Origin of the sequence: Blautia hansenii DSM 20583 (assembly GCF_002222595.2) — a bacterium.
GTDB lineage: Bacteria > Bacillota > Clostridia > Lachnospirales > Lachnospiraceae > Blautia > Blautia hansenii.
Genome location: NZ_CP022413.2, coordinates 1,277,327 through 1,334,997 on the forward strand (window position 1 = coordinate 1,277,327; position 57,671 = coordinate 1,334,997).

57 protein-coding genes, 1 tRNA gene, 1 other RNA gene and 2 other annotated features (2 of these 61 running past the window's edge) are annotated in these 57,671 nt (G+C 39.1%); of the genes, 47 read left to right on the top strand and 12 right to left on the bottom strand.

Translation table 11 applies throughout. The annotated features are described in order from the left end of the window. Nucleotides 1–45 carry the 3' portion of an SDR family oxidoreductase gene (locus CGC63_RS06240; protein WP_052530439.1) on the top strand. It extends 690 nt beyond the left edge of the window, so 45 of the gene's 735 nt are visible here — the last part of the coding sequence; the start codon falls outside the window, past its left edge; its stop codon occupies nt 43–45. A 46-nt stretch (nt 46–91) separates the two neighbouring features. Here CGC63_RS06240 and CGC63_RS06245 read toward each other — a convergent pair. The 4 genes from CGC63_RS06245 to CGC63_RS06260 form a co-directional block, all read right to left on the bottom strand. Further along, nucleotides 92–165: transfer RNA gene (locus CGC63_RS06245), tRNA-Pro, on the bottom strand. Nucleotides 166–489: 324 nt separating this feature from the next. Continuing rightward, the gene (locus CGC63_RS06250; RefSeq protein ID WP_004222439.1) at nt 490–1,047 is read right to left on the bottom strand and encodes a Uma2 family endonuclease; all 558 of its coding nucleotides are present in this window, start codon (nt 1,045–1,047) and stop codon (nt 490–492) included. A gap of 418 nt (nt 1,048–1,465) precedes the next feature. Continuing rightward, nucleotides 1,466–3,265 carry a BlaR1 family beta-lactam sensor/signal transducer gene (locus tag CGC63_RS06255; RefSeq protein ID WP_004222436.1) on the bottom strand — a complete coding sequence of 600 codons (1,800 nt, stop codon included), beginning with the start codon at nt 3,263–3,265 and terminating at the stop codon, nt 1,466–1,468. Continuing rightward, complete coding sequence (locus CGC63_RS06260; protein WP_004222434.1) at nt 3,258–3,653, bottom strand: BlaI/MecI/CopY family transcriptional regulator; 396 nt, start codon at nt 3,651–3,653, stop codon at nt 3,258–3,260. Before CGC63_RS06260 ends, CGC63_RS06255 begins: the two co-directional genes overlap by 8 nt. 191 nt (nt 3,654–3,844) lie before the next feature. Here CGC63_RS06260 and CGC63_RS06265 point away from each other — a divergent pair, with 191 nt between their 5' ends. The 16 genes from CGC63_RS06265 (at nt 3,845) to queA (ending at nt 20,642) form a co-directional block, all read left to right on the top strand. Continuing rightward, nucleotides 3,845–4,219 carry a GntR family transcriptional regulator gene (locus CGC63_RS06265; protein WP_040351051.1) on the top strand — a complete coding sequence of 125 codons (375 nt, stop codon included), beginning with the start codon at nt 3,845–3,847 and terminating at the stop codon, nt 4,217–4,219. Then, nucleotides 4,219–5,106 carry an ABC transporter ATP-binding protein gene (locus tag CGC63_RS06270; RefSeq protein WP_004222420.1) on the top strand — a complete coding sequence of 296 codons (888 nt, stop codon included), beginning with the start codon at nt 4,219–4,221 and terminating at the stop codon, nt 5,104–5,106. Before CGC63_RS06265 ends, CGC63_RS06270 begins: the two co-directional genes overlap by 1 nt. Next, nucleotides 5,103–5,759, top strand: coding sequence for a hypothetical protein (locus CGC63_RS06275; RefSeq protein ID WP_004222419.1), 657 nt, complete (start codon nt 5,103–5,105; stop codon nt 5,757–5,759). The genes CGC63_RS06270 and CGC63_RS06275 overlap by 4 nt, the downstream gene beginning before the upstream one ends. A 15-nt stretch (nt 5,760–5,774) precedes the next feature. After that, nucleotides 5,775–6,446, top strand: coding sequence for a hypothetical protein (locus tag CGC63_RS06280; RefSeq protein ID WP_004222418.1), 672 nt, complete (start codon nt 5,775–5,777; stop codon nt 6,444–6,446). 67 nt (nt 6,447–6,513) lie between these two features. Then, entirely contained in the window at nt 6,514–8,166 is a 1,653-nt protein-coding gene (locus CGC63_RS06285; protein WP_004222415.1) for a 2-isopropylmalate synthase, read from the top strand. Between the two features lie 165 nt (nt 8,167–8,331). Beyond that, on the top strand, nt 8,332–9,051 hold the full coding sequence (locus tag CGC63_RS06290; RefSeq protein WP_004222412.1) for a cell wall hydrolase: 720 nt from the start codon (nt 8,332–8,334) through the stop codon (nt 9,049–9,051). A gap of 15 nt (nt 9,052–9,066) precedes the next feature. Continuing rightward, a complete protein-coding gene (gene thrC, locus CGC63_RS06295; protein WP_089438675.1) occupies nt 9,067–10,554 on the top strand; it encodes a threonine synthase in 1,488 nt (495 codons plus the stop codon). Nucleotides 10,555–10,568: 14 nt separating this feature from the next. Then, a complete protein-coding gene (locus tag CGC63_RS06300; protein WP_004222407.1) occupies nt 10,569–11,342 on the top strand; it encodes an HD domain-containing protein in 774 nt (257 codons plus the stop codon). A 76-nt stretch (nt 11,343–11,418) separates the two neighbouring features. Beyond that, nucleotides 11,419–11,600: non-coding RNA, 6S RNA (gene ssrS, locus CGC63_RS06305), on the top strand. Between the two features lie 64 nt (nt 11,601–11,664). Next, nucleotides 11,665–12,729: an aldose epimerase family protein gene (locus CGC63_RS06310; protein ID WP_004222406.1), complete on the top strand. Its 1,065-nt coding sequence runs from the start codon at nt 11,665–11,667 to the stop codon at nt 12,727–12,729. A 104-nt stretch (nt 12,730–12,833) separates the two neighbouring features. After that, nucleotides 12,834–14,231: a SpoIID/LytB domain-containing protein gene (locus CGC63_RS06315; protein ID WP_242648440.1), complete on the top strand. Its 1,398-nt coding sequence runs from the start codon at nt 12,834–12,836 to the stop codon at nt 14,229–14,231. A 39-nt stretch (nt 14,232–14,270) separates the two neighbouring features. After that, a complete protein-coding gene (locus tag CGC63_RS06320) occupies nt 14,271–15,182 on the top strand; it encodes a YihY/virulence factor BrkB family protein (RefSeq protein WP_004222403.1) in 912 nt (303 codons plus the stop codon). Between the two features lie 39 nt (nt 15,183–15,221). Beyond that, nucleotides 15,222–15,460, top strand: a binding site (T-box leader). Nucleotides 15,461–15,513: 53 nt separating this feature from the next. Next, nucleotides 15,514–16,533, top strand: coding sequence for a phenylalanine--tRNA ligase subunit alpha (pheS, locus tag CGC63_RS06325; RefSeq protein ID WP_004222398.1), 1,020 nt, complete (start codon nt 15,514–15,516; stop codon nt 16,531–16,533). Between the two features lie 14 nt (nt 16,534–16,547). After that, the gene (gene pheT / locus CGC63_RS06330) at nt 16,548–18,938 is read left to right on the top strand and encodes a phenylalanine--tRNA ligase subunit beta (RefSeq protein ID WP_004222394.1); all 2,391 of its coding nucleotides are present in this window, start codon (nt 16,548–16,550) and stop codon (nt 18,936–18,938) included. Then, nucleotides 18,938–19,543, top strand: a complete 606-nt coding sequence (locus tag CGC63_RS06335; RefSeq protein ID WP_004222392.1) for a histidine phosphatase family protein — start codon at nt 18,938–18,940, stop codon at nt 19,541–19,543. Before pheT ends, CGC63_RS06335 begins: the two co-directional genes overlap by 1 nt. Before the next feature lie 73 nt (nt 19,544–19,616). After that, nucleotides 19,617–20,642: a tRNA preQ1(34) S-adenosylmethionine ribosyltransferase-isomerase QueA gene (gene queA, locus CGC63_RS06340; protein ID WP_009247261.1), complete on the top strand. Its 1,026-nt coding sequence runs from the start codon at nt 19,617–19,619 to the stop codon at nt 20,640–20,642. Between the two features lie 82 nt (nt 20,643–20,724). Here queA and pckA read toward each other — a convergent pair whose 3' ends face one another. From pckA to CGC63_RS06355, 3 genes are all read right to left on the bottom strand, one after another. Beyond that, entirely contained in the window at nt 20,725–22,329 is a 1,605-nt protein-coding gene (gene pckA / locus CGC63_RS06345; protein WP_004222386.1) for a phosphoenolpyruvate carboxykinase (ATP), read from the bottom strand. A gap of 181 nt (nt 22,330–22,510) precedes the next feature. Beyond that, nucleotides 22,511–23,791, bottom strand: coding sequence for a 3-phosphoshikimate 1-carboxyvinyltransferase (aroA, locus tag CGC63_RS06350; protein ID WP_004222383.1), 1,281 nt, complete (start codon nt 23,789–23,791; stop codon nt 22,511–22,513). 11 nt (nt 23,792–23,802) lie between these two features. Then, nucleotides 23,803–24,900, bottom strand: a complete 1,098-nt coding sequence (locus CGC63_RS06355) for a prephenate dehydrogenase (RefSeq protein ID WP_004222381.1) — start codon at nt 24,898–24,900, stop codon at nt 23,803–23,805. A gap of 191 nt (nt 24,901–25,091) precedes the next feature. On the opposite strand from CGC63_RS06355, the gene CGC63_RS06360 reads away from it, so the two are divergent. The 3 genes from CGC63_RS06360 to leuS all read left to right on the top strand — a co-directional run bounded on the left by CGC63_RS06360 (nt 25,092) and on the right by leuS (nt 31,743). Then, nucleotides 25,092–27,179, top strand: a complete 2,088-nt coding sequence (locus CGC63_RS06360; RefSeq protein WP_004222379.1) for an elongation factor G — start codon at nt 25,092–25,094, stop codon at nt 27,177–27,179. A 178-nt stretch (nt 27,180–27,357) separates the two neighbouring features. Beyond that, nucleotides 27,358–29,031, top strand: a complete 1,674-nt coding sequence (locus CGC63_RS06365; RefSeq protein ID WP_004222376.1) for a hypothetical protein — start codon at nt 27,358–27,360, stop codon at nt 29,029–29,031. A 19-nt stretch (nt 29,032–29,050) separates the two neighbouring features. Next, nucleotides 29,051–29,278, top strand: a binding site (T-box leader). A 50-nt stretch (nt 29,279–29,328) separates the two neighbouring features. After that, nucleotides 29,329–31,743: a leucine--tRNA ligase gene (leuS, locus tag CGC63_RS06370; protein ID WP_004222367.1), complete on the top strand. Its 2,415-nt coding sequence runs from the start codon at nt 29,329–29,331 to the stop codon at nt 31,741–31,743. A 110-nt stretch (nt 31,744–31,853) separates the two neighbouring features. On the opposite strand, the gene CGC63_RS06375 is transcribed toward leuS, so the two are convergent. Together CGC63_RS06375 and CGC63_RS06380 are read right to left on the bottom strand one after the other, a co-directional pair. Then, nucleotides 31,854–32,396, bottom strand: a complete 543-nt coding sequence (locus CGC63_RS06375) for a Uma2 family endonuclease (protein WP_004222364.1) — start codon at nt 32,394–32,396, stop codon at nt 31,854–31,856. A 145-nt stretch (nt 32,397–32,541) separates the two neighbouring features. After that, nucleotides 32,542–32,730 carry a hypothetical protein gene (locus CGC63_RS06380; RefSeq protein ID WP_004222360.1) on the bottom strand — a complete coding sequence of 63 codons (189 nt, stop codon included), beginning with the start codon at nt 32,728–32,730 and terminating at the stop codon, nt 32,542–32,544. A 407-nt stretch (nt 32,731–33,137) separates the two neighbouring features. Here CGC63_RS06380 and CGC63_RS06385 point away from each other — a divergent pair, with 407 nt between their 5' ends. The 8 genes from CGC63_RS06385 (at nt 33,138) to CGC63_RS06425 (ending at nt 38,887) form a co-directional block, all read left to right on the top strand. Beyond that, nucleotides 33,138–33,635, top strand: a complete 498-nt coding sequence (locus CGC63_RS06385; protein ID WP_009247258.1) for a P-loop NTPase family protein — start codon at nt 33,138–33,140, stop codon at nt 33,633–33,635. Between the two features lie 296 nt (nt 33,636–33,931). Continuing rightward, nucleotides 33,932–34,378: a GNAT family N-acetyltransferase gene (locus tag CGC63_RS06395; protein ID WP_004222351.1), complete on the top strand. Its 447-nt coding sequence runs from the start codon at nt 33,932–33,934 to the stop codon at nt 34,376–34,378. A gap of 26 nt (nt 34,379–34,404) precedes the next feature. After that, nucleotides 34,405–34,956: a hypothetical protein gene (locus tag CGC63_RS06400; protein WP_004222348.1), complete on the top strand. Its 552-nt coding sequence runs from the start codon at nt 34,405–34,407 to the stop codon at nt 34,954–34,956. A 21-nt stretch (nt 34,957–34,977) separates the two neighbouring features. Continuing rightward, the gene (locus tag CGC63_RS06405; protein ID WP_004222345.1) at nt 34,978–35,526 is read left to right on the top strand and encodes a GNAT family N-acetyltransferase; all 549 of its coding nucleotides are present in this window, start codon (nt 34,978–34,980) and stop codon (nt 35,524–35,526) included. A 195-nt stretch (nt 35,527–35,721) separates the two neighbouring features. Further along, nucleotides 35,722–36,450, top strand: a complete 729-nt coding sequence (locus CGC63_RS06410) for an AAA family ATPase (protein WP_004222344.1) — start codon at nt 35,722–35,724, stop codon at nt 36,448–36,450. A 74-nt stretch (nt 36,451–36,524) separates the two neighbouring features. Continuing rightward, the gene (locus CGC63_RS06415) at nt 36,525–36,971 is read left to right on the top strand and encodes a GNAT family N-acetyltransferase (RefSeq protein ID WP_040351049.1); all 447 of its coding nucleotides are present in this window, start codon (nt 36,525–36,527) and stop codon (nt 36,969–36,971) included. Further along, a complete protein-coding gene (locus CGC63_RS06420) occupies nt 36,955–38,163 on the top strand; it encodes an MFS transporter (RefSeq protein WP_004222340.1) in 1,209 nt (402 codons plus the stop codon). The genes CGC63_RS06415 and CGC63_RS06420 overlap by 17 nt, the downstream gene beginning before the upstream one ends. Then, nucleotides 38,147–38,887, top strand: coding sequence for a GNAT family N-acetyltransferase (locus tag CGC63_RS06425; RefSeq protein WP_004222338.1), 741 nt, complete (start codon nt 38,147–38,149; stop codon nt 38,885–38,887). Before CGC63_RS06420 ends, CGC63_RS06425 begins: the two co-directional genes overlap by 17 nt. A gap of 76 nt (nt 38,888–38,963) precedes the next feature. On the opposite strand, the gene CGC63_RS06430 is transcribed toward CGC63_RS06425, so the two are convergent. After that, entirely contained in the window at nt 38,964–40,709 is a 1,746-nt protein-coding gene (locus CGC63_RS06430; RefSeq protein ID WP_004222337.1) for an Rqc2 family fibronectin-binding protein, read from the bottom strand. Between the two features lie 164 nt (nt 40,710–40,873). Here CGC63_RS06430 and CGC63_RS06435 point away from each other — a divergent pair, with 164 nt between their 5' ends. From CGC63_RS06435 to CGC63_RS06465, 7 genes are all read left to right on the top strand, one after another. Next, nucleotides 40,874–41,752, top strand: a complete 879-nt coding sequence (locus CGC63_RS06435) for a YicC/YloC family endoribonuclease (protein ID WP_009247254.1) — start codon at nt 40,874–40,876, stop codon at nt 41,750–41,752. Nucleotides 41,753–41,766: 14 nt separating this feature from the next. Then, nucleotides 41,767–42,039 (top strand): DUF370 domain-containing protein, encoded by a 273-nt coding sequence (locus CGC63_RS06440; protein WP_004222334.1) that lies wholly within the window; start codon nt 41,767–41,769, stop codon nt 42,037–42,039. Further along, a complete protein-coding gene (gene gmk, locus CGC63_RS06445) occupies nt 42,032–42,664 on the top strand; it encodes a guanylate kinase (protein ID WP_004222331.1) in 633 nt (210 codons plus the stop codon). The genes CGC63_RS06440 and gmk overlap by 8 nt, the downstream gene beginning before the upstream one ends. A gap of 2 nt (nt 42,665–42,666) precedes the next feature. Next, complete coding sequence (gene rpoZ, locus CGC63_RS06450) at nt 42,667–42,936, top strand: DNA-directed RNA polymerase subunit omega (RefSeq protein ID WP_004222329.1); 270 nt, start codon at nt 42,667–42,669, stop codon at nt 42,934–42,936. Between the two features lie 75 nt (nt 42,937–43,011). Continuing rightward, nucleotides 43,012–44,352, top strand: coding sequence for a 30S ribosomal protein S12 methylthiotransferase RimO (gene rimO, locus CGC63_RS06455; RefSeq protein ID WP_004222326.1), 1,341 nt, complete (start codon nt 43,012–43,014; stop codon nt 44,350–44,352). After that, nucleotides 44,336–44,878, top strand: coding sequence for a CDP-diacylglycerol--glycerol-3-phosphate 3-phosphatidyltransferase (gene pgsA / locus CGC63_RS06460; RefSeq protein ID WP_004222323.1), 543 nt, complete (start codon nt 44,336–44,338; stop codon nt 44,876–44,878). Before rimO ends, pgsA begins: the two co-directional genes overlap by 17 nt. Before the next feature lie 15 nt (nt 44,879–44,893). Next, nucleotides 44,894–45,376 (top strand): CinA family protein, encoded by a 483-nt coding sequence (locus tag CGC63_RS06465; RefSeq protein WP_004222321.1) that lies wholly within the window; start codon nt 44,894–44,896, stop codon nt 45,374–45,376. Here the strand turns inward: CGC63_RS06465 and CGC63_RS06470 are convergent. Both CGC63_RS06470 and CGC63_RS06475 read right to left on the bottom strand, forming a co-directional pair. Next, nucleotides 45,350–45,685, bottom strand: coding sequence for a hypothetical protein (locus CGC63_RS06470; protein ID WP_004222318.1), 336 nt, complete (start codon nt 45,683–45,685; stop codon nt 45,350–45,352). The genes CGC63_RS06465 and CGC63_RS06470 overlap by 27 nt on opposite strands. Further along, nucleotides 45,678–46,025 (bottom strand): hypothetical protein, encoded by a 348-nt coding sequence (locus CGC63_RS06475; protein WP_004222315.1) that lies wholly within the window; start codon nt 46,023–46,025, stop codon nt 45,678–45,680. The genes CGC63_RS06470 and CGC63_RS06475 overlap by 8 nt, the downstream gene beginning before the upstream one ends. Before the next feature lie 104 nt (nt 46,026–46,129). Between CGC63_RS06475 and CGC63_RS15435 the strand changes: the two genes are divergently transcribed. The 12 genes from CGC63_RS15435 to CGC63_RS06530 form a co-directional block, all read left to right on the top strand. Then, nucleotides 46,130–46,282: a hypothetical protein gene (locus CGC63_RS15435; protein ID WP_004222311.1), complete on the top strand. Its 153-nt coding sequence runs from the start codon at nt 46,130–46,132 to the stop codon at nt 46,280–46,282. 83 nt (nt 46,283–46,365) lie between these two features. Continuing rightward, nucleotides 46,366–49,005, top strand: coding sequence for an alanine--tRNA ligase (gene alaS / locus CGC63_RS06480; RefSeq protein ID WP_040351048.1), 2,640 nt, complete (start codon nt 46,366–46,368; stop codon nt 49,003–49,005). A gap of 137 nt (nt 49,006–49,142) precedes the next feature. Next, a complete protein-coding gene (gene rpsU, locus CGC63_RS06485; RefSeq protein WP_004222305.1) occupies nt 49,143–49,319 on the top strand; it encodes a 30S ribosomal protein S21 in 177 nt (58 codons plus the stop codon). 72 nt (nt 49,320–49,391) lie between these two features. Beyond that, complete coding sequence (cls, locus tag CGC63_RS06490; protein WP_004222298.1) at nt 49,392–50,927, top strand: cardiolipin synthase; 1,536 nt, start codon at nt 49,392–49,394, stop codon at nt 50,925–50,927. A 29-nt stretch (nt 50,928–50,956) separates the two neighbouring features. After that, nucleotides 50,957–51,526 carry a putative ABC transporter permease gene (locus CGC63_RS06495; protein ID WP_004222295.1) on the top strand — a complete coding sequence of 190 codons (570 nt, stop codon included), beginning with the start codon at nt 50,957–50,959 and terminating at the stop codon, nt 51,524–51,526. 94 nt (nt 51,527–51,620) lie between these two features. Next, a complete protein-coding gene (locus tag CGC63_RS06500; RefSeq protein ID WP_004222292.1) occupies nt 51,621–52,802 on the top strand; it encodes a D-alanyl-D-alanine carboxypeptidase family protein in 1,182 nt (393 codons plus the stop codon). Between the two features lie 61 nt (nt 52,803–52,863). Continuing rightward, entirely contained in the window at nt 52,864–53,673 is an 810-nt protein-coding gene (locus CGC63_RS06505) for a metallophosphoesterase (RefSeq protein WP_004222289.1), read from the top strand. Between the two features lie 61 nt (nt 53,674–53,734). Beyond that, nucleotides 53,735–54,502 (top strand): segregation and condensation protein A, encoded by a 768-nt coding sequence (locus tag CGC63_RS06510; RefSeq protein WP_004222286.1) that lies wholly within the window; start codon nt 53,735–53,737, stop codon nt 54,500–54,502. Then, on the top strand, nt 54,489–55,058 hold the full coding sequence (gene scpB, locus CGC63_RS06515) for an SMC-Scp complex subunit ScpB (RefSeq protein WP_004222277.1): 570 nt from the start codon (nt 54,489–54,491) through the stop codon (nt 55,056–55,058). Before CGC63_RS06510 ends, scpB begins: the two co-directional genes overlap by 14 nt. Before the next feature lie 60 nt (nt 55,059–55,118). Next, nucleotides 55,119–56,354, top strand: coding sequence for a D-alanyl-D-alanine carboxypeptidase family protein (locus tag CGC63_RS06520; protein WP_004222273.1), 1,236 nt, complete (start codon nt 55,119–55,121; stop codon nt 56,352–56,354). Nucleotides 56,355–56,366: 12 nt separating this feature from the next. After that, complete coding sequence (locus tag CGC63_RS06525; protein ID WP_004222269.1) at nt 56,367–57,509, top strand: arginase family protein; 1,143 nt, start codon at nt 56,367–56,369, stop codon at nt 57,507–57,509. A gap of 1 nt (nt 57,510) precedes the next feature. Continuing rightward, nucleotides 57,511–57,671 carry the start of a vWA domain-containing protein gene (locus tag CGC63_RS06530; RefSeq protein WP_004222265.1) on the top strand. The gene runs 1,108 nt beyond the window's last position, so 161 of the gene's 1,269 nt are visible here — the first part of the coding sequence; its start codon is at nt 57,511–57,513; its stop codon lies beyond the right edge, outside the window.

Here is a 57,671-nt window from a genome sequence, read left to right on the forward strand (position 1 = left end):
GGAGGAGCAATTATTCCTGTGGATGGAGGCTATTTGGTAAAATAAACATAATGAAAAGCCCCTTGATGTACAAGGGGCTTAAGTTTAAGCATCGGGGCAACAGGATTTGAACCTGCGACCTCACGGCCCCCAGCCGTGCGCGCTACCAAGCTACGCCATACCCCGCAACAAATGCTATTATATCAGATTTTTATAAAAAAGCAACTATAAATTTTTTACATTTGACAAATATTTCAACCTGACATATAATATACTTAACAAGAGAACCGTTGGTTAGTACACGCCTGACCGCCAGATAAGATAGGTTCAAAAAGTAGCACCTTACTTTACCAGAGCAGGGGGTGCTACTTTTTGTGGTTTAATATAGTCAAAACAAGAGTTATGACAGCACAAAGTATAATTAAAAAGTAAATAAATCACCGTATGTAATCATAAGCACCAGCCTCCTTTCTTGCGTCCGGTGGTTGATATAGCACCCAACGGAACTTTTTATTCTAAAAGTTCCGCAATGGTGTCCGCAATGGTGATAGAAAGATTTTGATAAATTCCTACGGCGATAGGCATAGAAAAAGGTATAATTATAGGAGCAGCATCTTCTTCATAACGATATACAGTGGTCCTCTCTTTTGCAGGATCTACAATCCAATATTCCCGAACACCGAAGTCAGAATAAAGAGCATTCTTAGTAGAATAGTCCATTTTACGACTGCCGGGTGAAACGATTTCAATCACGAAATCCGGAGCGCCATTACACCCCTTATCCGTAAGTTTGTTTTTATCGCAAATAACACTAATATCTGGTTCTACATAGTTTGGGGTATTTTCTCCCAGAAATACGGCAAATGGAGCAGGATAGATTTCACAAGAACCATGCTGAGATTTTATATATTCTCTTAATGTTCCAGATAATTCCATTACAAGTTTCTGATGAATTCGGTTTGGCGGCGCCATATTGTAAATTTTTCCGTTAATCAGTTCCGCACGTTCTCCATCCGGCAGGGAATAGATATCTTCCAGTGTATGGATGTTTGTTTTTGGAAATGGCATAGTAACAACTCCTTTTATAATTATTATAGGATGATACAATTTGACAAATATATTTCTTTGACATATAATACACTAAACAAGGGAGTCGGAAGGTGACTGCACTTCACCCTCTCGGCGAATAAGTTTTAAACTATTAAGGAATAGCCGTCTACTTTTCTCAGGAGCAGGACGGCTATTTCTTATGTGTATAATTCAGAATTGCAACAATCAGCAAGGCTGTGCTTACGATTAGACTTAATTCTTCATATGTACTCATAATAATCACCGCCTTCCGTAAGGTATCGGAATAGGTGAGAGCACGTCCCCCAACTGCCCGGGTAAGTATATTATATAATACTTTATTTTATTGTCAACTTTTTCAAATCCTCTTTTGCTGTATTCCCTGACATCCGAGATGCTTAGCAGATACAATATTTCCCTATTCCCAGATATTCATATCAGACAAAATAGACATAGTTATTTTCGAAGCGGCATTCCCGTCTGCGTGATTTGCTGCATGAAGATTAGTAGCAAAAAAGTAGGTATTATCCGTCTTTTCCACAAAACCGATAAACCAGCCATTTATATCTTTCCCATTGACTCGTCCCGTTCCTGTTTTTCCATACAAGTTCCCAAAATCAGAGGAGGATATGTGAATTGCATCTTTTACGGCTTTTACATTTTTCAGTGCAAATCCTAAGCTGTTATTCTGCAATTTAGTCAGAAGCTCCACTTGCTCTATCGGAGAAATTTTCAAGGAGCTTTCCAACCAATAGGAAGAAAAATCACCGCTCAAATCTTCGTTTCCATAGCCGATTTCGTGAAGATATTTCTGGACTTGAGAAGCGCCAAGCTGTTCATCAATGGCTTGAAAATACCAGTTGACAGAAGCTTCCATGGCTGACAGTAATGTCTGATTTCTATTCCAAGCTTCGAATGGATAGGAATTTCCGTTCCATTCAATTAAGGAATTTTCCGGTGTGATGATACCGTTTTCTAATCCGAATAAAGCGTCATATATTTTATAGGTAGAATTTGGTGCGACTTGTAAAGTGGCACGCTCCATATCATATATCTTCCAAATATCCCCTTTTAAATCATATAATACAAAACTGCCTTCATATTTTCCAAAATAATCACGGAGGTGGTTTATTTCGGAAAAGTTTTGGGAAGCGGTATTCCAATGATAGTGAGTTTCCTCTGCTGCATAAGTAGAGACAAAGGGTGAAAGTCCCAAAAGCAGAACAGATGTTAGCAGAAAAGCAGCGGCGCTTTTTAGTTTTTTCCGTAAGGTCGGCGTTTCGTAAGAAGTAATATTTACAATTCTTCGTTTCATTTGCTTCATATTTCCGCTGATGCCGGATGCAAAGGGAACCGGAGTCAGAGAAATCTTTTCGGCAAAGTTAATCAGCGTATTTCCGTAGGCAGCATAATCATCGGTGTCTAATAGATTTAAAACGGAAGTATCACAGGCAATTTCCCGCTCATTACGCATTTCTTTTTGTGCATACCAAACAAGTGGATTGAACCAATAAACAATTCCGGCAAGGCTCATCAGATAGCTTGCAATTCCGTCTTTGTGCTTATAATGTTGCAGCTCATGTAACAGCATATATCGAATATCTGTTTCGTTATCATCTGATATCAGGTGGATGGGAAGGTAGATACACGGTTTACAAAATCCAACCATGACAGGTGATTTTAGATAGGCGGTGCTGTATACAGGAATGTTTTTGGAAATGCCAATATCCTTTAAACAGCGCTGATACAATTTTTGAACCTTTTGACTCTGAAGGGGCAAGGCAGATTTTTTTAAAGTTGAAAGGCGAAGTACAGAGCGGATTGCCAATAGAAGCATGATAAACATGCCAAAAATCCAAAGAGCAAGCAATAGATAGATAATTATGGATGGAGCTTCTCTATTTACAGAAAGAGTGAAATCTTCCATCCGATTTTTGCTGCCGACAATATTAGAATGGGAAGCCAGATTGATATTAGCTGCTGCTTTGGGCACAGGAAAGGAAGTTAGATTTTTCAACCATAGAAAGATTTCCCATGCCTTGAAGAGACGGAAAGGTAAAAACGGAACAGCCAAAATCCCCATAAGCAGAAACCATAAATTATATTGCATTCGATTGGATAAACTGTTTTTAAAAATACGTTTCATGAGCAGAAGGATGCCAATGATGCCGCAGATTAGTACATTGCAGATAAGAAAGCGAACCATAAAATCAGCCATATTCTTTTCCTCCTTTTTTCGGTTTTTGCGAAAGAAGAGTGCGGAGCGTATCCAGCTCTGACTTTGATAATTTGTCATTTTCTATATAGGCGGATACCATTGCTGTAATATCGCCGTCATAATAGCGGTTCAGAAAGGAAGAACTCTCTTGTCCGATATATTCGTTTTCGTTTACTGTCGGGGTATAAATAAACATACGGCTTTGCTTTTTGTAAGTGAGAGCGCCCTTGGTTACAAGACGTTTAATCAGAGTTTGAATTGTTTTGGGACTCCAGTTTGTGGTTTGTAATAATTTTTCGGTAATTTCATTTGTGCTGATAGGGGCGTATTTCCATACAACTTTCATAATCTCAAACTCAGCTTCGGAAATTTGTGGAAGAGTATTCATAATTTGACTCCTTTAAATCTTACGATTGTAATATAAATATTATAGATGCCAGTAGGGAAATTGTCAATTTTTGAAAAGGTCTATTTGTAAAATTCTTTTTATCCCATTGACAAATTACATAATCGGTGATATGGTTAATTACACAAGTAACTAACTAATAAACCGATAAAGAACAGCAGGAGGTGAAAGGATTGCGGGAGCTCTTAAATCAGGAGAAATCCATTTACATTCAGATTAAGGAAATGCTGGAACGAGATATTTTGAAGGATATTATACTGGAAGAAGAAAAAGTTCCCAGTACAAACGAGCTGGCAAAGCTTTATGCCATAAATCCGGCTACGGCGGCAAAAGGCGTAAATCTTTTGGTAGACGAGGGGATTTTATACAAGAAAAGGGGGATTGGAATGTTTGTAGCAGCAGGAGCAAAGGAAGCCATTAAGAAGAAAAAAAGAGAACATTTTTTTGAAGATTATATAAAAGGTATGCTGGCAGAAGCAGCCAGTCTTGGAATTACAAAGGAAGATTTAATCGAGATGATTACTACAAATAAAGGAGATGAAAAATAATGAAGGAAGGAAAATTGGAGTGTAAAGGACTTACGAAAAAATACGGCAAAAAAGAAGTTTTACATAATGTAAATCTGGAATTGGAAAAAGGAAAAATTTATGGATTAATCGGGAGAAACGGAGCAGGCAAAACCACTTTATTATCCATTCTTTCTGCTCAAAATCCCGCTTCAGAGGGAGAAATATTGCTAAACGGAGAGTCTGTATGGGAGAATAAAGAAGCTTTAAAGCATATTTATTTTGCCAGAGAAATCAACGGTGCGGCGTCTTCTGCAATCTCAGGCTTTAAGGTAAAGGAATATTTGAAAATTGCTTCAGAATATCTGCCTAATTGGGATGAAGAACTGGCAGAGCAATTAATAAAGTTATTTCATTTAGATAAGAAAAAAAGAATTATTAAGCTTTCTAAAGGAATGTCTTCCATGCTCACCATTGTAGTTGCACTGGCAAGCAAGGCAGAATTTACTTTTTTAGATGAACCTGTGGCAGGTTTGGACGTGGTGGCGAGAGACCAGTTTTACCGGATTTTATTAGATGAATTTACAGAAAGTGGAAGAACTTTTGTGATTTCTACTCATATTATTGAAGAAGCAGAGGATTTGTTTGAAGAAGTAATTTTTCTTCATAAAGGAGAAATCCTTTTAAAAGAAAATACTCAGGAGCTTTTGGAGCACACAGCTTATATCAGTGGAAAAGCAGAAGAAGTAGAGGCATTTATAAAGGGAAAACAGGTATATGGGCTGGAAACGATAGGCAGAAGCAAAGGCGGTATGGTTCGTTGGAGTGAAGGGGAAGAACCGGAAGCAACAGAAGATATTACCCTTCAAAAAATGCACTTACAGAAAATATTTATTTCTCTATGCGGCAGAGAGGATGATGTGGAATGAAAAAATACAGTGTTTTAAGAAGAATATGGGATAATGTTGAAATGACAGTGGGTCTGTCATTGGCAATACTTCTGTTAAGAGAAATTAATCAGAAAGAAATTTTTGCTGAGGGGATATGGGAAGTATTTCTGAAAGATTTCGGAGCTATTCTTTTAGGTGTGGGAATATTAGTAACCACAGTTCAACTGATGTATGGATATTATGCTATTGAAGGACAAAAAATTGCCCTTGGATGTACCAGAAAAAGTTGCTTTTTCGATGTACAAAAAGTAAAACTTATAAGCACAGTAGCCATTATTGCAATCAGTATCCTATTTGATTTTCAGAAATTAAATTTGGAATATTGGGAGAAAACAATTTGTATTGCAGGCATTTTTCTAGTGACGCAGTCTTTCGGTGAAATAGCATCTATTTTTCAAACGAGGCATACATGGTTTTCTATGACAATTTTGACGATTACGTCAGCAATTCTTGGATTTGCGGTAGGATATGGAGTGATAAGTATTATAAAAGGCGAAAAGGGGGAAAGTTCTTTTTCTGTAGAAATTTTTAATCAGGCTCCCCTTCTTTACAGCGGTATTTTTATTGCAGGAGCGCTGTGTTTAATGGGAATATCATGGAGATTGTGGAAGAAAGCAGAAGTATCAATATAGGAAAGGAGGCACAAAATGAAAAGTATACGATTAAAATGGAGGGTGGAAAAAAATGACATGTTGTTTTTCTTGGCGATGGCTGTTGGTCTTTGGTTGTTTGGGCGTATTCTCAGTGAAACTCCTGCTCGCTATTTTCTTCAGATAGAGACAGAATTTCTGGGAACTGCCTTTTTGGCATTTGGCATGGGACTGGTACTGATGATTTGGCTTATGGCAGATTTTTATTTGAGCTTTCAGTTGGCAGTGGGATTTGGACAGACACGAAAGGAATTTTTAACTTCCGGTACAATCTCTTATTTCCTATATATTATGCTTCATTTATTTCTCTTGCGTTTTCTTTTTGAAATAGAGAAAAATTTGGTACAGGGAACAGAAGCACCTGTGCTTTTGGAAAAATACGGTACACCGCTGTGGCTGCTCTGCTATGGGATTTTATTTGTAATAGCAGCAGAGCTTATGGGAACGATGATTTATTACTTGAGAGTCAAATCCATTATTATTTTATTGCCATTGGAATTTTTGGTTATATTTGCGGTTCGAGAGGATAAATTTGTCAGACAGATAAAGACAGCGTTTTTGGGATTTGCAGATTTTTCAGGAGGGGTTCGGCTTTTGCTGGTTGCGCTCATTAGTATAATAGGCTTTTGTATCACTTTCTTTGGCATGAAAAAGGCACAAAATTATTGACGGCTTCACTTTAAAGTGCTATTGTATTAAGAAAATATTTCTTTATATAAAGGGGAGGAGTCAGAAAATGAATTACCATAAATATAAAAGACAGTATTTTCTTCCGCCGGTGAAGTGCATGGATTGGGCAGAAAAAGATTATGTAGAAAAAGCGCCGGTGTGGTGCAGCGTAGATTTACGTGACGGAAATCAAGCGCTTGTCATTCCGATGAATTTACAGCAGAAAATCGAGTTTTTTAAGCTCCTTACAAAAATAGGCTTTAAGGAAATTGAGGTGGGATTTCCGGCAGCCTCCGAGACAGAATATACTTTTATTCGTACGTTGATTGAAGAAAAGCTTATTCCAGATGATGTTACCATTCAGGTTTTAACACAGGCAAGGGAACATATTATTAAAAAGACTTTTGAAGCTGTAAAAGGCGCAAAAAACGTTATTATTCACGTTTATAATTCTACTTCTTTAGCACAGAGGGAGCAGGTTTTCAAAAAGAGTAAAGATGAAATTTTGAAAATTGCCGTAAAGGGCGCACAGCTTTTAAAGGATTTAACAGAGCAGGCAGGAGAGAACTATCGCTTTGAATACAGTCCGGAGAGCTTTACAGGCACAGAGCCGGAATATGCGCTGGAGGTGTGCAATGCGGTGCTGGATGTATGGAAACCTCAAAGTGACAGAAAAGCAATTATCAATCTGCCGGTTACGGTTCAGCATTCCATGCCTCATGTCTATGCAAGTCAGGTTGAATATATCTGTAAAAATATAAAATATAGAGAAAACGTTGTGATTTCTCTTCATCCGCACAATGACAGAGGCTGTGGTGTGGCAGATGCGGAAATGGGACTTTTAGCAGGAGCAGATCGTATTGAGGGGACACTTTTTGGAAATGGCGAACGTACAGGAAATGCGGATATTGTTACAATTGCATTGAATATGTATGCACAGGGTGTTTGCCCTGAATTGGATTTTTCAGAAATGACAGAAATCTGTGAAAAATATGAAGGATTTACAGGCATGAAAATCAACGAGCGAAGTCCTTATAGTGGTGAATTAGTTTTTGCAGCATTTTCCGGTTCTCATCAGGATGCTATTGCAAAGGGTATGCACTGGCAGGAAGAAAAGCAGCCTGAACATTGGACAGTGCCGTATCTTCCGATTGATCCTTCTGATTTAGGACGTAATTATGACGCTGATGTCATTCGTATTAACAGCCAGTCAGGAAAGGGCGGCGTAGGCTATATTCTGGAAACAAAATTTGGTTTAAATCTTCCTCCTAAAATGCGAGAAGCAATGGGGTATACGGCAAAGGCAGTGTCTGACCACAGACAAAAAGAACTTTTACCGGAAGAAATCTTTGAATTATTTAAGAAGACCTTTGAAAATACAAGTTCTCCGCTAACCGTGGAAGAAACTCATTTTGAAAAATCGGAAAACGGCGTAGTTGCAGAGATTAAATCAAGTTTCAATCAAAAGCCAATTTCTGTAAAAGCATCCGGAAACGGAAGCTTAAATGCAGTGAGCAATGCGCTGAAAAAGGCTTATGGCTTCCAGTATGAGGTTGTTACTTATCAGGAGCATGCACTGGAAAAAAGTTCTCATGCAAGAGCCATTGCCTATGTGGGAATTCAGAAGCCGGACGGCGCTTTGGCATGGGGTGCAGGGGTACACGAAGACATTATTCATGCTTCCATTGATGCTCTGGTTGCAGCTATAAACAACCGTTAAATTTATACAATATACATAAAAATAATGGGAGAATAATGGGATAAAATCGTGCAAAACACCTAAAGAAGCTTGAGATAACTTGACTTTCCGGTAAAGTGTCGCTTATAATCCATTTTAGTGAGATGTTTTACGAGAGAAAATAAGGACTTACTAAAGGGAAGATTTATGAATAAAAAGAGCAGACAGAAAAAGGCAAGATTAGCAGCCGTTGCAGTGCTGATGATGACAATCATGTTTTCGTCTCAACAGGTAAGTGCCAAGGAAGAAATACAGGTACGTGAGGAAGGCTTGAAATCTATTATTCAAGGCGTTGCAATCAGCCAGAATACCCAAAAAGCAGTAAAGAGAATAGGAACTTCTTTTGAAGTGGTTCTGGTAGGACAGCGAATGGGAAAAAGAGAAATTCAGTCTCGCTTGGATTTTGGAAATCAAGGGGCTGAGGAAGTAAAGCGCTTAAAAGAGAAATCCATTGGTTTTACGGAAAATAAGCTGGTCATGTCTGATGAGGACTATAATACTCTTCTTAAAATTGTAGAAGCAGAAGCCGGAGGGGAAGATATAAAAGGGAAAATTCTGGTGGCAAATGTTATTTTTAACAGAATGAAAAGTCCTGATTTTCCTTCAACCGTTACAGAGGTGGTGTGGGAAAATGTAGCAGGAAGTCCCCAGTTTTCTCCTACGGCAGACGGCAGAATTCATACGGTCACCGTTTCAGAGGAAACGAGAGAGGCAGTAAATCGGGCAATAGACGGAGAAGATTATTCCAAGGGCGCATTGTTCTTTATGGAAGAAGCTTATGCTGATAAAAGCAATGTGCAGTGGTTTAAAAAGGATTTGAAATTTTTATTCAAACATGGTGTCCACGATTTTTATACATATCCATAAGAAAGGAAGAAAGAAATGGCAGTATTATATGGAAGTACCAGAGGAAACGGAGAAAAAATTACAGCTTCTATGGCTATTTTAAAGGGACTGGCAGAGGACGGCGGATTATTTGTGCCGGACAGTATTCCGGCGTTAGACGTGCCTTTGAAAGAATTGCTGGGAAAAAGCTATCAGGAAATCGCATATCAGGTCATGAGCAGACTTCTGACCGATTTTACAGAAGAAGAATTGAGAAACTGCATCAATAAAGCATACGACAGCAAGTTTGATGCGCCTGAAATTGCTCCGCTGGTGAAAAAGGGAAATTCCTATTATCTGGAGCTGTTTCACGGTTCTACCATTGCTTTTAAAGATATGGCGCTTTCTATTTTGCCTCATCTTCTGACAACAGCAGCAAAGAAAAATGGTGTTACCAATGAAATCGTGATTTTGACAGCAACATCAGGCGATACCGGAAAAGCTGCTATGGCGGGATTTGCAGATGTGCCGGGAACACGCATTATTGTCTTCTATCCAAAGGACGGAGTAAGTCCTGTTCAGGAAAAACAGATGCTTACACAAAAGGGAGAAAATACAGCCGTTGTGGGAATTTACGGTAATTTCGACGATGCTCAGACAGGTGTAAAGAATATTTTCAATGATAAAGAAATGAAAGAAAAGTTGGCAGGCGCAGGCTTTCAGTTTTCTTCTGCAAACTCTATCAATATCGGACGCTTGGTGCCGCAGATTGCCTATTATGTATACGCATACTTAAGATTGATGGAAGCAGGAGAAATTCAAGAGAATGAACAGATAAACGTGGTAGTTCCTACTGGAAACTTCGGAAATATTCTGGCAGCGTATTATGCAAAAGAAATGGGAATTCCTATTGCCCGTTTTATCTGTGCTTCCAATGAAAATAAAGTGCTGTATGACTTTTTTAGAACAGGATGTTATGACAGAAACCGTGATTTCCGTTTGACAAATTCTCCTTCAATGGATATTCTGATTTCCAGCAATCTGGAACGATTGATTTATAAAATTGCGGGAAATGATGCGGAGAAAAACCGTAATTTCATGGAGCAGCTAGGGGCAGAGGGCAAATATGAAATTACAGAAGAAATGAAGGAAAAGCTTCGGGAATTCTATGGAAATTATGCCAATGAAGAAGAAACTGCACAGACAATCCGACAGGTATACGAAGAAACAGGATATGTACTGGATACTCATACAGCCGTAGGGAAAGCTGTGTATGAAAAATATAAGAAGGACACACAGGACAATACAAAGACGGTTATTGCTTCAACAGCAAGTCCCTTCAAATTTACGAGAAGTGTCATGACTGCCATAGATAAAAAATACGAAGATATGGAAGATTTCCAGTTAGTGGATGAATTATCTGAACTTGCAAAAATTCCCGTGCCTCAGGCAATCGAAGAAATTCGTACAGCCGAAATTCGTCATAACACAACAGCACAGGTGTCACAGATGGCAGAGACCGTTATGAAAATATTGGGAATTTAAAGAGGAAAGGTAAAATGTCAGGAATTGATTTAGAATATGCAAGAAAGAGCTTTCAGGAATATTTAAGCGCTTATGATGCAAAAGATGAGAAGATTAAGTTAAAAAGAGTTCATACCTTTTGTGTGGTAAAAGCAGCAGAATATATTACAACCAGAGAGAAGATTTCGGAAGAAGACAAGGAACTGGCTCTTTTAATAGCGCTTTTACATGATATCGGAAGATTTGAGCAACTAAAGAAATACAACAGCTATGATGATAATATTATGGATCATGCCAAGTTTGGAGTGCAGGTCTTATTTGAAGAAGGGAAAATCCGTGATTTTATCGAAACAGATAAGTATGACGAAATCATTCGGGAAGCCATTTATTGGCATTCTGCTTATCAGTTGCCTGAAATGAAAGATGAACGAATTTTACTTCATTGCAAACTAATCCGAGATGCAGATAAACTGGATAATTTTCGAGTGAAAGCAACGGAAAGTCTGGAGGCACATTTTGATGTGTCAAAGGAAATCGTAGAGACAGAGGAAGTGTCTGATAATATTATGGAAGCAATCCGAGAGGAACGCAGTATTTTGCGAAATGAGAGAACCACACATTTGGACATGTGGGTTTCCTATCTGGCATTTATCTTTGATTTGAATTTTGCTTCCAGCTTTGGATATATCCAGGAGCATGATTATATCAATCATAATATTGACCGCATGAATTACACAAATCCAAAGACAAAAGAGCGTATGGAAGAAGTAAGAAAAATCTGTCTTGCTTACGTGGAAAAGAGAGCGTAAAATCTTTTGATTTTTTTCTTTTCAACTGCGTATTTTTTGTTGAAAAATTTCATATACTAGAGTATAATAATGATATGAAATCCTGGGGTGTGCGATAATCCTATTTATTTTGAACCTACATTACTTTAAACGGGATTCCTATATTGCCGATTTAATGTCAAGCCGTCATTGCGCAGCGGAAGACAGCGAGCCGGTTGCGGTTGCCCACCTAGCATAAGCTAGGAGTCAGAAGATAGGAAACGGCACTCTGGGATTAAAAAAAGCCTTTCGGGGCTTATTTTTTTATTTCATAGGAAACTTCAAGAGACAGGAGAGGGATAAAATGGGTATTACAAAACAGTCCTTTGGAAAAGGTATGGACAATCAGGAAGTATTTTTATACAGTATTACAAATAAAAATCAGATGACAATTACGGTAACAGACTTTGGAGCAACTTTAGTACAGATTTTAGTTCCGGATAAAGACGGAAATAAAATTGACGTTGCTTTAGGATATGATACTGTTGAGGGATATTATAAAAATCCGGGACATTTCGGAGCAACCATTGGAAGAAACGGAAACCGTATTAAAAACGCAGCATTTTCTATCAATGGAAAAGAGTATCCTCTTGCAGTGAATGACAATGTTAATAACTTACATAGCGGTCCAAACTGGTACCGTACCAGAGTATGGAATGTAACAGAGATAGATGAAGAAAAAAATGCAGTTACTTTTTGCATTTTAAGTCCTGACGGGGATCAGGGATTTCCGGGGAACTTTACAGGATATGTGACTTATGAGTTGACAGATGACAATGAGATTGTTTTGCATTATCAGGGAAGCGCAGATGCAGATACCGTGGTAAATATGACAAATCATTCCTATTTTAATCTGGCAGGACACCATGCAGGGGCAGAAGCAATGCTTAATCATACTGTACAGATTTTTGCTCCGGAATATACACCGGTATCTGACTCTCAGGCAATTCCCACAGGAGAAATTCTGCCGGTAGAAGGAACACCGATGGATTTCACAAAGCCAAAGAAAATCGGACAGGATGTAGAAGCAGATTTTGACCAGTTAAAATTTGGCGGCGGTTATGACCACAATTACGCACTGTCCAGAGAAAAGGGAGAAATGAAAAAAGCGGCAGAAGCATTTTCAGAGGAGTCCGGTATTGTTATGGAAGTCTTTACTGATTTACCGGGGATGCAGTTCTATATCGGAAACTTTATTGAGCAGGAACAGGGAAAAGACGGATGCGTATATGGTAAACGGGGCGGTTTCTGTATGGAAACACAGTATTATCCGGATGCCTGCAATCAGGCTGCTTTTCAGAGCTCTGTATTAAAAGCAGGAGAAAAATACGATACAACAACGATTTATAAATTTTCTGTGAGAAAATAACAGATAAAATAGGCTATGACATGAGAAAGCAATCGAAAGAACCTCATGTCATAGCCTTTTTGACTCTTTGCATGAATAAGGAAGAAAAAGCATATATTAGGAGTATGAATTGGAAAGAAAAGTTAAAGTGGAAACTCCTGATTATTCTCATTGCTCTTATAGGAATTTTGATTGTATGGTGTGCCGGAAAAGCAGGAGAAAGGAAAGCGGTCACAGAAAAGGAAATTCTAAGAGAGTATGCACAAAAGGAGAATGAATGGGCAAGTGCAAAAACGGAACTTCCGAAAGAGTCACAGCCACAGCAGGAGGCAGAAGCGCCAGAGGAAGCTATGGAAGAACCTTCTATTCGTGTGGTTTTAATGACAAATGATTATGAAAGCTATTACCATTCAGAGGTTTCCTTGGAATTTCAGGGGAATTATCAAACGGAAGGTGTAATTCAGAAAACATTTTCTTCCGGAGAAAAAATAACTTTGAAAACAGGCTGCCAAGAACTTGCAAATGGCAGCCTGAGGTTTTTGCCGGAAAATCAGGAATGTAGGATTGCCCTTACTTCTTTAAAAAGAGGACAGGGTGTGCCCTCTTATAAAGGGAGCTTAGAAATTTATGAAGATGAATATGGACTGCATCTTGTCAATGAACTGCCTTTGGAGGATTATCTCTGCGGAGTTGTACCCAGTGAAATGCCGTCCTCTTATCCTAAAGAAGCTTTAAAAGCACAGGCAGTGTGTGCAAGGACTTATGCCTGCGTACAGCTTGAAAGCAAAAAATTAGAGCAGCTTCACGGACAGGTAGATGACAGTGTTTCTTATCAGGTATATCAAAATACAGCAGAGGCGGAGTCTGCCAATGAAGCCGTGCAGGAAACAAAAGGAGAAATTCTTTTAAAAGACGGAAATCCTATTCAGGCATATTATTTCTCCACTTCTCACGGAAAAACTAGTACCGACGAGGTGTGGGAAACAGCGTCTCCTGCCTCTTATCTAAAAAGTGTGGATTGTACTTACGACTCCCAAGAGCCTTGGTATCAGTGGGAGGTTCTTGTTTCCAAAGAAAATATTTTGAAAAATGTACAGCAGTTATTGCCGGAAGTAAAAGAGGTACAAAGGGTGGAAATTGTAGAAAAAGGAGAAGGGGATGCGGTACTGCATCTGAAGGTGGAAACAGAGCAAGGAGCAAAAAGCTTTTATAGTGAATATGATATTCGTTCTGTATTAGCGCCTTTGGGAGCAGAAATTATTCGACAGGACGGTTCTTCTGTAAAAGGGGGAAAGCTCCTTCCTAGCGCTTATTTTACAATGGAAGAACAGACAGATACGGCAGGTGTGTGGACCGGTTATCAGATAAAAGGCGGAGGCTATGGTCATGGTGTAGGTATGAGCCAGAATGGAGCAAAGGGCATGGCAGACACGGGAAAAACTTATGAGGAAATTTTGAACTATTTCTATCAGGAAGTAGAGCTTGGGCAGGTGCAGGATGTTGTCAAGAAGGAAAATCCATGATACAATGGCTCATATTGTTAAGAAGATGGGGGTGAAAGTATGGTGAAGCGTTTCCTTGGTGCGACAAAAGAATTTATAAAAAGTATGAACGAGCGTCATGTAACGGCTTATGCGGCACAGGCGGCATATTTTATCATACTTTCCTTTATTCCCTTCATGCTTGTTCTAATGACTTCTGTAAAATATACGCCGTTGACAAAAGCAGAAGTAGTTCATGCGCTGCTTCAGGTGTGTCCGGAGAATTTTGAAACTTTTATACAGAGCATTGTAAACGAAGTTTATGAGAAATCTCTGGGTGTTGTGCCTGTTTCTGCTGTAATTGCCATGTGGTCGGCAGGAAAGGGCATACAGGCGCTGACACGAGGATTTAACAGTATTTATCAGGTAAAAGAAACCAGAAATTTTCTCATGAGCAGAATTCGGGCGGTGTTTTATACTCTGGTGTTTGTCATATCCATTATTTTAACGTTGACTTTGCAGGTGTTCGGAAACAGTTTGCAGCGAGAACTAAGCAGCCATTTTCCCTTTATGGAGAAAATCGTAACCATGATTATCAGTATGAGGGTAGTGATTACGCTCAGTGCGCTGTGTGTGGTCTTTTTGATGATGTATAAATTTATTCCCAATCGAAAAGCGACTTTCAGAAGTCAGTTTCCGGGAGCGCTTTTGTGTGCTGTATGCTGGTCTGCTTTTTCTTTTGGCTTTTCTTTATATATTGATTTTTACAATGGCGCTGCAAATATGTATGGAAGTATGACAACTATTGTCTTAGTGCTTCTGTGGCTGTATTTTTGCATGATGTTTGTGATGCTGGGCGCACAGGTGAACCATTATTTTGAGGCGAAAATCGAGGAGGTGCATCAGATGGCTGCTCAGATGATTAAAAAGGAATACTATCAGCTTTTGCAAAGTGATGAGGATGAGGAAAAAGAAGATGAAAGAAAATCTTGACAGCAGATAAGAAAGTGGATAAAATAAAGGGCAGATATGAAAAAAGCAAAGAAAGTGTCAGTAGATACCTGTTTTCTGCCAGAGATGGAAAGTCATTGGCTGTAAGCTTTCCTCAGTTCAGACAGATATTGAAATTCCCACCGGAGCTGCATTTTTGAAACTGTATGTTACAGAAGTAGGAGATGACGTAACTGTGCGTTAAACAGATACGAGTGCCTGTCATGTGTTTGACAGGAACGAGGGTGGTACCGCGAGATTGTAATGACTTCGTCCCTTTTAGGGGCGGAGTTTTTTTCTTTGCATCTAAATATAGAAATAAAAGGAGAAAGTCATGAAAGAAAAATTACAGCATATTCAGGAAGAAGCTGCAAAGCGTATTCAGGAAGCAAATTCTTTGGATAAGTTAAATGAAGTGCGTGTTGCATTTTTAGGTAAAAAAGGTGAATTAACTGCAGTTTTAAAAGGAATGAAGGACGTTGCCCCAGAAGACAGACCAAAGGTTGGTCAGTGGGTAAATGAGGTAAGAGCTGAGTTAGAAGGTCTTTTAGAAGAAACAAAGGCAAAATTAGAAGCAGAAGCTTTAGAGAAAAAGTTAAGAGAAGAAGTCATTGACGTAACGCTTCCAGCAAAGAAAATGGAAATCGGACACCGTCATCCAAACACCATCGCACTGGAAGAAGTAGAGAGAATTTTCATCGGTATGGGCTATGAAGTAGTAGAAGGTCCTGAAGTAGAATATGACTTATACAACTTTGAAAAATTAAACATTCCGGAAGGACATCCTGCAAAAGACGAACAGGATACTTTCTATGTAAATAAAAATATTGTACTTCGTACACAGACCTCACCGGTACAGGCTCGTGTAATGGAAGAAGGCAAGCTGCCAATTCGTATGATTGCACCGGGAAGAGTGTTCCGTTCTGATGAAGTAGATGCAACACACTCTCCGTCCTTCCATCAGATTGAAGGTCTTGTTATTGACAAACACATTACTTTTGCAGACTTAAAGGGAACTTTGGAAGAGTTTGCCAAAGAACTGTTTGGACCGGAAACAAAGACAAAATTCCGTCCTCATCACTTCCCATTTACAGAGCCAAGCGCAGAAGTAGACGTTTCCTGCTTCAAATGCGGAGGCAAGGGCTGCCGTTTCTGTAAGGGCTCCGGTTGGATTGAAATTTTAGGCTGCGGTATGGTACATCCACATGTACTGGAAATGTGCGGAATTGATCCGGAGGAATACACCGGATTTGCATTTGGCGTAGGTCTTGAGCGTATTGCACTTTTGAAATACGAAATTGATGATATGCGTTTATTATATGAAAATGACACAAGATTTTTACGTCAGTTCTAGGAGGAGAAAGAGAAATGAATACATCATTATCATGGATTAAAAAATATGTGCCGGATTTAGATGTGAGCGCACAGGAATATACAGATGCAATGACTTTGTCAGGAACAAAGGTAGAAGGCTTTGAGAAACTGGATGCAGACCTTGAAAAGATTGTTATCGGACAGATTGAAAAAATTGAGAGACATCCGGATGCCGATAAACTGATTGTTTGTCAGGTAAATATTGGTACAGAAACTGTTCAGATTGTAACAGGGGCTTCCAATGTGCATGAAGGAGATAAAATTCCGGTTGTATTAGACGGCGGAAGCGTTGCAGACGGAACAAAAATTAAAACAGGAAAGCTGCGTGGCGTAGAGTCCTGCGGTATGATGTGCTCCATTGAAGAATTGGGCTCAACAACAGAATTTTATCCGGAAGCAGCAGAAGACGGTATTTATATTTTTCCGGAAGACGCAGAAGTAGGAGCAAGCGCTATTGAAGCTTTAGGTTTCAACGATGTGGTATTTGAATACGAAATTACTTCCAACCGTGTAGACTGTTACAGTGTAATCGGTATTGCGAGAGAAGCAGCGGCTACTTTCCAGAAACCATTTTATCCACCGGTTGTAGAAGTAAAAGGAAATTCTGAAGACGTCAACGATTATGTAAAAGTAACCGTAGAAGACAAGGAGCTTTGCCCTCGTTACTGTGCAAGAATGGTAAAGAACGTAAAAATCGGACCTTCACCAAAATGGATGCAGCGTTGTCTGGCTGCAAACGGTATTCGCCCTATTAACAATCTGGTAGATATTACCAACTATGTTATGGAAGAATTCGGACAGCCAATGCACGCTTATGATATGGATACCATTGAAGGACAGGAAATCATTGTTCGCCGTGCAAAAAAAGACGAAAAATTCGTTACTTTAGACGGTCAGGAAAGAGTATTAGATGACTCTGTACTGATGATTTGTGATGGAAAGAAGCCTGTTGGAATTGCCGGAATTATGGGTGGAGAAAACTCCATGATTACAGAAAATGCCACAACCGTTCTCTTAGAAGCAGCTTGCTTTGACGGTGTAAATATTCGTCTTTCCAGCAAAAAAGTAGGACTTCGTACAGATGCTTCCGGTAAATTTGAAAAGGGCTTAGATCCAAACAATGCACAGGCTGCCATTGACAGAGCTTGTCAGTTAATCGAAGAATTTGGCTGCGGCGAAGTGGTAGGTGGTATGGCAGACGTATATTCAAAAGTAAAAGAACCGGTACGTGTTGCTTTTGATGCAGATAAAATCAACAGCCTTCTGGGAACAGAGCTTTCTAAAGAAGAAATGTTAGAATATTTAAGCAGAGTAGAATTAAAATATGATGAAAGTACAGGAGAAATCGTAGCGCCTACTTTCAGACATGATATTTTCCGTATGGCAGATTTAGCAGAGGAAGTAGCCCGTTTCTACGGATATGACAACATTCCTACAACATTGCCAAAAGGAGAAGCAACCACAGGAAAGCTTCCATTCAAACTGCGTATTGAGCAGGTGGCAAGAGATATGGCAGAATTTAACGGATTTTCTCAGGGGTATTGTTATTCTTTTGAAAGCCCGAAGGTATTTGACAAATTGTTAATTCCGGAAAATGACGAATTGAGAAAAGCTATTGTGATTTCTAATCCATTAGGAGAAGATTTCAGCATTATGAGAACAATCTCTTTAAACGGTATGCTCACATCTCTGGGAACAAACTATAAGAGAAGAAATAAAGACGTTCGCTTATATGAATTAGGAAATATTTATCTTCCAAAAGAATTACCTTTAACAGAGCTTCCGGAAGAAAGAATGATGTTCACATTAGGTATGTACGGAGCAGGCGATTTCTTCTCTATGAAAGGCGTTGTAGAGGAATTCTTAGATAAAATCGGTATGCACAAAAAAGAGGAATACAATCCAAACGCAGGCAAACCATTCCTTCATCCGGGACGTCAGGCAGAAATTATTTATGATAAAACTGTAATTGGATATATGGGAGAGGTTCACCCAACAGTTGCAGCTTCTTACGGCATCGGAGAAAAAGCTTATGTAGCTGTTCTGGATATTCCTGCAATTTTAGAATTTGCAACCTTTGACAGAAAATACGAAGGCATTGCAAAATTCCCTGCTGTAAGCCGTGACATTAGTATGGTCGTTCCAAAAGAAGTATTGGCAGGACAGATTGAAGCAGTTATTGCACAGAGAGGCGGAAAAATTCTGGAGAATTACCAGTTATTCGATATTTATGAAGGAAGCCAGATTAAAGAAGGATATAAATCTATGGCATATTCTGTTACCTTCCGTGCGAAAGACAGAACCTTAGAGGATGCAGATGTAAATGCAGCCATGAAAAAAATCCTCAATGGTCTGGAAACACTTGGTATTGAGCTGCGTAAATAATGATGAAGTTATATATTCTTAGACATGGAGAAACCCAGTGGAATGTGCAGAAAAGGCTGCAAGGGGCTTCTGACACTGAGTTAAACGAAAAGGGTATTGCTTTGGCAGAAAAAACAGGAGAGGCGCTGAAGGAAATTCCTTTTTACTGTTGTTTTACCAGTCCTTTAAAGAGAGCAAAGGACACGGCAAAGCTGGCGCTTGGCAACAGGGAAATTCCCATCTATGAAGATGCAAGAATACAGGAAATTTGCTTTGGAGAGTGGGAGGGAGAAAATTCTTCCCTGCTTCCTCAGGAGATGCTTTATAATTTCTTCCATAACACAAAGGATTATAGAGCACCAAAAGGGGGAGAAGAGCTTGCTCACATTTGCGCCAGAACCAGAGATTTTTGGGAGGATATTATTGCCAGAGAAGAATTGCAGGATAAAAATATTCTCATTGCTTCTCACGGCTGCGCAGTGCGTGCGCTTTTACAAAACGTATATGAAGACGCAGATATTGCAAATTTCTGGCATGGAAAAGTTCCGCCAAACTGCAGTGTGAATATTGTAGAAATGAAAGAGAACAAAGCTATACTTCTTGAAGAAGATGTGGTATATTACTAAATAGAAACAGGAGGCTGTCGTATTAAATATAATGCGGCAGCCCCCTTTCGTCAGAGAACAGAAAGGAGAAACCATGAGAACAGCAGACTTTTATTATGATTTGCCGGAAGAACTGATTGCACAGGATCCATTATTAGACAGGTCATCTTCCAGACTGATGCACTTGGATAAACAAACCGGTGAAATATGCCATACAGATTTTAAACATATTATTGACTATTTAAACCCAGAGGATTGTCTTGTTATCAATGATACAAGAGTAATACCGGCTCGTTTATACGGAAGTAAGGTCGGAACAGATGCAGGGATTGAAATTCTTCTGTTAAAAAGAAGAGAAAACAATATATGGGAAACCTTAGTAAAACCGGGTAAAAAAGCAAAACCGGGAACAAAAATCAGCTTTGGCGATGGACTTTTAATCGGTGAAGTGCTGGATATTGTAGAAGAAGGAAATCGTCTGATACAGTTTCAGTACGAAGGGATTTTCGAAGAAATCTTAGACAAGCTGGGAGAAATGCCTCTTCCTCCTTATATCACTCATAAGCTTCAGGATAAGGAACGTTACCAGACCGTTTATGCAAAAAACGAGGGAAGTGCAGCAGCGCCTACGGCAGGACTTCATTTTACAAAAGAATTATTGAAAGAAATAGAAGAAAAAGGCGTGAAAATTGCCCATGTAACCCTTCATGTGGGACTGGGTACGTTCCGCCCTGTAAAGGTAGATGATGTAGAAAGTCATCACATGCACTCTGAATTTTATGTAGTGGAAGAGGAGCAGGCAAAAATCATCAATGAAACAAAGGCAAAAGGCGGCAGAGTGATTTCCGTGGGAACTACAAGCTGCAGAACTTTAGAGTCTGCCACAGATGAGAATGGGATTTTGCAGGCAAAAAGCGGATGGACAGATATTTTTATCTATCCCGGCTATCAGTTTAAAATGATTGATGCTTTAATTACAAACTTCCATTTACCGGAGTCAACCCTTTTAATGCTGGTTTCTGCATTGGCGGGAAAAGAAAAGATTATGAATGCTTATGAAGAAGCAGTAAAAGAGCGTTATCGCTTTTTCAGCTTCGGAGATGCCATGATTATTGAGTGATAAAAAGATTGCAAAGAAAAAACGCCAGAACCGATATTTATCGGAACTGGCGTTTTTTTTCATATTTAAAAATCTTATTTTATTATTCCTGAGGACCGGCAGCAACTAATGCTTTACCAGCTTTATTTCCTTCGTATTTAGCAAAGTTCTTAATAAATCTCTGTGCTAAGTCTTTTGCTTTTGTTTCCCATTCGGAAGCATCTGCATAAGTATTACGAGGATCAAGAATGTTTGTATCAACACCTGGAAGTTCTGTAGGTACTTCGAAGTTGAAGTATGGAATTTTCTTTGTAGGAGCGTTTAAGATGTCTCCGTTTAAGATAGCGTCGATGATACCACGAGTATCTTTAATGGAGATACGTTTTCCTGTACCATTCCATCCTGTGTTTACAAGGTAAGCCTTTGCTCCACTCTGCTGCATTTTCTTAACAAGCTCTTCAGCGTATTTTGTTGGATGCAGCTCTAAGAATGCCTGTCCAAAGCAAGCGGAGAATGTTGGTGTAGGTTCTGTAATTCCACGTTCTGTACCAGCTAATTTTGCTGTAAATCCAGAAAGGAAGTAGTACTGTGTCTGTTCTGGTGTCAGAATAGATACTGGAGGTAATACACCAAATGCATCTGCAGATAAGAAGATAACTTCTTTTGCAGCTGGAGCAGAAGATACAGGACGAACAATATTTTCAATGTGGTTAATTGGATAAGATACACGAGTATTTTCTGTTACACTCTTATCTGTAAAGTCGATTTTTCCTTCTGCATCTAATGTTACGTTCTCAAGAAGAGCGTCACGTTTGATTGCATTGTAGATATCTGGTTCAGAATCTTTATCTAAGTCGATAACTTTTGCGTAGCATCCGCCTTCAAAGTTAAATACACCGTTGTCATCCCAGCCGTGTTCGTCATCACCGATTAAGAGACGTTTTGGATCTGTGGAAAGTGTAGTTTTTCCTGTTCCGGAAAGACCGAAGAAAATTGCTGTGTTTTCACCATTTAAGTCTGTGTTTGCAGAGCAGTGCATGGAAGCGATACCTTTTAATGGAAGGTAGTAGTTCATCATAGAGAACATACCTTTTTTCATTTCTCCGCCGTACCATGTATTTACGATAACCTGCTCACGGCTTGTGATGTTGAACATAACAGCTGTTTCAGAGTTTAATCCTAATTCTTTGTAGTTTTCAACTTTTGCTTTAGAAGCATTGTATACGATAAAGTCTGGTTCGAAGTCTTTCAGCTCTTCTTCAGTAGGCTGAATGAACATGTTTGTAACAAAATGTGCCTGCCAAGCTACTTCTACGATAAAACGGATAGCCATACGTGTATCTTTGTTTGCACCGCAGAAAGCATCTACAACATACAGTTTTTTGTTAGACAGCTCTTTTAAAGCAATATCTTTTACAGTATCCCAAGCTTCCTGTGTAGCTGGATGGTTGTCATTTTTGTATTCATCAGAAGTCCACCATACAGTGTCTTTAGAGTTTTCATCCATAACGATGAATTTGTCTTTAGGAGAACGTCCTGTGTATACACCTGTCATTACGTTAACTGCACCCAGTTCACTTTCCTGACCTTTTTCAAAGCCTTCCAGTTCCGGTTTTGTTTCTTCAGCGAATAATAATTCATAAGAAGGGTTGTGAACAATCTCAGTTGTTCCAGTGATGCCGTATTTGCTTAAATTCAATTCTGCCATCTTACATGTACCTCTTTTCTCTTATATTAATTACGATAATCTCACCTGCCAAGACAGGTTTGCGATATCCTTTTTTAAAGAAGGGAAAACCCTGCTTCTCTTCTATATTATACATATTTACTACAATAAATCAATAAAAAAATATATAGAAATTCTAAAATTTGTTTAAAATTTAACGACCTTATGAAGCAGAAATTGCAGCCATATCCCGATAAAATTCAGGATAGGAGATATCTACGCAGGAAGCATTTAAAATTTCTGTTTCTCCGTCAGCAGCCATACCGGCAACGGCAAAGGACATGGCAATTCTGTGATCCATATAGCTGTCTAAAACAGCGCCTTTTAAAGGCTTGCCTCCATGTATTTCCATGCCGTCTTCCGTAGGAATAATATCAGCTCCCATAGCGGATAAATGCTGCACAATAATATCCAGACGGTTAGACTCTTTTACCTTTAATTCCTGCGCATCACGGATGACGGTAGTACCTTGGGCAAAGGCTGCCATAACAGCAAGCATCGGAAGTTCGTCAATGAGAGTGGGAATAAGTGCGCCTTCGATAACTGTTGCTTTTAACTCGCTGTGTTTTACCAGAATATCGGCCACAGGCTCTTTTCCGTATTCCCTCTTATTTAAAAGCTGAATATCTGCGCCCATATCTGCGCATACTTTTAGAATGCCATCTCGTGTAGGATTTATTCCCACATCTTTGATTAAAATTTCAGAGCCCGGAATTAGAAGTCCCGCAGCAATAAAATAAGCCGCAGAAGAAATATCTCCGGGAACAATGACATTTTGTCCTTCTAAAACAGGATTGCCCGTGATAGCCGCAGTAGTTCCTTCTGAAATGACGTCTGCACCAAAGGAGCGGAGCATCAGTTCAGAATGGTTGCGGGAAAGATAGGGCTCTGTCACTTTTGTGATGCCATCTGCATACATTCCTGCCAATAAAACACAGGACTTCACCTGTGCAGAGCTTACCGGTGAAAGATAATGTATGGGCTTTAAAGGATGCCCCGTTATTTTCAGCGGTGCACAGCCGTTGTCGGATAGACTTTCTATTTTGCCTCCCATTTGGGAAAGGGGAGTAATAATTCGTGTCATAGGACGTTTCTGAATAGAAGCATCTCCGGTTAAAGTAGTACAAAAAGCCTGTCCGGCTAAAATACCGGATAAAAGGCGGGTAGTAGTTCCGCTGTTTCCTGCATCTAAAATCGTTTCAGGAGCGTTTAAGCCGTGAAGTCCTTTGCCGTGAATTAAAATTTCCGAAGGAAGCTGTTCAATTTCAATGCCCATTTTTTCAAAGCAGGAGATTGTAGACAGACAATCAGCGCCTTTTAAAAAATTGGTAACAGAAGTGGTTCCTTTTGCAAGAGCCCCGAGCATGACGGCTCTGTGAGAGATGGATTTATCTCCCGGAACGGCAAGCTCTCCTCGAAGAGGAGTGGATTTTTTAAAAATCATAGAAAAACCTCCTATCTCTCATAAATTTTATAATTGCGCTTTGTCAGCTGTTCCAAAGCCTGTTTTAAGGCATCCTCATCGTAAAATTCGATTTTTAATACGCCGTCTTCAAATTCTCTGTTGTGAAGAATGCCGATATTTTTAATACTGATATTATTCATAGAAAGAATAGTTGCAATGGTAGCAATAGAACCTGTTTCATCAATAATATCACAGTACAGGGCAAAATCCTTTTTAATTGGTCCGCTGGGGACATCATTAAAGGAATTTCTGTATTCCTTGGACTGTGAAAACATATCGTAAAGACCATTGGCATCTTTTTGGTCCACTAAATATTTTGCCTGCACAATCAAGCGTATATATTCATCTAAAACCTTTGAAATATGCTCCGGATTTTCCAGACAAATCTGCTGCCACATGTGCGGAGAAGAGGATGCAATACGGGTAATATCTTTAAATCCGCCTGCCGCAATGGTTTTCATGTGCTCCAGAGGAGAGTCCAGCTTTTTCACTACATTTACAAGAGATGCAGCCACAATATGAGGAAGGTGGCTTACGGCAGCAGTAATAAAATCATGCTCATCCCAAGTCAAAATCATAGGCAAAGCGCCAATGGAAGTTACCAGTTCGGTATACTTTCCTATTTTATCAAGACCAACCTCCTCAGACGGGGTAAGAATATAGTAGGCATTTTCAATCAAATGGTCGGTAGAATGCTCATATCCCATGTGTTCACTTCCTGCCATAGGATGTCCCCCGATAAAGTTGTAAGCCATGTCAAGTTCTGTGACTTTTCGGTGAATTTCCCCCTTTACACTGCCTACATCAGTGAGAATACAACCGGGGCGGATGACCTGCTTCAGCCATGGAAGACATTCGATATTGTAGTCCACTGTGGCACACAAGAAAATATAATCACAGAGGGCAAAGCGAGGGTCATGCTCATTGCAGGGAATATCCACAATTCCGTCAAAAACCGCATCCTTTAAGGTATCTGTTGTGCGGTTATAAGCGATAATCTGATAATCCGGATGAAATTTTCGTATTGCTTTTGCAATGGAGCCGCCGATAAGCCCCAGACCAATAAAACCAATAGTTGTGGTTTCCATATATTTTCATACTCCTTCTAATTAAAATGCTGTCAAACAGTATCATTTTATGACAGGTTTTTACAATTGTCAATTCTATTGGTGTGTGTGAAAGGAATAAGAAAAAAACTTGTTTAATTTGAATAAAATACTTGAAATATATCAATTTTTTTAGTAAAATATACACATAATATATTTGGGAGGTATTACATATGGACGTTTTTAGAACCGACAGAATTAGAAATGTGGTCCTGCTTGGTCATGGGGGTGCCGGAAAAACAACTCTGGCAGAAGGAATGGCTTATTTATCAGGTATTACAAGCCGAATGGGAAAGGTAACAGATGGCAACACGATCAGTGATTTTGATAAAGAGGAAATAAAGAGAAAATTTTCAATTTCTACATCTGTAATTCCGATTGAATGGGGAAAAGTAAAAATTAATGTATTGGATACTCCGGGCTATTTTGACTTTGTGGGGGAAGTCGAAGAAGCAGTAGGAGCGGCTGACGCAGCGATTATTGTTGTTTCCGGTAAGGACGGTGTTCAGGTAGGAACACAGAAGGCGTGGGAGCTGTGCGAGAAATATAATCTTCCAAGAATGTTCTTCGTTACGGAAATGGATATTGATGATGTCAGCTATCGTCAGGTGGTAGAGCAGCTTACAGAGCTGTACGGCAAAAAAATTGCGCCGTTGCACATGCCAATTCGAGAAGACGGCAAATTTGTAGGATATGTAAATATCGTAAAACAGGCAGGTCGAAGATATATTGAAAGAGGACAGAAAAAGGAATGTCCTGTTCCGGAATATTTGAACGAATATTTAGAAAAATATCATGAGACTTTAATGGAGTCCGTAGCAGAAATCAGCGAAGAATTTATGGACCGTTACTTTGCAGGAGAAGAGTTCTCCGTAGCAGAGGTTTCTGCAGCATTAAAAATGAATATTTCTGACGGAAGTATTATTCCGGTATGTATGGGTTCTGCTGTTAATATTCAGGGTGTAGCAAACCTTTTAGATGATATTTGCGGATATTTCCCAAGTCCGGATCAGAAGACCTGTGCAGGTATGAATACAAAGACAAACGAAATTTATCAGGCAAATTACGATTTTACAAAAGCAAAATCTGCTTATGTATTTAAAACAATCGTTGACCCGTTCTTAGGAAAATATTCACTGGTTAAGGTATGTTCCGGCGTTATCAAAGGAGACGATGTTCTCTTTAACGTATCCAAGGACTCCGAAGAAAAGCTGAATAAGCTTTATGTTCTGGAAGGCTCAAAGCCAATCGAAGTAGCAGAGCTTCACGCAGGAGATATTGGAGCTATTGCAAAACTGGGTACCGTGACCACAGGAGATACACTGGCTACAAAGACCACACCAATCCTTTACGGTAAAACAGATATTTCTACTCCTTATACTTACAAACGTTATCAGACAGTAAATAAGGGCGATGATGATAAGGTATCTCAGGCATTGGCAAAGATGATGCAGGAGGATTTGACCTTGAAAGCAGTCAACGATGCACAGAACCGTCAGACTTTATTATATGGTATTGGCGAGCAGCATCTGGACATTGTGGTAAGCAAATTAAAAGAACGTTATAAAGTAGACATTGTTTTATCTGAACCGAAGGTTCCGTTTAAAGAAACTATTCGTAAAAAATCAGATGTGGAATACAAATACAAAAAACAGTCCGGCGGACATGGACAGTATGGTCATGTAAAAATGACATTTGAACCATCCGGCGATTTGGAAACTCCTTATGTATTTGAACAGACCGTTGTAGGCGGAGCAGTTCCGAAGAATTACTTCCCGGCAGTAGAAAAGGGTATTCAGGAGTCTGTATTGAAAGGCCCTGTTGCTTCTTATCCGGTAGTGGGTGTGAAAGCTACTTTATATGACGGTTCTTACCATCCGGTAGACTCCTCTGAAATGGCATTTAAAACAGCAGCTATTCAGGCATTTAAGAAAGGCTTTATGGAAGCGTCACCCGTACTGTTAGAGCCGATTGTATCCATGAAAGTAAGCGTACTGGATAAATTTACCGGAGATGTTATGGGCGATTTGAACAAGAGAAGAGGCCGTGTACTGGGAATGAACCCGGATACTGCACGGAAAGGCTATACAGTTGTAGAAGCAGACGTACCGATGCTCTCCATTTACGGATATTCCACAGACCTTCGTTCCATGACAGGAGGAAGCGGTGAATTTTCTTATGAATTTGCCCGCTATGAACAAGCGCCTTCTGACATTCAGGAGAAGGAAATTGCGGCTCGTGCGAAAGCAGAAGAGGAATAATTAAAAAATAGAAAATTGAAAAATAAGAGGTTGTTGCTTTGAATATTCAGAATATGTATTGAAAGCGGCAGCCTCTTCTTTAATTGTGTAGGAAATTACGTTTTACTGTTGTAACCGGATAAAAAGAATGTTACAATACTGAACAAAGCAAAATTGCTTGGAAAGGTTGGTAGAAAGTATGAAAAAAATTGCAGCAGGACTTGGAATACTGCTTCTGGCATTTGTTTATTATTACATTACGTTGCCGGCAATTAACATTCACGAAAGTGGCTTTTGGTTTTTCCTTGGTACGGTAGTTGTTTTACTGCTGGTAATTTATGCTGTTCGCAAGAGGCTTCGCAGTCCACAGGAAATTAAAAGCAGTAAGGTCATGAAAGCAGGGCTGTTTTTGGTTCTTGCAATTATTGTTGTCTATGGTGTGGGAACTTTGTTATCTTCCCCTATTGTCAATGCGAAAAAATATCAGCAGTTGGTAACACCGGAGGAAAGAGATTTTACAGAAGACATTAAAGAAATCAGCTATGACCAAATTCCTCTGTTAGACAAAGAGTCCGCAGAGCTTCTGGGAAACAGAAAAATGGGAAGTATGGTAGATATGGTGTCTCAGTTTGAAGTGAGCAGTCTGTATTCACAGATTAACTATCAGGGACAGCCTTATCGTGTAACACCTCTTGTATACGCCAGTGGAATTAAATGGCTGACAAACCAGAAGGAAGGAATTCCTGCCTATATCCGAATTGATATGGCAACACAGAATACAGAACTGGTAAAACTGGACAAACCGATTAAATATTCAGAGTCAGAATATTTTAACCGCAACATTTATCGTCATCTGCGTTTTAAATATCCGGCTTATATGTTTGACCAGTTAAGCTTTGAAATTGACGATGAAGGGACACCATACTGGATTTGTCCTGTAAAGAAATTTAACATTGGCTTATTCGGAGGGCAGACTATCGGCAGAGTGGTACTTTGCAATGCACAGACAGGTGAAACAAAGGATTATAAAATTGAGGATTGCCCACAGTGGGTAGACCGTGCATATCCGGCAGATTTACTTTTAGAGCTTTATAATTATCACGGAATGTTGAAAAATGGTTTTTTGAACAGTGTTTTGGGACAGAAAGGCTGTTTAAAGACAACAGACGGAAACAACTATCTGGCTTTAGATGATGATGTATGGGTATATACCGGTGTAACATCTGTAAGTGGTGATAAATCGAATGTCGGATTTGTACTGATGAACCAGAGAACTATGGAAACAAGATATTATGTTTGTGATGGTGCTCAGGAACGTTCTGCTATGGATTCTGCAGAAGGTCAGGTACAGAACTTGAAATATCAGGCGGCATTCCCGCTTCTGTTAAATATTTCAGACCAGCCGACATACTTTATGGCATTAAAGGACGGCGCAGGTCTTGTAAAGAAATATGCTATGGTAAATGTGCAGAAATATCAGACCGTTGCCATTGGAGATACCGTTGCAGAATGTGAGAAGAATTATGAAAAACTGCTGGCAGACAATGGTATTGCATCAGGTGTGGGAACAGAAAGTGATATTTCCATGACAGGAACCATTGAAAAAATGGCACAGGCAGTTATTGAAGGAAACTCTCACTTCTATATTACACTGGGCGGTGAAAACGCAGAAGTAAAAGGACTGGAAGCAGGACAGACAGCGCAGAAATTTATTTTTGATATTCCGGTGACAGAATATCCGGAAATTGTGGGATATGATGTAGGTGATAGTTTGACCGTACATTTTATTCCGGAAGAACCGATTTCCACAGTAACGGCTTTAGGTGATAAAAAACCGGAGACAGGGGTTGACAAAAAAGAAACCACTGAGTAAAATATGTATAGTTTCATACAGACAGACGTAGAAGAGGAGTATTAAGAAAAACTGCGTATAAAGAGAGCTGCCGTCTGGTGCAAGGCAGATGCGTAAGCTTCCCAACTCGCCTCGGAGTTCCCAAATTGAACAGTATTTTGCTTTAAGTAGATTTGGGCGGGATTTCCCGTTACAGAAAAATGAGTGCACAGATAAGCATCTGTGAATTAGAGTGGTACCGCGGAATTTAAGCCCTTTCGTCTCTGAATTAGGAGATGAGAGGGCTTCTTTATTTTTACAATACAGGAGGAAAAGAAAATGGCAGTACCTTATAATCATAAGGCGATTGAGCAGAAATGGCGTAAAAACTGGGAAGAAAACCCGGTAAATGTTGATGATGGCAAAAAACCAAAATATTATTGTCTGGATATGTTTCCATATCCTTCAGGAAACGGTCTTCACGTAGGACATTGGAGAGGCTATGTAATCTCTGACGTATGGAGTCGTTTTAAAATGATGCAGGGATATTATTTAATTCATCCAATGGGCTGGGATGCTTTTGGACTTCCTGCAGAAAACTATGCAATTAAAATGGGTGTGCATCCTTCCAAATCCACAGCAGAAAATGTAGAAAACTTCAAAAGACAGTTAAATGATATTTCTGCTATTTATGATTGGGACAGAGAAGTAAATACCACAGATCCGGAATTCTATAAATGGACACAGTGGATCTTTGTAAAAATGTTCAAAGAAGGTCTGGCTTATGAGAAAGAATTCCCAATTAACTGGTGTCCTTCCTGTAAAACAGGACTTGCAAACGAGGAAGTTGTAAACGGTAAATGTGAACGCTGCGGCGCAGAAGTAACAAAGAAAAATCTGCGTCAGTGGATGCTGAGAATTACAAAATATGCAGACCGTTTATTAAATGATTTGGATAAACTGGATTGGCCGGAAAAAGTTAAAAAGATGCAGGCAGAATGGATTGGAAAATCCTATGGTGCAGAAGTTCAGTTCCCGGTAGAAGGAAAAGACGAGAAAATCACCGTTTATACTACAAGACCGGATACACTTCACGGCGCAACCTTTATGGTATTAGCTCCGGAGCATGCAATGGCAAAAGAATTGGCTACTGATGAAACAAGAGAAGCCGTAGAAAAATATATTTACGACGCTTCTATGAAATCTAACGTAGACCGTCTTCAGGACAAAGAAAAAACAGGTGTGTTTACAGGAAGCTATGCAATTAACCCATTAAATGGCAAGAAAACTCCAATCTGGTTATCTGATTATGTATTGGCTGACTATGGTACAGGCGCAATTATGTGCGTACCTGCTCATGATGACCGTGACTTTGAATTTGCAAAGAAATTCAATATTCCGATTGTTCAGGTTATTGCAAAAGACGGAAAAGAAATCGAAAACATGACAGAAGCTTATACAGAAGCTTCCGGAACCATGATTAACTCCGGTGAATGGAATGGCATGGAGTCTGCGGTTCTGAAAAAAGAAGCTCCTGAAATGATTGAAAAAATGGGTATCGGACGTAAAACCGTAAACTTCAAATTACGTGACTGGGTATTCTCCCGTCAGCGTTACTGGGGTGAACCAATTCCGATTATTCACTGCCCGAATTGCGGTAATGTGCCTGTTCCGGAAGACCAGCTTCCATTGACATTGCCTGATGTAGAGTCTTATGAGCCAACAGGTACAGGAGAGTCCCCATTAGCAGGCATTGAAGAATGGGTAAACACTACTTGTCCATGCTGTGGAGCGCCAGCTAAGAGAGAAACAAATACTATGCCTCAGTGGGCTGGTTCTTCCTGGTATTTCCTGCGTTATGTAGATAATAAAAATACAGAAGAATTAGTTTCTAAGGAAAAAGCGCAGAAATATCTTCCGGTAGATATGTATATCGGTGGTGTAGAACATGCGGTACTGCATCTTCTGTATTCTCGTTTCTACACAAAATTCTTGTACGATATTGGTGTGGTTGATTTTGATGAACCATTCCAGAAACTGTTTAATCAGGGTATGATTACAGGTAAAAATGGTATCAAGATGAGTAAATCAAAAGGAAATGTTGTTTCTCCTGATGATTTGGTAAGAGACTACGGATGTGATGCGTTAAGACTTTACGAATTATTCGTAGGTCCGCCGGAATTAGATGCAGAATGGGATGACAGAGGTATTGATGGTGTATACCGCTTTATCAACCGTTTCTGGAAACTGGCTATGGACAGTAAGGAAGCAAATGTTGCAGAGACAAAAGAAATGGTAAAAATGCGTCATAAACTTGTTTATGACATTACACAGCGTCTGGAAAGCTTCAGCCTGAATACAGTTATTTCCGGATTTATGGAATATAATAACAAGCTGATTGATATGGCGAAAAAAGAAGGCGGAATAGACAAAGCAACCATTGAAGCCTTTGTACAGCTTTTAGCTCCGTTTGCACCTCATGTGTCAGAAGAATTATGGCAGGAATATGGACATACAGATTCTGTGTTCCATACACAGTGGCCAACAGCAGATGAAGATGCCATGAAAGATGATGAAATTGAAGTTCCTGTTCAGATTAACGGAAAGACAAAAACTGTAATTTCCATCAGCGCAGAAGCAACAAAAGAAGAAGCTATTGAAGCAGGTAAAGCAGCAATTGCTGATAAATTGACAGGAAATATTGTAAAGGAAATTTATGTTCCGAAGAAAATTATTAATATCGTCATGAAATAATAATAAAAAGAGCCTTTTCCCTTGTAAAATAAGGGTTTTGGCTCTTTTTTGTATTCACTGTTTTGAAACTTAGAGTTTAAAAATTGGTATTAACCGATAGTCCATAAAAGTTAAATATTAAGCTGTGAAAAATCAATAGATAAATCTGTATATATACCGGCTTTTATGATGTCAGAAAAAGTAAATTCCTGAGTATCTTCATTTTCAAAATTGTATACCAGAATTCTATTCTTATCTGAGTCGACAAGCCAATATTCTTTTACGCCGGCAGTGCGATATTTAAAAAGTTTGGTGAAATAGTCCATTCGTCTGCTGCCGGGTGACACAATTTCTATTATCCAGTCTGGTGCACCTACACATCCTTTGTCTGTGAGTTTGTTTTTATCACATATAACACTTATATCCGGCTCAACGTAATTTTTGTTGTCTTTAGATAAAAACACTGCAAATGGAGCTGTAAATGTTTCGCAAGTACCATTATGATTTGAAATATATTGGTATATTTTACTATGCAGGAAACCAGAAATTCGTTGATGTTTTGTGTTGGGCGGTACCATGTAATAAATCTTTCCATCAATTAATTCTGCCCTAGTCCCTTCCGGTAAAGCGTAAATATCTTCAATAGTGTAACCTTGTTCTTGTGGTAAAGCCATGTAAACACTTCCTTTCAATGGTTAGCTGTGCTCTTTTCTTAGTCTTGCCTGTTTTTCGTCTAAAATATGGATCTGAGGGAATAAGTTCTGCATTTAAAGGGTGAAACTCAATGTACAGATTTTTTTAAAAATAAAGTGATTTTATTTATGATTGTTCACGTTCCATTCTTTGACTGATTGCATTTTTTATGTAGCGATTTACACTTTCCCCAGCTATTACTGCTGCTGCTTTTATTTCATCATATTTTTCTTTCTGGACGTCAAGAGGAATACGTTTTAATTTGTTTTTTGCATATTGTATATCGTACTTCTTTTTACTTTCGTTATCAGCCATATTTACACCTTCTTTCCAGATGTGGTGTTTAAATTAAAGGACATCTTTTCGATTATAATAATATAATACTATAAAAATAAAACTATGTACATAGTTGTAATATATAAAAACTACGTACGTAGTATGATATAATCAAGCTAAAAGAAAGGGGACAAAAAGTATGAAGCAAATGGTTCTGAAATGGAAAGTAACCATTGGAAGAAATCCTACAGACAGAGAGAGGTGCCACTATCTGAGGATTAGCTGAGAAATATTGTCTGCGTTATATTTTATGCTTATAAAGGTGTAAATAATTACAAAGTATGATATTATTGAGGATAAACAGAGTATTCGTTATATATGATATTGTGTGAATGTCTTACATTAAGTCAAGCAAAATTTTAGGTCGTTTTGGAGGTGGCCTTTTTATGTTTCAAAAAGCAATCATAATTGGTTGTCCGGGTGCAGGAAAAAGTACATTTGCGAGAAAGCTGAGTGATAAAATGCACTTGCCTTTGTATTATCTTGATATGCTATGGCACAAGCCTGACAGGACAACTGTTGACAGAAATATATTTGATGAGAAATTAAAAGAAATTGTTTTAAAGGAGAAATGGATTATAGATGGAAATTATGGAAGAACACTTGAAATGCGTATTCAATGGTGTGAAGCCATATTTTTATTAGATTTTCCGGTAGAGGAATGTCTGGCCGGAGCAAAATCACGCATAGGCAAACAACGTGTAGATATGCCATGGATAGAGACCCAGTTTGATGAAGAATTTAAACAATGGATTATGGATTTTCCTAAAAATGAATTGCCAATCATATATGAATTGCTTGATAGATATAAAGGTGAAAAGAGCATTTATGTTTTTCACTCAAGAGCTGATATAGAAGATTATTTATCAAAGACGTTTGGGTAATAGGGGTGAGATAAAAGAAAATTGCACGGAATGTGCTGGAAGCATTGCCCAGTTGGTTTTCTATATTTGAGAGAGACGGAAAAAGGGATATTCCTTTATTCAGGTTAAAACAGTTCAAACGGGAAAATATGAAGCCTATGATAAGACAAACAGGTTTTATTTGGCTATTGGTTTTAAAGAATTTGAAGTGTTTCCAAATTTATGGGATGAGTGGAACCCGTGTCAAGTGTATATTATGGCAATATGATACTTTATATAAAAAAATAGGTGAAAGCTTATAGGGGGAAAGTGATAGAATGAATATTAGAAAATCAACCGTAAATGATTTATCAAGAATTGCAGAAATATTTATATTCAATAATCGAATAAATTATTTTCCTATATTTAAAGATGAACATTATTCTTTCGGCGAACTGCAAGTTGTTTCGCTTGTTGATTATTGGAAGCAAAATAAAGAAATCATAGACAACGTTTATGTCTATGATGATGGAATTGTGAAAGGATTTATCGAAATACATGGTACTGAAATATACAAATTGTATGTTGATCCATTTTTTCAGAATAATTTAATTGGGAAAGCGTTAATTACTTTTGCGATAGAGAACTATAAAGTGAATTATTTGTGGGCTTTAGAAAAGAATACGAAAGCTATCTCATTTTATCAAAAGTATGGATTTCATATCACAAAATATAGAAAATTTGAAGAAGATACAACAGAATATCTTATTAAATTAGAACGATAGATTTTGAATTTACGAGGGAAAAGGTTATGTCTGAATTACAAATTGCATGGTTAGAATTAGTAACGGTCGGGGGAGTTGGTGCAATATTAGCCTTGTCTGGAGTTATCATTAATATTGTTACAAAAAAGCAAAATAAATTATGTACGAAACACACAGAAGGAATTGTTGTACAACATGGATTTTCAGGCGAAGGAAGAATGTATCCAATTGTAGAATATTTTGTGAATTCTACTTGCTACAAGACAAGGAAAAAATTTCGTGGTGTAAAGATTAAACGGATATCCGGCTTGCCAGCTCCTATATCTTCAGGAATTTATGAAGATGAAAAGGGATGGCTGTATGTAAAAATAGGCCCGGTTGCAAATTTACACAAGCTGGCTGAACAGTTGTGGCCTATCAATAGTAAGATGACAGTTTATTATAATCCAAACAATTCAAAAAAGTGTTATGTAGATAGACCAAATTCGGGAGGATTTACATCAATCATGTTTATCCTAATGGGTTTGGTAACAATAATTTTAAGTTTGGTGGTATTTTTTTGGTACAGTTATAAGCTTTATATAGAAAGGTTTGAATGATACAGAGGAGGAGATTTGAAAATGAAAATTGAGCCCATTGAAATCCGGGATAAATTAGGCAGAACAATAGTGCTACGCAATGCAATACCAGACGATGCAAATGATTTGATAAGATATTTAGAAGTTATTTCGGCAGAAACGCCATATTTGATTAGAGAACCCGATGAGATTACCATTACGCATGAACAAGAGGTATCATTTATAAATAATTGTTTGGCTTCAAATAAATCGCTGATGCTAATTGCTACATTAAACGGAAAATATATTGGTAATTGTTCTTTGAGTCCAATAGGTAACTATAAAAGATATTCTCATAGGTGTGAAGTGGCAATTGCTTTATATCAGGAATTTTGCGGATATGGTATTGGAAAAAGTATGCTGGAAAATGTGCTTGAAGTTGCAAAAGGATTAGGATTTGAGCAAGCGGAACTTGAAGTTATTTCCGACAATAGAAATGCCATTGCTCTATATGAAAAACTTGGTTTTAAGAAATATGGTTCATTTCCTGATAATATGAAATATGCAAATGGAGAATATGCTTCGGCGGATTGGATGATGAAAAAATTGTAGTATCTTGTAATACAATAAAAATTTCAAGACGTAAATATAAGAGATAAACAAATAAGTAAAAGTGAACAGTATATTAAATCAAAATTGGATGGAAACAGATACATAGAGTCGGAAGTAAAAAAATATTCTAGACAATTTATTTCCGCAATAACAGTTAACATGGAAAGATGTTTATAAGAGGAATAGAAAGTTCTTATGAAACCAAATAAATTTATACAAACTATAGAAATAGACTGGAATAAAATTCCGGAACATTCTTATTTAAGAAATATTTCTGTTTTGAGGAACTTAAAACATTTGGAATTTAACAGTAATATTACATTTTTTGCAGGAGAAAACGGAAGTGGTAAATCGACTTTGTTAGAGGCAATCGCAGTGGCTTATGGATTTAATCCGGAGGGTGGAACAAAGAATTACTCATTTGAAACTTACCATGATGTATCAGAATTAAGTGAGGCAATTTACATTTCCAAAGGCTTTAAAAAACCGGAAAGCGGTTATTTTTTTCGTGCAGAAAGCTTCTTTAATGTAGCGACAAAGGCGGAAGAATATGATGCGTTTAATCCTAATGGACCTTCTTATGGAGGGAGAAGTTTGCATTGCCAGTCCCATGGCGAAAGCTTTTTAAGTTTCTTTCAGACGTTTCAAAAGCAGGGGATTTATATTTTAGATGAACCGGAAGCGGCGTTGTCACCCCAGCGTCAGCTAACTTTATTTATGCAGATAGCACAGAAAGCAAAGGAGGGTTCTCAATTTTTGATCGCCTCACATTCTCCTATTTTATTGGGATTGCCGGAGGCTGAAATTTTATCTTTTGATGGAAATACGATTGAAAAAATTTCTTATGAAGATACAGAGAGTTATGCTATAACGGAAATGTTTATAAACAATCGAGAGGTTTTAATAAAACATTTACTGGAATAATAAAAATTATACAACTTTGGTTGAAAAAGATAAAATTTTATGATATATCTTTACTGCTGAGAAAAGGAGGACTTATGATTAGAAAATTATCAGAGAAAGATATGAATGAGATTAGTGAAATTTGGCTTTCTGCAAATCTTCAAGCGCACGATTTTGTTCCGGATTCCTACTGGACGGAAAATCTTCCATTTGTAAAAGAAATGCTGCCAAAGGCAGAAGTCTACGTATATAAAGACGAAGAAAGAAAAGAAATCGCAGGATTTATTGGAATAAATGAGGATTACATAGAAGGGATTTTTGTAAAGAGTGATGCTCGTTCAAAAGGGATTGGAAAAGCGTTATTAGATTATGCAAAGACATTAAAAAGTCATTTATACTTACATGTATATGAGAAAAATAACAGAGCAGTCTGCTTTTACAAGAGAGAAAATTTCAGACTTGAGAGGGAAGGCATAGATGAAAATACAGGAGAAAAAGAATACTGTATGGAATGGAAACGGGAATATGAAAAATCAATATAATAAGACAATGACCGCGTGTTTTGTGGGATATATTGTACAGGCAATCATTGTCAATTTTGTGCCGTTATTATTTTTAACTTTTCAAAGACAGTATCATTTGCCCCTTTCCCAGATAACCATGTTGATTACCTTTAATTTTGGTGTGCAGCTTTTGGTGGATATGGCGGCGATTGGGTTTGTAGATAAATGGGGTTATCGTTTCTGTATGATTTTAGCTCACATTTTATCTGCCTGTGGTTTGATTTCGCTGACATTTTTACCTGAGATACTGCCTTCTGCTTTTGCGGGAATTTTGATTTCTGTTATGATTTATGCAGTCGGCGGAGGCTTATTAGAAGTGCTGGTAAGTCCGGTGGTAGAAGCGTGCCCTTCCGATAATAAGGAGAAAGCAATGAGTATGCTTCATTCTTTTTACTGTTGGGGACAGGTCGGTGTTGTTTTGATTTCAACCATTTTCTTCTCCGTAGCAGGTATTGGGAATTGGAAAATTATGGCGCTTTTATGGGCAGTTGTTCCTGTTGTAAATGCGCTTGTATTTACGAAAGTTCCCATGGTATCTTTGCTGGAAGAAGGAGAAGAAGGACTTAGTATTAAAGAATTGTTTCGTATGAAATTGTTTTGGATTTTGTTGGTTATGATGGTGTGTGCAGGAGCCAGTGAACAGGCAGTAAGTCAGTGGGTTTCCACCTTTGCGGAAAAAGGACTGGGAATTTCTAAGGCAGCAGGAGATTTAGCAGGACCTATGGCATTTGCCCTTTGTATGGGATTGTCCAGAATGTTTTATGGAAAATACGGCGAAAAAATCCGCTTGGATTATTTTATGAAAGGAAGCTGTATATTTTGCGTAATTTCTTATTTAGGAATTTCTCTTTTTCCCAATCCGATTTTAAGCTTATTTGCCTGTGCAGTCAGTGGCTTTTCCGTGGGTATTATGTGGCCGGGAACCTTTAGCAAGGCTGCGGCAGCTTTGCCAAAAGCAGGAACAGCCTTATTTGCCTTGCTGGCATTAGGAGGAGATTTTGGATGCTCTGCAGGGCCTACTTTAGTAGGGTTTGTGTCAGATTTAGCAGGAGATAATCTGAAATTGGGAATATTGGCAAGTATTGTATTTCCTGTTCTTCTTTTAGTAGGACTTGCAATTTGCAGAAAGACAGAAGGGAACATTGGAGGAGAAAATGAAAGAGTTTTTTAAGAACAGTCAGGATGCTCTTGTGTGGTGCTGTAAACAGGGGACAATGGGGAATATCTATTATGACAACAGTGAAAATCCTCATTCGGCAATGGCAGTGTTGGGCGATTTTACTTATTTTGACGGAGAGCCTTCCGAAGATTTTGCACTTTTTGGGCCTCCAAGTGCAAAAAAAGATTATCGGATTTTTGTTCCTTGCAGTAAAGAATGGGAAGAAATTTTAGAAAAATGTTATGAGGGTAAGATAAGGAAAATCACTCGATATGCCATGAAAAAAGAACGTGATATTTTCCAAAAAGAGCAGTTAAAACGGGCAGTAGAAACTGTTTTAGAAAAAGAAATACAGCTTTCTTTTCTTGATGAAAAGCTTTTTTACGAATGTAGAAAAGAGGAATGGAGTTACGATTTAACAGGGCAATTTTCAGATTTTGAGAGCTTTAAAAAGCTGGGAATAGGAGTCGTTGCAGTAAAGAACGGAGAAATTCTGGCAGGGGCGTCTACTTATGCAAGATACGATAAGGGAATTGAAATCGAAGTGGATACAAAAAGCAAATATCGAAGAATGGGACTGGCTTATGGATGCAGTGCAGCGCTTATTTTAGCTTGTTTAGAGCAGGAGATTTATCCCGGATGGGATGCCCATAATTTAGCCTCCAGAGCATTGGCAGAGAAGTTGGGTTATCATTTTTTAAGAGAATATGTTGCCTATGAGGTATATGAAAAATAATAGAAAAGCTGTGGCATGGAGATTGCACCGAGAATGTTTCGGCTGCTTTTCCTGCAACAGCTTTTCTATATTGTATTTAATCTTCTACCAAAGTAAGCCCTGAAATATCCGGTTCTATCATAAGAGAATAGTTGGTGTAATATACCACAAAACCGGGTTTGGAGCCATTTGGTTTTTTTACATGTTTTTTCTGAATATAGTCAATTTCCACCTTAGGAGCGGTACGTCCGCTGGAGTAGTAAGCTGCCAGCCTTCCTGCTTCTTCAAAGGTAGAGTCAGGCAGTTCCTCGTTGTTGCTTTTTACAATGACGTGAGAACCTGCCATTTTTTTTGCATGAAACCACCAGTCATTTCCTGTGGCAAATTTAAAGGTCAGTTCCTCATTCTGGTAGTTGTTTTTCCCTACATAAATGTGATAGCCGTCACTGGAAATGTAGTGGAGTGGCTTTGATTTTCCCAGTGCTTTTTTCTTTTTGGAATAGTGCTTTTTCAGATAGCCGCACTCTGTCAGCTCTTCCTTAATCTGTGATAAATCACTTTCTCCGAGAGCGATGTCAAGGGCAGTGCTGACAGACTCTAAGTGAAGGATTTCGTTTCTGGTATCTTCGATTTGTTCCTCCAAGGCCTGAGCAGTTCGCTTTAATTTATTGTATTTGTCAAAGTATTTCTTTGCATTTTCCTGCGGCGTCATGGTGCTGTCTAAGGGAATGGTGATTTCCTCATTGGTATAGTAGTTTAAGGCTGAAAAGGATTTACAGCCGGGTTCTAAATTGTAGCCGTAAGTGTTAATCAACTCTCCGTAAACCTTGTACTTATCCATTTTCTGAGTGTCACGCATCTGTTTTTCCTGTAAATCCAGTTTTTTTCTGTTTCGCTCAAGAGCAGTCTGCACGATGCGGCGTAAATCAGAAGATTTTTGGCGGATGCGGGTAACCTTGTCTTTCTGTGCGTAATAAGCTTCTAAGACTTCAGAAATGGAAGAAAATTCTCTGACAGGAGCAGCGCCGTATTTGGTGAGAGGAATGGAAGCATATTCTAAGGGCTCGTCCTCTTCATTATAGACAATGTTAGGAAGAAAATGTCCTTCCTGTACGTCTTCCATCACTCTGGAGAAGGTGTGAAACAGGTGCTCTTTGGCAGGCTCTGAAAGGGACTGCATGGCGTCTCCGCCGTCTAAAGAGGCACGATAGCAGATTTCTTCTGCAATACATGGGCTGATGCCGGTTAAGGAGGTATACAGCCCCTTGGCAATGGAAACAGGTTTTGTACAGATAGTTTCAAAGAAAAATTCCTGTGTAACAGTCAGAGGATTTTGTTTTTCCTGTGTCTGAGGGAGGAAATAATCTCTGCCCGGAAGAACCTCACGTACAGAGCTGACGTTACAGGAAATATGTTTAATACTGTCTAAAATCATTCTGTTTTCATTGAGAAAAATAATGTTGCTGTGTTTCCCCATGATTTCAATGACAAGAGTTTTGAAGCATAAATCTCCCAATTCGTTTAAGTGTTCAATCTGCATTTCAATGACACGTTCCATATCCGGCTGTGTTACAGCAGTGATTTTTCCGTTGCCGATATGCTTTCTTAAAAGCATACAGAAGTTCGGCGCAGTCAAAGGACTGACTTTGTTTTTATCTGTAAAATAAATCAGAGGGAGAGAGGCGCTGGCAGAAATCAGAAGGCGGTATTGTGTTTTGTTGTTCTTTATGGTTAATAACAGCTCATCTGCTTCCGGCTGGGCAATTTTATTGATTTTCCCTCCTACAATGGTTTCGTTTAATTCTTTTACAATATTCGCAATAGTAATTCCGTCAAATGCCATAATTTCTATCTCCTTTAAAGAAAAACTCGTCAAGTATATTTCATTTTAGCATAAAATTTCTTCAGAGGCAAAAAAATATTTGACGGGGAAGTCGTTATTGGCTTATAATGACCATGTATGTTTATGCCTTACGGCAAATCAAAAACATAAGAAAGAGTTCAAAAATGATTAAAAGCATGACTGGCTTTGGCAGAGCCGAGCTAATAGACGAAGAAAAGAAGATTACGGTGGAGATGAAATCCGTCAATCACCGTTATCTGGATATCAATATGAGAATGCCAAAGAAATTCAGCGTTTTTGAAGCTTCTATTCGCTCTTTGTTAAAAGAGTATATCCAGAGAGGAAAGGTTGATGTATTTATCACCTGTGAGGATTACACACAAAGCAGGGTATCCGTAAAGTACAACCGTGAGCTTGCACAGCAGTATCTGGGATATCTTCAGGAGATGAGCAGGGATTTTCATCTGGAAGGGGAGATAAACGCAGCGCTGCTTTCCCGTTATCCGGAAGTTCTGACTATGGAAGAACAGACAGAGGATGAAGATGAAATGTGGAGCGCACTGGAAGGGGTAATCAGAAGAGCAGCCGTTCAGTTCGTAGAAGCCAGAACAAAAGAAGGAACAGAGCTAAAGCGAGATATTCTTGAAAAGCTTAAAAATATGGAAGAAAAGGTAGAGCTGGTTGAAAAACGTTCTCCTGTTATTATACAGGAATACAGAGAAAAGCTGGAAACGAAGGTAAAAGAGCTTTTAGCGGATACACAGATTGAAGAAAGCCGTATTGCAGCAGAAGTTATTCTGTATGCAGATAAGATTTGTACTGATGAAGAAACCGTTCGTCTGAAAAGTCATATTAAGCATACCATGTCTGTGCTTGACGAAAAGGAAGGAATTGGAAGAAAGCTGGACTTTATTGCACAGGAGATGAACCGGGAGGCAAATACCATTTTGTCCAAGGCAAACGATTTGGAAACATCCAATCTTGCCATTGATTTGAAAACAGAAATTGAGAAAATTCGTGAACAAATTCAAAATATTGAATAAAGGCAGGATGTGCTATGGCAAAGCTGTTGAACATAGGATTTGGAAATGTGGTAAACATGGATAAGGTGGTTGCGGTGGTAAGTCCCGATGCAGCGCCGATTAAGCGTCTGGTGCAGGCGGCGAAGGAGTCCGGAAGGGCAATCGATGCAACACAGGGAAGAAAGACAAAGGCTGTTCTTATTACAGACGGAGATATGCTGGTGTTGTCTGCTTTGCAACCAGAAACAATAGCAAAGAGATTTGGAATTTTTTCAGAGAATGAAGCAAAAGGGGAATACGATGGCTGATAGAGGAATTTTAGTAGTAGTATCCGGCTTTTCAGGCGCCGGAAAGGGAACATTGATGAAACGTCTGATGGAAAAATATGATAATTATGCATTATCTGTTTCTGCTACAACGAGAGATCCAAGACCGGGAGAAGAACATGGCAGGGAATATTTTTTCCATACAAAGAAAGAATTTGAGGAACTGATTTTAGAAGATGCGCTGATTGAATATGCACAGTATGTTGATAATTATTACGGAACACCTAAGGCTTACGTTGAAAAACAGTTAAACATGGGGAAAGACGTAATTTTGGAAATCGAAATACAGGGAGCATTAAAGGTCAAGAAAAAAATGCCGAATACCCTGCTGCTTTTTGTAACTCCGCCAAATGCAGAAGAATTAAAACATCGTCTGGTTAATCGGGGAACAGAAAGCATGGACGTTATCGAATCAAGACTCAGCAGAGCCTCAGAAGAAGCAAAGGGAATGTCTGAGTATGATTATATATTGATTAACGATGTGATTGAGGAGTGTGTTGATAATATGCACAGTATTATCCAGAGTCAGCATGATGCAGTCAAAAATCGTCAGGAATTTATAAAAGAAATCACAGAAGAAATTGCTGTATTCAAGAAAGGAGAATAATTATGATACATCCATCTTACACAGAACTTATGGAGGTTATTAACGAAGGAGCCGAAATTGATGACGAACCATTAGTAACCAGCCGCTATTCTGTTGTGCTTGCTACAAGTAAAAGAGCGAGACAGTTAATTGCAGGAAAAGAGGCTATGGTTCCAAGCTCAGGTAAAAAACCGCTTTCCACAGCAGTAGAAGAAATCTACAAGGGAAAGGTTCACATTTTGCCGGAAGAAGCAGAAGTGGAAGAAGAAACAACAGAAGAAAACGAAATCTAATAAAAAATGAGGCTGTCGCATTAAACGGAAATTGCACTTAATGCAACAGCCTCGTGTTGCAGTTAAGGAGGATACATGAGAAAAGTATTGTTTATTTCTCTGGGATGTGACAAAAATCTGGCAGACTCCGAGGAAATGCTGGGTATGCTGGTGGAGAATGGTTATACACTTACCAATGATGAAACAGAAGCAGAAATCATTGTGGTGAATACCTGTGCCTTTATTCATGATGCAAAGGAAGAAAGTATCAACAGTATTCTGGAAATGGCACGTTACAAAACAGAGGGTGTGTTAAAAGTATTGCTGGTAACAGGCTGTCTTGCACAGAGATATAAGGAAGAAATTATTAAAGAAATTCCTGAGGTAGACGCAGTTCTGGGAACGACCAGCTTTGGAGATATTATCAAGGCATTGGATATAGTTTTTGAAGGAGAGCGTTATCTGGAATTTAAAGATATTAACGCCCTGACAGAAATCAGTAAAAAACGTGTTTTGACAACAGGCGGCTATTACGGATACCTCAAAATTGCAGAGGGCTGCGATAAGAGATGTACATACTGTATTATTCCCAAGCTTCGTGGAAACTATCGCAGTATTCCTATGGAACAACTGATTTCTCAAGCAGAATATCTGGCAGGGCAGGGAGTTCGGGAGCTGATTTTAGTGGCACAGGAAACTACCGTATACGGAAAAGATATTTACGGAAAAAAATGCCTTCACAAGCTTTTAAAAGAGCTTTGCAAAATTCCGGGTATTCAGTGGATACGAATTTTATACTGCTATCCGGAAGAGATTTATCCGGAGCTTATTCAGACCATGAAAGAAGAAAAGAAAATCTGTCATTATCTGGATTTGCCTATTCAGCATTGCAGCGATAAAATTTTAAAGAAAATGGGCAGAAGAACCACCAAGCAGGAGCTGATTGACATTGTTACGCTTTTGAGAAAAGAAATTCCTGATATTATACTGCGAACTACGTTAATCACAGGATTTCCCGGTGAAACAGAGGAAGACCATGAGGAATTGATGGAATTTATTGACACTATGGAATTTGACCGTCTGGGTGTCTTTACTTATTCAGCAGAGGAAGACACACCGGCTGCCAATATGCCAAATCAGATTGCAGAAGAAGTAAAACAGGATAGGCAGGCAGAACTTATGGAGCTGCAGCAGGAGATTTCCATTGATAAGGGAAATGATAAAATCGGCACCTGCGTAGAGGTAATGATTGAAGGCAAAGTTGCGGACGAAAATGCTTATGTGGGAAGAACTTATGGAGATGCTCCAAACGTAGACGGATATATTTTTATCAACACAGACACAGAGCTGATGTCAGGAGATTTTGCCAGAGTTCATGTAACAGGGGCGCTGGAATATGATTTGATAGGAGAGTTGGAAAATGAATACACCGAATAAATTAACGATTGCAAGAATTATTATGATACCGTTTTTTGTTGCGTTTTTAATGTATGATATTACAGGCAGTGCAGATAAATGGATTGCTCTTGCTATTTTTGTAATTGCCAGCCTTACCGATTTACTGGATGGCTATCTGGCAAGAAAATATCACCTTGTAACAAATTTCGGGAAATTTATGGACCCGCTGGCTGACAAACTGCTTGTTTGTTCTGCGTTGATTTGCTTTACTTCCACAGGACAGCTTCCTGCATGGATTACCATTATCATTATTGCCAGAGAATTTATTATCAGCGGCTTCCGCCTGATTGCAGCAGACAACGGAATTGTCATTGCAGCAAGCTACTGGGGTAAATTTAAAACAGTTTCTCAGATGATTATGATTATTTTAATGATTATGAATATTCAGAATACTGTATTTCAGGGAGCAATTACGGTATTTGTAGTAATTGCCGTAGCGCTAACTGTTATTTCACTGGTGGATTATATTCTGAAGAATAAAAATGTATTAAGTATGCAGGATTAAAAAGAGGGTGACAGAATGAAACCGGAAGAAAAGGTTGTAGAGCTTTTGAAAAAGCATCAGTTAAAACTGACAACCATAGAGTCCTGTACGGCAGGAGCCATTGCAGCACGGATTGTAGACGTGCCGGGAGCTTCGGAGGTGTTTGAGCAGGGCTTTGTGACTTATTCCAATGAAGCGAAAATGCGTGCCGTGAAGGTACGGGAGGAAGTGTTTGAAAAATACGGTGCAGTCAGCAAGGAATGTGCCAAAGAAATGGTTCATGGAGGACTTTTGGAGGCAAAAGCAGATATAGCGGTATCGGCTACCGGATTTGCAGGTCCTTCCGGTGGCTGGGAAGCACCGGTTGGAACTGTCTTTATCGGCTGTGGCTCTGCCAAAGAGATACAGGTGAAGGAATATCATCTGGAGGGCAGTCGGAGTGAGGTAAGAGAAAAAGCAGTTACCTGTGCCGTTCGTCAGCTTTGGAATTATTTATCCCAGCATTTTGAACATTTGTAGGATTTTGTCCATGCGGGCGGCTTCTTCCGGCGATTTGCCGGCTTTTAATACCTGAATGATTGCTTCCATTTCCTGCGGGGAGAAACGGACACCTTTTGATTTATTTGTGGAAGCGGCAGACATGAGAAAAGGCAGCAGCTCCTGCGGCGTTTTTTTCGCAGAGCCCTGTTCTGCCAGAGCATTGAGCATGGCAAGCTTTGACATATCCATTCCCGCGAGCTTGGGATTATCCATCCATGAGGAGGTTGCTTTTTGTGCAGCCTCCTCTTTTTTTGTTTCCTGATTGAACTGTGAATGAAAATTATTCATGAAAGGGTGTACCTCCTTTTTGTGGATTGTCGAAATCCAGCATTTGCATCATTAAAAATGTATTGGTAATGTTTTCCAGTTTTTCCTTTAGTGGTCCGTGGCATACTTTACTGCAGGCAGAGAGCATTTCCAAGGGATCGGTCTTTTCCTGAGGCTTGGCGCAGATCTGCATAGCATTTTCAGAAGAATGTAAAAGCTTAAAGGTGTTTTGCAGTTCCAGAAATTTTGCAAAAATGCAGATAAAGGACTGTCCTTTTGAAGGCAGATAAGGAATTGCCGCTTTTAAAATCCGCACAGAGTCTTCATTTACCATTTCGTCCAGTAATGATTGGGAATTCATAGATTATTACTCCTAGAATGAAATCCCTAAATTATATGTTGGGCTGTGGGAGGCTATGTCAAAAATTCCGTGCAGGCATAAAATAAAAGAGAAAGGAGCTGCTTATGGAAAAAGGAAAAACAAGATTAGTGGAAGATGGGAATACCATCTATGAGATAGATTTAGACTGTATGAAAAGAAAGCAGATGTTAAGGCAGAAAGAGGCGGCAAATACAAAAAACAGACAGAGAAAGACTTCTCAAAAAAGAGCAAAGTGATTTTTTCTTGAAATACCTTTCGCACTGTGCTATCATAAAAAACAATGATTATCTTATCAGATATACCATTAGGAGGGAAAAACGTGCAAAAATACGGAGTAAACGAACTTAGAAAAATGTTTTTAGAGTTCTTTGAAAGTAAAGAACATTTAGCTATGAAAAGCTTTTCGCTGGTTCCTAGAAATGATAAGAGCCTGCTTTTAATTAACTCAGGAATGGCTCCTTTAAAGCCATATTTTACAGGTGCGGAAATTCCGCCAAGACGCAGAGTGACAACCTGTCAGAAATGTATTCGTACAGGAGATATTGAAAATGTAGGAAAGACAGCACGCCACGGTACTTTCTTTGAAATGCTTGGTAACTTCTCTTTTGGAGATTATTTTAAGCGTGAAGCCATTGCGTGGTCATGGGAATTTCTTACAGAAGTAGTAGGACTGGATCCACAGCGTCTTTACCCGTCTATTTATGAAGAAGATGAGGAAGCTTTTGAAATCTGGAATAAAGAAATGGGAATTCCGGCAGAGCGTATCTTCCGTTTCGGTAAAGCGGATAACTTCTGGGAACATGGTGCAGGACCATGCGGACCATGTTCTGAAATTTATTATGACAGAGGTGAAAAATACGGCTGCGGCAGTCCGGACTGTACCGTGGGCTGTGAATGTGACCGATATATGGAAATCTGGAACAATGTATTTACACAGTTTGAAAGTGACGGAGAGGGAAATTATACCGAATTAGTTCAGAAGAACATCGATACCGGTATGGGATTAGAGCGTCTGGCATCTGTTGTACAGGATGTTGACTCCATCTTTGACGTTGATACTTTATGTGCTCTTCGAACAAAAGTATGTGAGCTGGCACACACAGAGTATAAAAAAGATGCGGCAAAGGACGTTTCTATTCGTCTGATTACAGACCATATCCGTTCTGCAACTTTTATGATTTCTGATGGTATTATGCCTACCAATGAAGGCAGAGGCTATGTGCTTCGCCGTTTAATCAGACGTGCGGCACGTCACGGACGTCTTCTGGGTATTGAAGGCAAATTCTTAGCAGAGTTAAGCGCTGTTGTAATTGAAGGCTCTAAAGACGGATATCCGGAGCTGGAAGAAAAGAAAGATTTTATTTTCCAGGTTCTGACAAAAGAAGAAGAGCAGTTTAACAAAACCATTGACCAGGGATTAAATATTTTGTCTGAAATGGAAGCTGCCATGAAAGCAGAAGGAAAAACAGAGCTTTCCGGAGAAGCTGCGTTTAAGCTTTATGATACTTATGGATTTCCTCTTGACCTGACAAAGGAAATTTTAGAAGAAAAAGGCTGTACCATTGATGAAGCAGGCTTTAAAGCTGCGATGGATGAGCAGAGAGAAAAAGCCCGTATTGCAAGAAGCACAACCAACTATATGGGTGCAGATGCAACGGTATATGATGAAATTGATGTAAATGTTACAACAGAATTTGTGGGCTATGACTCTTTAACCTGTACTTCTAAAATCACAGTTCTCACAACAGAGGATGAAATTACAGAAGCTCTCACAGAAGACCAGAGAGGTACTGTTTTTGTAGAGCAGACACCATTTTACGCTACTATGGGCGGACAGCAGGGCGATAAAGGTGTGATTACTCTGGGAGATGCAGAATTTAAGGTAGAAGATACCATTAATTTAAGAGGCGGAAAAGTAGGTCATGTAGGTGTTCTCACAAAAGGTATGCTGAAAACAGGTGATGTGGTGACTTTACAGGTTTGTGAAAAATACAGAATGAATTCCTGTAAGAACCACAGTGCAACGCATCTTTTACAAAAAGCATTAAAGACTGTTTTAGGCTCTCATGTAGAACAGAAGGGTTCTCTTGTGACACCGGACAGACTGCGTTTTGACTTTGCACACTTCCAGTCCATGACAGCAGAAGAATTAGCAGCAGTGGAAGAAATTGTAAACAAAGAAATTCAGGCTGCACTTCCTGTTGTGACAGAGGTTATGAGCATTGAGGAAGCAAAGAAAGTGGGAGCAATGGCTTTATTCGGAGAGAAATACGGCGAAGAAGTTCGTGTGGTTTCCATGGGTGATTTCTCCAAAGAGCTTTGCGGAGGTACTCATGTTTCCAACACAGGTGTGATTACTACATTTAAAATCATTTCTGAAAGCGGTATTGCGGCAGGTGTACGCCGTATTGAAGCTCTTACCGGAGACGGAGTGTTTGCTTATTATAAAGAAATCGAGAAGAAACAGGCTGAAATTGCAGCGATGTTAAAAACTTCTCCCTCAGAAATCGAAGAAAAGATTGCACATCTTCAGGCAGAAGTGAAAGCGCTTCACAGTGAAAATGAGTCTCTGAAAGCAAAAATGGCACAGGAAGCAGTAGGCGATGTCTTAAATCAGGTACAGGATGTAAAAGGCGTGAAGCTTTTGGCAGTATCTCTTACCGATGTAGATATGAACGGGCTTCGTGACTTGGGCGACCAGTTAAAAGAAAAGTTGGGCGAAGGTGTAGTTGTTCTGGCAAGTGTTGCAGGCGGTAAGGTAAGTCTTCTTGCTATGGTAACAGAACAGGCACAGAAAGCAGGGGCACACGCAGGAAACCTGATTAAGGGAATGGCTGCTATCGTAGGCGGTGGCGGCGGCGGACGTCCGAATATGGCACAGGCAGGGGGCAAAAACCCGGATAAAGTGCCGGAAGCATTGGAAGCCGCAGCAAATATTTTGGCAGACCAGATAAAATAATGAAACTTTTTAAGAAAAATGATTTAAAACAGTTGACGAACTGTAAAAATCTGATATAATATCAGTTGTGCAATAAAAATACCCAGACAGTTGTATTATGCACAATTTACAGCTGGAGGGAGGTTAGGTGTGAGCTTATGTCAAATGTAATCGTAAAAGAAAACGAGACTTTAGATAGCGCTTTACGTCGTTTCAAGCGTAGCTGTGCAAAAGCAGGTATTCAGCAGGAAATCCGTAAAAGAGAGCATTACGAAAAACCAAGTGTTCGTCGTAAGAAAAAATCTGAAGCAGCTAGAAAACGTAAATATAATTAATGTGCAGTTAAAAGCCTCTGGACAATTACCAGAGGCTTTTTTACCATATTACAGACGGGAAAAAGGAATTTTATGAAAAAGATTATCGATTTAATATCCAATCGGATTTTTGTTACAGTAGTAGCGGTTCTTTTGCAGTTAATCTGGATTTTTGCAATGCTTTGGGGGCTGGGAGCATTTTCCGGCCATATTATGAATTTGATTAGTCTGCTGAGTCTTCTTATGGTATTGTGGATTGTAAATAAAGATATCAATCCCTCCTATAAGCTGGCGTGGACGATCCTGATATTGGCAGTTCCTGTTTTCGGTGTAATTATTTATCTTCTTTTCGGACAATCCCGTGTTGCAAAGAAAATGACACAGGAGTCAAAAGAAGTAGTAAAAGAGATTGAGAACTATTTTAAAGAGAGTGCGGGAACGAGAAAGGCTTTGGCTAAGGAAAGTCTGAGCGCTTCCAACCAGTCAGCGTATATCAGAGATTTTGCCGGATTTCCGGTTCATAGAAACACTACTACCAAGTATTATCCGGTAGGCGATGAGATGTTTGTAGATATGCTGGAGGATTTGAAAAAAGCAGAGCATTTTATTTTTCTGGAGTATTTTATTATACACGAAGGGAAAATGTGGGATGAAATTTTGGAAATTCTCGAAGAAAAAGTAAAGCAGGGTGTAGATGTAAGGCTGATTTATGATGATATGGGCTGTGTGACAACACTTCCATACCGCTATTATAAGAAGCTTCAGGCAAAAGGAATTAAATGTGCTGCCTTTAATCCCATAAGACCGATTTTAAACATTGTGTTAAACAACCGAGACCATAGAAAAATATTGGTAATTGACGGACACACAGGTTATACGGGAGGCATCAATCTGGCAGATGAATATATTAACCAGCAGATGCGCTTCGGTCATTGGAAGGATACGGGTGTGCGCCTTTGCGGAGAAGGTGTATGGAATTTAACGGTAATGTTTTTGCAGATGTGGTCTGTAATCACCAGAACAAAAACTCATTTGCCTGCTTACGGACCTTATGTGTATCATCCGGAGGAATTTGAAAATGACGGTTTTGTGCAGCCTTACGGAGACTCTCCTTTAGATGGAGAGGTTGTAGGGGAAAATGTATATTTGAACGTAATCAATCAGGCAAAAAAATATATTTATATTACAACGCCGTATTTGATTATTGACAATGAAATGATGACCGCTCTTTGTCTGGCATCGAAAAAAGGAATTGATGTGAGGATTATTACACCGGGAATACCGGACAAAAAACTGGTATTTTTATTAACCCGCTCTTATTACCGACAGCTTTTGGAAGCAGGTGTGAGAATTTATGAATATACGCCGGGCTTTATCCATGCCAAGAGCTTTGTCTGTGATGATGAAATTGCGGTAGTGGGTACGATAAATCTGGATTATCGCAGCTTGTATCTGCATTTTGAGTGTGCTGCGTGGATGTATCAATGTCAGGCAGTGGGGCAGGTAAAAGAAGATATGCTGAATACCTTTCGAAACAGCAGGGAAGTCAGCTTAAACACATGTAAAGAACAGAATGTATTTCGCAGAGGCTTACAGAGTATTCTGCGCTTGTTTGCTCCTATGCTTTAGAGTAAAAATACAGGAGAGGAGGAGTTTTTATGTGGACAAGGAATTTTTTCGGAATTGAACTGTATTATATTATTCAGTGGTTTTTGATTTATAGTATGCTGGGTTGGCTGGTGGAGTCTGTCTATATGTCGATTTGTAACAGGAAACTGACAAACAGAGGCTTTGTAAGAGGACCTTTCTGTCCGATTTACGGCTTTGGCGCATTGATTGTATATTTTTTGTTAAGACCTGTTTGTGACAATATATATCTATTGTATCTTTTCGGATGTCTCGTTCCCACAGCTTTTGAATACCTGACTGCAAAACTGATGATGAAGGTCTTCGGAGAGGTATGGTGGGATTATTCCAATAAACCCTTTAATTATAAAGGTATTCTCTGTTTGGAAAGTACCATTGCATGGGGCTTTTATACCGTAGGTTTGTTTCTGTTTCTTCATAAAGGAGTGGAGTTTATTGTGAGCAGATATTCTGTTCATACGGGAAAATGGCTGGCAGGTATTTTGATGTTTTTATTGGGAAGTGATTTTCTTTGGAATATGTATCTTCAAAAAAAGGATAGCATTTCAGTCGTAAAAGAAAAAATACAGAAATATATTTAAAGAAAAGGAACTGTCGCATTAGGCAGTTCCTTTTTGTCATATTTTCCTTTTTTCCTGCTTACAATGCTATAAGAGGAATTTTGGGAGCTTGTGTATGATTTACAGAGCAACAGCAAAAATCGTTGTAGGTATTCTGCTTTTTTGTTCTTTGTTTCTGACGCCCCTTACGGTAAAAGCAGAAAATGAGGAGTTGATTACAGCTCCTCATGGGGTGCTGATGGAGGCGTCCACGGGGAAGATTATCTATGAAAAGGATATGGATACCAGAGTGAAGCCTGCCAGTATTACAAAAATCATGACCTTGATTTTAATTTTTGACGAGCTGGAAAAGGGAAACCTACATATGGAAGACGAGGTAGTAACCAGCGCCTATGCCAAATCCATGGGCGGTTCGCAGGTGTTTTTGGAAGAAGGAGAAAAGCAGACAGTCGAAACGCTGATAAAATGTATTGTCATTGCTTCCGGTAATGATGCCAGTGCGGCTATGGCAGAGCACATTGCAGGAAGTGAGACAGAATTTGTAAAGCGAATGAACGAAAGGGCAAAAGGGCTGGGTATGGAGAATACGAATTTTGAAGACTGCTGTGGCCTTACAGAGTCGGATAATCATTATACCAGCGCTCATGATGTGGCAATTATGTCCAGAGAGCTGATTACCCGTTATCCGAAAATTTTGGAATATTCTTCTGTGTGGATGGAAAATATCACTCATGTAACGCAAAAAGGCAACAGTGAGTTTGGTCTTACCAATACCAATAAGCTTATTCGAAGCTATGACGGGTGTGTTGGCTTAAAGACAGGAAGTACCAGCGTGGCAAAATATTGTGTATCGGCGGTAGCACAGAGAGAGGGAATTACTTTAATCAGTGTGGTGATGACTGCGCCGGATTATAAGGTTCGCTTTAAAGATGCGGCAGCCATGCTGAATTTAGGCTTTGGAAGCTGTAAGCTGTATGTAGATGAGCAAAAGGAAAAGCTTCCTCAAATTCCGGTGGAGGGTGGCGTTTTGGAAAAAGTCCCATGTGCTTACGAAAAAGAATTTCGCTATTTAGATACAGAGGGCGCTTCTTTTGAAAATATAGAAAAGAAAATAAAGCTGAAAAAGGACTTAAAAGCTCCGGTGAAAAAAGGAGATACCGTAGGAACTGTCAATTATTATCTGGACGGAAAAGAAATCGGAAGTGTGAAAATCCTCTGCACCAAAGGAACAAAACAGGCACAGTACAGTGACTGTGTAAAGAAGGTGTGGGAGAGCTTTTTAAAGAAAATAGGTTGAAAGTGCTTATGGTTTATACTATAATAAGCCGAGTTACAGAGAAAATATCGGGTGAGGAACATTGAAAACATTTAAAACAACTTTTTATAAAATACAGTCAGATAAATTAAAAATACAAAGTATCCGTTTGGCAGTGCTCAGTGATTTGCATAATGTAGAGCTGGGGAAGGGGAATGAAAATCTTCTGGGAGAATTAAGGAAGCAGGCGCCGGATGCAATATTGATTGCCGGTGATTTGGTTCTGGGAAAAGAGAAGGCATCGTTTCAGATACCCTATGCTTTTTTAAAGGAAGCTGTGCATATAGCTCCTGTTTATTATGCTTTGGGCAATCATGAGCAGAGAATGAAAAGGAAACCGGAGGTTTATGGAGAGGGCTATCTGGAATTTGAAAAGGAAGTACGAGAATTGGGTGTCGTATTTCTGGAAAATGAGACAAGAGAGTTGGAAATGGGAGGAGAGAAAATTTTAATTTCCGGTCTTTTGCCTCCTTATCAATATTATAAAAAAGGAGGCAAAGATTTTCTGAAAAGTGAGGAAATCGAAGTGCTTTTAGGAAAAACATCCAAAAATCAGTTTCAGGTACTTCTGGCGCATACCCCAAAGTATGGAGACAGCTATCTGGAATGGGGCAGTGATGTGACTTTTTCAGGGCATTATCATGGAGGAATGGTACAGCTTCCGTTTTTAGGCGGTGTTATCAGCCCTGATTTTCGGATTTTTCCCAAGTATTGTAAGGGACATTTTCAAGAAGGAGACAGACATCTGATAGTCAGCGGAGGCCTGGGAGAGCATACCATTCCCCTGCGTATTTTCAATCCCAGAGAGCTGATTATGGTAGAGTGCAGTCCCAAGAAAAATTCTGAAAAGTAGACTTTTTTGTGAAAATAGTGTAGAATGACTGAGGAAAGAAAGGCAGAAAGAGGTAGAAGACATGGGAATTCCCGTAAAGCTTCAGGTGTTTGAAGGTCCGTTGGATTTGCTCCTGCATCTGATTGAGAAAAATAAAGTAAATATTTATGATATTCCCATTGTAGAGATTACAGAGCAGTACATGGACTACATTCGTGCAATGGAGAGAGAAGATTTAAACATTATGAGTGAGTTCATGGTTATGGCTGCGACCTTGATTTCCATTAAATGCAGAATGCTTCTGCCAAGAGAAGTGAATGAGGAAGGGGAGGAAGAAGACCCCAGAGAAGAATTGGTGCGCCAGCTGTTGGAATATAAGATGTATAAATATATGTCTTATGAGCTTCGAGACCGTATGGCAGCCGCATCAAAAAAGGTATACAAGCTTCCTACTATCCCAAAAGAAGTGCTGTCTTACCGTGAGCCGGTAGATACCGGTCAGTTATTGGACGGACTTACCTTGGAAAAACTCAATGAAATTTTTCAGAGTGTCATCCGCCGTCAGGAGGATAAGGTTGACCCAATCCGAAGCAAATTCGGTAAAATTGAGAAAGAAGAAGTAAGTCTGCCTGAGAAAATGGAAGAAATCGAAGAATATGCCAGAACACATTCCAGATTTAATTTTCGTGATTTGTTGGAAGGACAGGCAAGTAAAGTACAGATTATCGTATCGTTTCTGGCAATTCTGGAGTTGATGAAAATGGGAAAGATTTCCATTTATCAGGAGCATATTTTTGCAGAGATAGAGATTAAATCCTGTTTGGAGAGAGAAAAAAATGGAACTGAATAAAATAGAAGGCGCAATAGAAGCGCTGTTGTTTGCCATGGGAGAGTCGGTAGAATTAAGTACACTGGCAAAAACCATCGGACATGATATAGAGACCACAAGAAAAATTGTCAGAAATATGATGCTGAAATATCAGGCAGAGGACCGTGGAATTAAAATTATCGAGCTTGAAAATGCGTATCAGATGTGTACAAAGGAAGAGTATTATGATTATCTGGTAAAGATGGCTTTGCAGCCGAAAAAGGCTGTGCTTTCCGATGTTATGCTGGAAACTCTTTCCATCATTGCTTATAAACAGCCTGTTACAAAGCTGGAAATAGAAAAAATCAGGGGTGTAAAATGCGACCATGCCATAGCAAAGCTTATGGAATATGGACTGGTGCAGGAGGTAGGGCGCTTGGATGCTCCGGGAAGACCGATTTTACTTGGCACTACGGAGGAATTTCTCCGCAATTTTGATGTGCAGGGGCTGGATGCGCTGCCGGAGATTGACCCTGTTCAAATGGAAGATTTTAAAGCAGAGGCAGAAGAAGAAATTCAATTACAGCTTAATTTATAGAGATACCTTTCTGGTATCTTTTTTTAATATCTACATATATTGTAAAAAGGAGAAATCAGAATGAAGAAAAATAAATGGAAAAAAATCTTGTCTCTTTTTCTTGCTTTTTACATAAGTATGTCTGCATTTCCCGTTTTAGTAGCAGGAAAGGGGGACGAGCCGGAGAATTTATATGCGCTTTCTGCGGCTTTGATTGACGGAGAGTCAGGACGTGTGCTGTATGAGAAAAACGGAGAGGAAAAACGTCCTATGGCGAGCACCACAAAGATTATGACCTGCATTTTAACTTTAGAAAGCGGCTGTTTGGAGGAGATTGCAGAAGCTTCAGAGAAAGCGGCGAGGATGCCAAAGGTACATTTAGGAGCTTCGGTGGGAGAGAAGTTTTATGTAAAGGATTTGTTGTATTCTCTGATGCTGGAAAGCCATAATGACTCCGCAGTAATTTTGGCAGAGCATGTGGGAGGAAGCGTAGAAGGTTTTGCAGAAAAGATGAATGAAAAAGCAAGGGAAATCGGCTGTGAAGACACTTGGTTTATTACTCCCAATGGGCTGGATGCAAAGGAAGAACGAGAGGGAGAAGAAAAGGTTCATGAAACAACTGCCGAAAATTTAGCGCAGATTATGCGGTACTGTGTTTGTTTATCCCCTGCAAGGGAAGAGTTTTTGAAAATTACCCAGACACCATCTTACCGCTTTTCCGATGCAGACGGAAAGCGGGAGTTTAGCTGCCAAAATCACAACGCTTTTTTGTCTATGATGGAAGGGGCAATCAGCGGAAAAACAGGATTTACGGCACAGGCGGGGTATTGCTATGTGGGAGCGCTGCAAAGAGACGGGAAAACCCTAATTGTAGCCCTTTTGGGCTGTGGCTGGCCCAATAATAAAGGATATAAGTGGTCAGATACCAGAAAATTGATGGAATATGGTTTAAATGAGTATTCCCTTCATTCCTTTGATGAAATAGAATTTTCAAAATGTCCCAAAGAAATTCCTGTAAAGAATGCCAAAAATAAAGAGTTGGATAAAAATTCTAAAATTTCCCTTGTCAGAGAAAAGGGAGAGGAGAAAAAAATCCTGCTGAAAGAAGGCGAGGAAATAGAAGTCAGTTATCACGGGAAAAAGAAACTGACGGCTCCGGTGAAAAAGGGAGAAAAAATAGGAGAACTGCGTTACAAAGTAGACGGAGAAGTCTGGTATACGGAGGATATTTTGACAGCAGAGGGAAAGAAGAAAATTGATTTTCCATGGTGTTTCGAACAGGTAGTGAAAAGATATGGAAACGTTGAAAAAAATTAGAAACGTGTTAGAATGAAAGTAGAAATACAGAGACAGGATAAAGAGGTGCTTATGAACGCAAAGACAGTAATTATGGATTTTTCCGGTGTCTATAAAGAGGAAAACTTTTATCAGGGAAAAGATGCCCAATGGCTGGATTTTACAAAGATGACAGGAGTCAACTGCTATTGTACAGAGGAAGCAGAGGAGGAAATTAAAGAACGGATAAAAAATCTTGATTTTTCAGGTATTCATTTTCTGGACTCCGGCAATTATCATTATTTAAGTAAATTTTGGACGGAAAAGATAGACAGACCGTTTTTGCTTGTGGTATTTGATAACCATACAGATATGCAGGAAGCTTCCTTTTGGGGACTGCTTTCCTGCGGAAGCTGGGTGCGGGAGTGTATTCTTTCCAATAAATATATAAAAGAAGTCTGCGTAATCGGACCGCCGAGAACCGCTTTTTTGGAATGTGAAAAGGAAATTTTAGAAAAGGTTACTCCTATTAGCAGGGAGGATATGAAGCAGGAAAAATCCCAATGGCATGAATTTTTAGAGAGAAATCAAGACGTTCCGGTGTATTTGTCTCTTGATAAAGATATTTTATCTTTAGAGGCGGCCAGAACCAACTGGGATCAGGGAGATGTAAGTTTTGAGGAAATAAAAGAGTGGCTGCACGAATTATTTTCGCAATGCTTTGTATTGGGAGCGGATGTGTGCGGAGAGCATACGCCGGATACAACATCTCTTTCTTATCAGGAAGATATAGAAAAGAACAATGCAATCAACAAAAAAATCTGGGAGCTATTGGAAAAAAAGCTTACAGAGCAGGAAGAGCGTCAGCTGGACAAGGTATTTTCGGAAACAAAACAGGCAGATAAAAAATTGTCTATTGCGCTTATGCGATATTTTGATTTGAAAAAAGAGGATAAAAGAAAGCGCCTGTATGGAGAATATTTAAAGCTGCGTTTTCGTCCGGCAGTGGAATTGCTGATTAAGAAAAAAGAAAATAAAAAGCTGACAGAGCTTATTAAAGAACAGGAGGCGGATGAAAATCTTCTCAACTCTTTTTTGAAAACAGCGGTTCAATATGGCAATCAGGAAGCACAGATTTTTTTGTTGCAGGAAAAAGAAGCTTTGGGAGGATTTCAGGAAAAGAGCTGGGAGCTTTAAAATGGAAGCAAAAGAAGAATATTTATGGGAAGAGGTAAAAGAGCTTGCCCTGACAAAATTTTGCTGTGAAAGTCCGAGGCTTTATCGGATTTTTCAAATGGTGTTTACAGGCTTTCAAAGAAATACTTTAACAGGGACGGATGGAGAAACTTTTTTCTATGA

What these genes read in the sequence shown, in the direction of transcription:
- CGC63_RS06250 (WP_004222439.1), bottom strand. Translation starts at nt 1,047, where the DNA reads ATGCCATTTCCAAAAACAAACATCCATACACTGGAAGATATCTATTCC.
- CGC63_RS06255 (WP_004222436.1), bottom strand. Translation starts at nt 3,265, where the DNA reads ATGGCTGATTTTATGGTTCGCTTTCTTATCTGCAATGTACTAATCTGC.
- CGC63_RS06260 (WP_004222434.1), bottom strand. Translation starts at nt 3,653, where the DNA reads ATGAATACTCTTCCACAAATTTCCGAAGCTGAGTTTGAGATTATGAAA.
- CGC63_RS06270 (WP_004222420.1), top strand. Translation starts at nt 4,219, where the DNA reads ATGAAGGAAGGAAAATTGGAGTGTAAAGGACTTACGAAAAAATACGGC.
- CGC63_RS06275 (WP_004222419.1), top strand. Translation starts at nt 5,103, where the DNA reads ATGAAAAAATACAGTGTTTTAAGAAGAATATGGGATAATGTTGAAATG.
- CGC63_RS06280 (WP_004222418.1), top strand. Translation starts at nt 5,775, where the DNA reads ATGAAAAGTATACGATTAAAATGGAGGGTGGAAAAAAATGACATGTTG.
- CGC63_RS06285 (WP_004222415.1), top strand. Translation starts at nt 6,514, where the DNA reads ATGAATTACCATAAATATAAAAGACAGTATTTTCTTCCGCCGGTGAAG.
- CGC63_RS06290 (WP_004222412.1), top strand. Translation starts at nt 8,332, where the DNA reads ATGAATAAAAAGAGCAGACAGAAAAAGGCAAGATTAGCAGCCGTTGCA.
- thrC (WP_089438675.1), top strand. Translation starts at nt 9,067, where the DNA reads ATGGCAGTATTATATGGAAGTACCAGAGGAAACGGAGAAAAAATTACA.
- CGC63_RS06300 (WP_004222407.1), top strand. Translation starts at nt 10,569, where the DNA reads ATGTCAGGAATTGATTTAGAATATGCAAGAAAGAGCTTTCAGGAATAT.
- CGC63_RS06310 (WP_004222406.1), top strand. Translation starts at nt 11,665, where the DNA reads ATGGGTATTACAAAACAGTCCTTTGGAAAAGGTATGGACAATCAGGAA.
- CGC63_RS06315 (WP_242648440.1), top strand. Translation starts at nt 12,834, where the DNA reads ATGAATTGGAAAGAAAAGTTAAAGTGGAAACTCCTGATTATTCTCATT.
- CGC63_RS06320 (WP_004222403.1), top strand. Translation starts at nt 14,271, where the DNA reads ATGGTGAAGCGTTTCCTTGGTGCGACAAAAGAATTTATAAAAAGTATG.
- pheS (WP_004222398.1), top strand. Translation starts at nt 15,514, where the DNA reads ATGAAAGAAAAATTACAGCATATTCAGGAAGAAGCTGCAAAGCGTATT.
- pheT (WP_004222394.1), top strand. Translation starts at nt 16,548, where the DNA reads ATGAATACATCATTATCATGGATTAAAAAATATGTGCCGGATTTAGAT.
- CGC63_RS06335 (WP_004222392.1), top strand. Translation starts at nt 18,938, where the DNA reads ATGATGAAGTTATATATTCTTAGACATGGAGAAACCCAGTGGAATGTG.
- queA (WP_009247261.1), top strand. Translation starts at nt 19,617, where the DNA reads ATGAGAACAGCAGACTTTTATTATGATTTGCCGGAAGAACTGATTGCA.
- pckA (WP_004222386.1), bottom strand. Translation starts at nt 22,329, where the DNA reads ATGGCAGAATTGAATTTAAGCAAATACGGCATCACTGGAACAACTGAG.
- aroA (WP_004222383.1), bottom strand. Translation starts at nt 23,791, where the DNA reads ATGATTTTTAAAAAATCCACTCCTCTTCGAGGAGAGCTTGCCGTTCCG.
- CGC63_RS06355 (WP_004222381.1), bottom strand. Translation starts at nt 24,900, where the DNA reads ATGGAAACCACAACTATTGGTTTTATTGGTCTGGGGCTTATCGGCGGC.
- CGC63_RS06360 (WP_004222379.1), top strand. Translation starts at nt 25,092, where the DNA reads ATGGACGTTTTTAGAACCGACAGAATTAGAAATGTGGTCCTGCTTGGT.
- CGC63_RS06365 (WP_004222376.1), top strand. Translation starts at nt 27,358, where the DNA reads ATGAAAAAAATTGCAGCAGGACTTGGAATACTGCTTCTGGCATTTGTT.
- leuS (WP_004222367.1), top strand. Translation starts at nt 29,329, where the DNA reads ATGGCAGTACCTTATAATCATAAGGCGATTGAGCAGAAATGGCGTAAA.
- CGC63_RS06375 (WP_004222364.1), bottom strand. Translation starts at nt 32,396, where the DNA reads ATGGCTTTACCACAAGAACAAGGTTACACTATTGAAGATATTTACGCT.
- CGC63_RS06380 (WP_004222360.1), bottom strand. Translation starts at nt 32,730, where the DNA reads ATGGCTGATAACGAAAGTAAAAAGAAGTACGATATACAATATGCAAAA.
- CGC63_RS06385 (WP_009247258.1), top strand. Translation starts at nt 33,138, where the DNA reads ATGTTTCAAAAAGCAATCATAATTGGTTGTCCGGGTGCAGGAAAAAGT.
- CGC63_RS06395 (WP_004222351.1), top strand. Translation starts at nt 33,932, where the DNA reads ATGAATATTAGAAAATCAACCGTAAATGATTTATCAAGAATTGCAGAA.
- CGC63_RS06400 (WP_004222348.1), top strand. Translation starts at nt 34,405, where the DNA reads ATGTCTGAATTACAAATTGCATGGTTAGAATTAGTAACGGTCGGGGGA.
- CGC63_RS06405 (WP_004222345.1), top strand. Translation starts at nt 34,978, where the DNA reads ATGAAAATTGAGCCCATTGAAATCCGGGATAAATTAGGCAGAACAATA.
- CGC63_RS06410 (WP_004222344.1), top strand. Translation starts at nt 35,722, where the DNA reads ATGAAACCAAATAAATTTATACAAACTATAGAAATAGACTGGAATAAA.
- CGC63_RS06415 (WP_040351049.1), top strand. Translation starts at nt 36,525, where the DNA reads ATGATTAGAAAATTATCAGAGAAAGATATGAATGAGATTAGTGAAATT.
- CGC63_RS06420 (WP_004222340.1), top strand. Translation starts at nt 36,955, where the DNA reads ATGAAAAATCAATATAATAAGACAATGACCGCGTGTTTTGTGGGATAT.
- CGC63_RS06425 (WP_004222338.1), top strand. Translation starts at nt 38,147, where the DNA reads ATGAAAGAGTTTTTTAAGAACAGTCAGGATGCTCTTGTGTGGTGCTGT.
- CGC63_RS06430 (WP_004222337.1), bottom strand. Translation starts at nt 40,709, where the DNA reads ATGGCATTTGACGGAATTACTATTGCGAATATTGTAAAAGAATTAAAC.
- CGC63_RS06435 (WP_009247254.1), top strand. Translation starts at nt 40,874, where the DNA reads ATGATTAAAAGCATGACTGGCTTTGGCAGAGCCGAGCTAATAGACGAA.
- CGC63_RS06440 (WP_004222334.1), top strand. Translation starts at nt 41,767, where the DNA reads ATGGCAAAGCTGTTGAACATAGGATTTGGAAATGTGGTAAACATGGAT.
- gmk (WP_004222331.1), top strand. Translation starts at nt 42,032, where the DNA reads ATGGCTGATAGAGGAATTTTAGTAGTAGTATCCGGCTTTTCAGGCGCC.
- rpoZ (WP_004222329.1), top strand. Translation starts at nt 42,667, where the DNA reads ATGATACATCCATCTTACACAGAACTTATGGAGGTTATTAACGAAGGA.
- rimO (WP_004222326.1), top strand. Translation starts at nt 43,012, where the DNA reads ATGAGAAAAGTATTGTTTATTTCTCTGGGATGTGACAAAAATCTGGCA.
- pgsA (WP_004222323.1), top strand. Translation starts at nt 44,336, where the DNA reads ATGAATACACCGAATAAATTAACGATTGCAAGAATTATTATGATACCG.
- CGC63_RS06465 (WP_004222321.1), top strand. Translation starts at nt 44,894, where the DNA reads ATGAAACCGGAAGAAAAGGTTGTAGAGCTTTTGAAAAAGCATCAGTTA.
- CGC63_RS06470 (WP_004222318.1), bottom strand. Translation starts at nt 45,685, where the DNA reads ATGAATAATTTTCATTCACAGTTCAATCAGGAAACAAAAAAAGAGGAG.
- CGC63_RS06475 (WP_004222315.1), bottom strand. Translation starts at nt 46,025, where the DNA reads ATGAATTCCCAATCATTACTGGACGAAATGGTAAATGAAGACTCTGTG.
- CGC63_RS15435 (WP_004222311.1), top strand. Translation starts at nt 46,130, where the DNA reads ATGGAAAAAGGAAAAACAAGATTAGTGGAAGATGGGAATACCATCTAT.
- rpsU (WP_004222305.1), top strand. Translation starts at nt 49,143, where the DNA reads ATGTCAAATGTAATCGTAAAAGAAAACGAGACTTTAGATAGCGCTTTA.
- cls (WP_004222298.1), top strand. Translation starts at nt 49,392, where the DNA reads ATGAAAAAGATTATCGATTTAATATCCAATCGGATTTTTGTTACAGTA.
- CGC63_RS06495 (WP_004222295.1), top strand. Translation starts at nt 50,957, where the DNA reads ATGTGGACAAGGAATTTTTTCGGAATTGAACTGTATTATATTATTCAG.
- CGC63_RS06500 (WP_004222292.1), top strand. Translation starts at nt 51,621, where the DNA reads ATGATTTACAGAGCAACAGCAAAAATCGTTGTAGGTATTCTGCTTTTT.
- CGC63_RS06510 (WP_004222286.1), top strand. Translation starts at nt 53,735, where the DNA reads ATGGGAATTCCCGTAAAGCTTCAGGTGTTTGAAGGTCCGTTGGATTTG.
- scpB (WP_004222277.1), top strand. Translation starts at nt 54,489, where the DNA reads ATGGAACTGAATAAAATAGAAGGCGCAATAGAAGCGCTGTTGTTTGCC.
- CGC63_RS06520 (WP_004222273.1), top strand. Translation starts at nt 55,119, where the DNA reads ATGAAGAAAAATAAATGGAAAAAAATCTTGTCTCTTTTTCTTGCTTTT.
- CGC63_RS06525 (WP_004222269.1), top strand. Translation starts at nt 56,367, where the DNA reads ATGAAAGTAGAAATACAGAGACAGGATAAAGAGGTGCTTATGAACGCA.